At 48.4% G+C, this 57,671-nt stretch carries 53 protein-coding genes and 1 riboswitch (2 of these 54 only partly in view); of the genes, 38 read left to right on the top strand and 15 right to left on the bottom strand.

Going from position 1 to position 57,671, the window contains the following annotated elements:
* The 8 genes from DCM90_RS05485 to DCM90_RS05450 all read left to right on the top strand — a co-directional run.
* Positions 1–631 carry the 3' end of an FGGY-family carbohydrate kinase gene (locus tag DCM90_RS05485; protein WP_109250329.1) on the top strand. Its footprint begins 911 nt before the window's first position, so 631 of the gene's 1,542 nt are visible here — the last part of the coding sequence; the start codon falls outside the window, past its left edge; the stop codon is at positions 629–631.
* A 130-nt stretch (positions 632–761) separates the two neighbouring features.
* Entirely contained in the window at positions 762–1,580 is an 819-nt protein-coding gene (locus DCM90_RS05480; protein ID WP_109250328.1) for an HAD family hydrolase, read from the top strand.
* A gap of 443 nt (positions 1,581–2,023) precedes the next feature.
* A complete protein-coding gene (gene pdhA, locus DCM90_RS05475) occupies positions 2,024–3,118 on the top strand; it encodes a pyruvate dehydrogenase (acetyl-transferring) E1 component subunit alpha (RefSeq protein WP_109250327.1) in 1,095 nt (364 codons plus the stop codon).
* Between the two features lie 2 nt (positions 3,119–3,120).
* Positions 3,121–4,098 (top strand): alpha-ketoacid dehydrogenase subunit beta, encoded by a 978-nt coding sequence (locus DCM90_RS05470; RefSeq protein ID WP_109250326.1) that lies wholly within the window; start codon positions 3,121–3,123, stop codon positions 4,096–4,098.
* Positions 4,099–4,116: 18 nt separating this feature from the next.
* The gene (locus tag DCM90_RS05465) at positions 4,117–5,409 is read left to right on the top strand and encodes a dihydrolipoamide acetyltransferase family protein (RefSeq protein WP_109250325.1); all 1,293 of its coding nucleotides are present in this window, start codon (positions 4,117–4,119) and stop codon (positions 5,407–5,409) included.
* A 6-nt stretch (positions 5,410–5,415) separates the two neighbouring features.
* Positions 5,416–6,819, top strand: a complete 1,404-nt coding sequence (gene lpdA, locus DCM90_RS05460; protein WP_109250324.1) for a dihydrolipoyl dehydrogenase — start codon at positions 5,416–5,418, stop codon at positions 6,817–6,819.
* Between the two features lie 13 nt (positions 6,820–6,832).
* Positions 6,833–7,846, top strand: a complete 1,014-nt coding sequence (gene lplA, locus DCM90_RS05455) for a lipoate--protein ligase (protein ID WP_109250323.1) — start codon at positions 6,833–6,835, stop codon at positions 7,844–7,846.
* Positions 7,847–7,970: 124 nt separating this feature from the next.
* Positions 7,971–9,080 (top strand): SGNH/GDSL hydrolase family protein, encoded by a 1,110-nt coding sequence (locus DCM90_RS05450; RefSeq protein WP_109250322.1) that lies wholly within the window; start codon positions 7,971–7,973, stop codon positions 9,078–9,080.
* Positions 9,081–9,152: 72 nt separating this feature from the next.
* On the opposite strand, the gene DCM90_RS05445 is transcribed toward DCM90_RS05450, so the two are convergent.
* The 3 genes from DCM90_RS05445 to DCM90_RS05435 all read right to left on the bottom strand — a co-directional run bounded on the left by DCM90_RS05445 (position 9,153) and on the right by DCM90_RS05435 (position 12,420).
* Positions 9,153–10,097 (bottom strand): quinone oxidoreductase family protein, encoded by a 945-nt coding sequence (locus DCM90_RS05445; protein WP_109250321.1) that lies wholly within the window; start codon positions 10,095–10,097, stop codon positions 9,153–9,155.
* A 483-nt stretch (positions 10,098–10,580) separates the two neighbouring features.
* Positions 10,581–11,375, bottom strand: coding sequence for an SDR family NAD(P)-dependent oxidoreductase (locus tag DCM90_RS05440; protein WP_109250320.1), 795 nt, complete (start codon positions 11,373–11,375; stop codon positions 10,581–10,583).
* A 184-nt stretch (positions 11,376–11,559) separates the two neighbouring features.
* Positions 11,560–12,420, bottom strand: coding sequence for a helix-turn-helix domain-containing protein (locus DCM90_RS05435; RefSeq protein WP_109250319.1), 861 nt, complete (start codon positions 12,418–12,420; stop codon positions 11,560–11,562).
* 160 nt (positions 12,421–12,580) lie between these two features.
* Between DCM90_RS05435 and DCM90_RS05430 the strand changes: the two genes are divergently transcribed.
* From DCM90_RS05430 to DCM90_RS05400, 7 genes are all read left to right on the top strand, one after another.
* A complete protein-coding gene (locus DCM90_RS05430) occupies positions 12,581–13,672 on the top strand; it encodes an acyl-CoA dehydrogenase family protein (protein WP_225365993.1) in 1,092 nt (363 codons plus the stop codon).
* A gap of 8 nt (positions 13,673–13,680) precedes the next feature.
* Positions 13,681–14,448 carry an electron transfer flavoprotein subunit beta/FixA family protein gene (locus tag DCM90_RS05425; RefSeq protein ID WP_109250318.1) on the top strand — a complete coding sequence of 256 codons (768 nt, stop codon included), beginning with the start codon at positions 13,681–13,683 and terminating at the stop codon, positions 14,446–14,448.
* Between the two features lie 12 nt (positions 14,449–14,460).
* Positions 14,461–15,426: an electron transfer flavoprotein subunit alpha/FixB family protein gene (locus DCM90_RS05420; RefSeq protein ID WP_109250317.1), complete on the top strand. Its 966-nt coding sequence runs from the start codon at positions 14,461–14,463 to the stop codon at positions 15,424–15,426.
* Between the two features lie 126 nt (positions 15,427–15,552).
* The gene (locus tag DCM90_RS05415; protein WP_109250316.1) at positions 15,553–16,128 is read left to right on the top strand and encodes a TetR/AcrR family transcriptional regulator; all 576 of its coding nucleotides are present in this window, start codon (positions 15,553–15,555) and stop codon (positions 16,126–16,128) included.
* A gap of 99 nt (positions 16,129–16,227) precedes the next feature.
* Entirely contained in the window at positions 16,228–18,825 is a 2,598-nt protein-coding gene (locus DCM90_RS05410) for an efflux RND transporter permease subunit (protein WP_109250315.1), read from the top strand.
* 325 nt (positions 18,826–19,150) lie between these two features.
* Positions 19,151–20,146, top strand: a complete 996-nt coding sequence (locus DCM90_RS05405) for a YhdH/YhfP family quinone oxidoreductase (RefSeq protein ID WP_109250314.1) — start codon at positions 19,151–19,153, stop codon at positions 20,144–20,146.
* A gap of 260 nt (positions 20,147–20,406) precedes the next feature.
* Positions 20,407–21,045: an SDR family oxidoreductase gene (locus DCM90_RS05400; RefSeq protein WP_109250313.1), complete on the top strand. Its 639-nt coding sequence runs from the start codon at positions 20,407–20,409 to the stop codon at positions 21,043–21,045.
* 95 nt (positions 21,046–21,140) lie between these two features.
* Here DCM90_RS05400 and DCM90_RS05395 read toward each other — a convergent pair whose 3' ends face one another.
* Entirely contained in the window at positions 21,141–21,725 is a 585-nt protein-coding gene (locus tag DCM90_RS05395; protein WP_109250312.1) for a TetR/AcrR family transcriptional regulator, read from the bottom strand.
* A gap of 185 nt (positions 21,726–21,910) precedes the next feature.
* Here DCM90_RS05395 and DCM90_RS05390 point away from each other — a divergent pair, with 185 nt between their 5' ends.
* The 3 genes from DCM90_RS05390 (at position 21,911) to DCM90_RS05380 (ending at position 24,389) form a co-directional block, all read left to right on the top strand.
* Positions 21,911–22,831 (top strand): SDR family oxidoreductase, encoded by a 921-nt coding sequence (locus tag DCM90_RS05390; RefSeq protein WP_109250311.1) that lies wholly within the window; start codon positions 21,911–21,913, stop codon positions 22,829–22,831.
* A gap of 155 nt (positions 22,832–22,986) precedes the next feature.
* Positions 22,987–23,532 carry a TMEM175 family protein gene (locus tag DCM90_RS05385; protein ID WP_109250310.1) on the top strand — a complete coding sequence of 182 codons (546 nt, stop codon included), beginning with the start codon at positions 22,987–22,989 and terminating at the stop codon, positions 23,530–23,532.
* A gap of 230 nt (positions 23,533–23,762) precedes the next feature.
* Positions 23,763–24,389: a MerR family transcriptional regulator gene (locus tag DCM90_RS05380; protein ID WP_109250309.1), complete on the top strand. Its 627-nt coding sequence runs from the start codon at positions 23,763–23,765 to the stop codon at positions 24,387–24,389.
* Between the two features lie 57 nt (positions 24,390–24,446).
* Here DCM90_RS05380 and DCM90_RS05375 read toward each other — a convergent pair whose 3' ends face one another.
* The gene (locus tag DCM90_RS05375; protein ID WP_109250308.1) at positions 24,447–24,872 is read right to left on the bottom strand and encodes a MarR family winged helix-turn-helix transcriptional regulator; all 426 of its coding nucleotides are present in this window, start codon (positions 24,870–24,872) and stop codon (positions 24,447–24,449) included.
* Between the two features lie 10 nt (positions 24,873–24,882).
* The gene (locus tag DCM90_RS05370; protein WP_165815220.1) at positions 24,883–25,617 is read right to left on the bottom strand and encodes an SDR family NAD(P)-dependent oxidoreductase; all 735 of its coding nucleotides are present in this window, start codon (positions 25,615–25,617) and stop codon (positions 24,883–24,885) included.
* Positions 25,618–25,916: 299 nt separating this feature from the next.
* Here DCM90_RS05370 and DCM90_RS05365 point away from each other — a divergent pair, with 299 nt between their 5' ends.
* The 3 genes from DCM90_RS05365 to DCM90_RS05355 all read left to right on the top strand — a co-directional run bounded on the left by DCM90_RS05365 (position 25,917) and on the right by DCM90_RS05355 (position 30,106).
* The gene (locus DCM90_RS05365) at positions 25,917–26,534 is read left to right on the top strand and encodes a TetR/AcrR family transcriptional regulator (protein ID WP_109250306.1); all 618 of its coding nucleotides are present in this window, start codon (positions 25,917–25,919) and stop codon (positions 26,532–26,534) included.
* Between the two features lie 22 nt (positions 26,535–26,556).
* Positions 26,557–29,256, top strand: a complete 2,700-nt coding sequence (locus tag DCM90_RS05360) for an MMPL family transporter (protein WP_109250305.1) — start codon at positions 26,557–26,559, stop codon at positions 29,254–29,256.
* A 412-nt stretch (positions 29,257–29,668) separates the two neighbouring features.
* Positions 29,669–30,106, top strand: a complete 438-nt coding sequence (locus DCM90_RS05355; protein WP_165815219.1) for a GNAT family N-acetyltransferase — start codon at positions 29,669–29,671, stop codon at positions 30,104–30,106.
* Here DCM90_RS05355 and DCM90_RS05350 read toward each other — a convergent pair.
* Positions 30,103–31,593, bottom strand: coding sequence for a peptide MFS transporter (locus tag DCM90_RS05350; RefSeq protein ID WP_109250303.1), 1,491 nt, complete (start codon positions 31,591–31,593; stop codon positions 30,103–30,105). The genes DCM90_RS05355 and DCM90_RS05350 overlap by 4 nt on opposite strands.
* A gap of 454 nt (positions 31,594–32,047) precedes the next feature.
* Here DCM90_RS05350 and DCM90_RS05345 point away from each other — a divergent pair, with 454 nt between their 5' ends.
* Positions 32,048–32,746: a GTP pyrophosphokinase gene (locus DCM90_RS05345; RefSeq protein ID WP_225365974.1), complete on the top strand. Its 699-nt coding sequence runs from the start codon at positions 32,048–32,050 to the stop codon at positions 32,744–32,746.
* Between the two features lie 116 nt (positions 32,747–32,862).
* Here the strand turns inward: DCM90_RS05345 and DCM90_RS05340 are convergent, their stop codons facing one another.
* From DCM90_RS05340 to DCM90_RS05330, 3 genes are all read right to left on the bottom strand, one after another.
* Complete coding sequence (locus tag DCM90_RS05340; RefSeq protein ID WP_109250302.1) at positions 32,863–33,810, bottom strand: sugar-binding transcriptional regulator; 948 nt, start codon at positions 33,808–33,810, stop codon at positions 32,863–32,865.
* 14 nt (positions 33,811–33,824) lie between these two features.
* Entirely contained in the window at positions 33,825–35,141 is a 1,317-nt protein-coding gene (locus DCM90_RS05335; protein WP_165815218.1) for a Na+/H+ antiporter NhaC family protein, read from the bottom strand.
* Positions 35,142–35,210: 69 nt separating this feature from the next.
* Entirely contained in the window at positions 35,211–35,861 is a 651-nt protein-coding gene (locus DCM90_RS05330; RefSeq protein WP_109250300.1) for a DNA alkylation repair protein, read from the bottom strand.
* Between the two features lie 129 nt (positions 35,862–35,990).
* On the opposite strand from DCM90_RS05330, the gene DCM90_RS05325 reads away from it, so the two are divergent.
* Positions 35,991–36,395 carry a pyridoxamine 5'-phosphate oxidase family protein gene (locus DCM90_RS05325; protein WP_165815217.1) on the top strand — a complete coding sequence of 135 codons (405 nt, stop codon included), beginning with the start codon at positions 35,991–35,993 and terminating at the stop codon, positions 36,393–36,395.
* A gap of 60 nt (positions 36,396–36,455) precedes the next feature.
* Here DCM90_RS05325 and rbsK (DCM90_RS05320) read toward each other — a convergent pair whose 3' ends face one another.
* Together rbsK (DCM90_RS05320) and DCM90_RS05315 are read right to left on the bottom strand one after the other, a co-directional pair.
* Positions 36,456–37,382: a ribokinase gene (gene rbsK / locus DCM90_RS05320; protein WP_109250298.1), complete on the bottom strand. Its 927-nt coding sequence runs from the start codon at positions 37,380–37,382 to the stop codon at positions 36,456–36,458.
* A 12-nt stretch (positions 37,383–37,394) separates the two neighbouring features.
* The gene (locus DCM90_RS05315) at positions 37,395–38,414 is read right to left on the bottom strand and encodes an aldose 1-epimerase family protein (protein WP_225365973.1); all 1,020 of its coding nucleotides are present in this window, start codon (positions 38,412–38,414) and stop codon (positions 37,395–37,397) included.
* A 320-nt stretch (positions 38,415–38,734) separates the two neighbouring features.
* On the opposite strand from DCM90_RS05315, the gene rbsK (DCM90_RS05310) reads away from it, so the two are divergent.
* The 8 genes from rbsK (DCM90_RS05310) (at position 38,735) to DCM90_RS05275 (ending at position 47,067) form a co-directional block, all read left to right on the top strand.
* Positions 38,735–39,667, top strand: coding sequence for a ribokinase (gene rbsK, locus DCM90_RS05310; RefSeq protein ID WP_109250297.1), 933 nt, complete (start codon positions 38,735–38,737; stop codon positions 39,665–39,667).
* 1 nt (position 39,668) lies between these two features.
* On the top strand, positions 39,669–40,064 hold the full coding sequence (rbsD, locus tag DCM90_RS05305; protein ID WP_109250296.1) for a D-ribose pyranase: 396 nt from the start codon (positions 39,669–39,671) through the stop codon (positions 40,062–40,064).
* Between the two features lie 21 nt (positions 40,065–40,085).
* The gene (fucP, locus tag DCM90_RS05300) at positions 40,086–41,441 is read left to right on the top strand and encodes an L-fucose:H+ symporter permease (protein ID WP_109250295.1); all 1,356 of its coding nucleotides are present in this window, start codon (positions 40,086–40,088) and stop codon (positions 41,439–41,441) included.
* Between the two features lie 341 nt (positions 41,442–41,782).
* Positions 41,783–43,150 (top strand): FAD-dependent oxidoreductase, encoded by a 1,368-nt coding sequence (locus DCM90_RS05295; protein WP_109250294.1) that lies wholly within the window; start codon positions 41,783–41,785, stop codon positions 43,148–43,150.
* A gap of 89 nt (positions 43,151–43,239) precedes the next feature.
* Entirely contained in the window at positions 43,240–43,740 is a 501-nt protein-coding gene (locus DCM90_RS05290) for a YdhK family protein (protein ID WP_109250293.1), read from the top strand.
* 510 nt (positions 43,741–44,250) lie between these two features.
* Positions 44,251–44,514, top strand: coding sequence for a hypothetical protein (locus tag DCM90_RS05285; RefSeq protein WP_109250292.1), 264 nt, complete (start codon positions 44,251–44,253; stop codon positions 44,512–44,514).
* Positions 44,515–44,655: 141 nt separating this feature from the next.
* Positions 44,656–45,414 carry an NADP-dependent (R)-specific alcohol dehydrogenase gene (locus tag DCM90_RS05280; RefSeq protein WP_109250291.1) on the top strand — a complete coding sequence of 253 codons (759 nt, stop codon included), beginning with the start codon at positions 44,656–44,658 and terminating at the stop codon, positions 45,412–45,414.
* A gap of 387 nt (positions 45,415–45,801) precedes the next feature.
* Positions 45,802–47,067, top strand: a complete 1,266-nt coding sequence (locus DCM90_RS05275; protein ID WP_109250290.1) for a hypothetical protein — start codon at positions 45,802–45,804, stop codon at positions 47,065–47,067.
* A 7-nt stretch (positions 47,068–47,074) separates the two neighbouring features.
* Here DCM90_RS05275 and DCM90_RS05270 read toward each other — a convergent pair whose 3' ends face one another.
* Positions 47,075–47,668 carry an NAD(P)H-dependent oxidoreductase gene (locus DCM90_RS05270; RefSeq protein ID WP_109250289.1) on the bottom strand — a complete coding sequence of 198 codons (594 nt, stop codon included), beginning with the start codon at positions 47,666–47,668 and terminating at the stop codon, positions 47,075–47,077.
* A 160-nt stretch (positions 47,669–47,828) separates the two neighbouring features.
* Between DCM90_RS05270 and DCM90_RS05265 the strand changes: the two genes are divergently transcribed.
* The 7 genes from DCM90_RS05265 to DCM90_RS05235 all read left to right on the top strand — a co-directional run bounded on the left by DCM90_RS05265 (position 47,829) and on the right by DCM90_RS05235 (position 54,258).
* Positions 47,829–48,305: a MarR family transcriptional regulator gene (locus tag DCM90_RS05265; protein WP_109250288.1), complete on the top strand. Its 477-nt coding sequence runs from the start codon at positions 47,829–47,831 to the stop codon at positions 48,303–48,305.
* A gap of 88 nt (positions 48,306–48,393) precedes the next feature.
* Positions 48,394–49,986 carry a polysaccharide biosynthesis protein gene (locus DCM90_RS05260; RefSeq protein ID WP_109250287.1) on the top strand — a complete coding sequence of 531 codons (1,593 nt, stop codon included), beginning with the start codon at positions 48,394–48,396 and terminating at the stop codon, positions 49,984–49,986.
* 109 nt (positions 49,987–50,095) lie between these two features.
* Positions 50,096–50,229, top strand: a riboswitch (FMN riboswitch).
* Positions 50,230–50,362: 133 nt separating this feature from the next.
* The gene (gene ribD / locus DCM90_RS05255) at positions 50,363–51,418 is read left to right on the top strand and encodes a bifunctional diaminohydroxyphosphoribosylaminopyrimidine deaminase/5-amino-6-(5-phosphoribosylamino)uracil reductase RibD (RefSeq protein ID WP_109250286.1); all 1,056 of its coding nucleotides are present in this window, start codon (positions 50,363–50,365) and stop codon (positions 51,416–51,418) included.
* A gap of 2 nt (positions 51,419–51,420) precedes the next feature.
* Complete coding sequence (locus tag DCM90_RS05250) at positions 51,421–52,032, top strand: riboflavin synthase (RefSeq protein WP_109250285.1); 612 nt, start codon at positions 51,421–51,423, stop codon at positions 52,030–52,032.
* Positions 52,013–53,218, top strand: a complete 1,206-nt coding sequence (gene ribB, locus DCM90_RS05245) for a 3,4-dihydroxy-2-butanone-4-phosphate synthase (protein ID WP_109250284.1) — start codon at positions 52,013–52,015, stop codon at positions 53,216–53,218. Before DCM90_RS05250 ends, ribB begins: the two co-directional genes overlap by 20 nt.
* Before the next feature lie 2 nt (positions 53,219–53,220).
* Positions 53,221–53,691, top strand: a complete 471-nt coding sequence (ribH, locus tag DCM90_RS05240; RefSeq protein ID WP_109250283.1) for a 6,7-dimethyl-8-ribityllumazine synthase — start codon at positions 53,221–53,223, stop codon at positions 53,689–53,691.
* A gap of 216 nt (positions 53,692–53,907) precedes the next feature.
* Positions 53,908–54,258 (top strand): hypothetical protein, encoded by a 351-nt coding sequence (locus DCM90_RS05235; protein ID WP_109250282.1) that lies wholly within the window; start codon positions 53,908–53,910, stop codon positions 54,256–54,258.
* A 97-nt stretch (positions 54,259–54,355) separates the two neighbouring features.
* Here the strand turns inward: DCM90_RS05235 and DCM90_RS05230 are convergent, their stop codons facing one another.
* Both DCM90_RS05230 and DCM90_RS05225 read right to left on the bottom strand, forming a co-directional pair.
* Positions 54,356–55,258, bottom strand: a complete 903-nt coding sequence (locus DCM90_RS05230) for a DMT family transporter (protein ID WP_109250281.1) — start codon at positions 55,256–55,258, stop codon at positions 54,356–54,358.
* A gap of 205 nt (positions 55,259–55,463) precedes the next feature.
* On the bottom strand, positions 55,464–57,671 hold the 3' portion of the coding sequence (locus DCM90_RS05225; RefSeq protein WP_109250280.1) for a MucBP domain-containing protein. The gene runs 549 nt beyond the window's last position; 2,208 of the gene's 2,757 nt are visible here — the last part of the coding sequence; the start codon falls outside the window, past its right edge — the gene reads right to left on this strand; it ends in the stop codon at positions 55,464–55,466.

Below are 57,671 nucleotides of genomic sequence, written 5' to 3'. Positions count from 1 at the left end.
TGCTGGCGCAATTACGAAGTGGTTTAGAAATAACTTTGCCCAGGCCGAAATGGCCGTACAACGTGCGGGAGGCCAAAATGCCTACGTTGCTTTGGGTGAGGAAGCGAAGGATGTCCCTGCGGGGAGCCGGGGCTTAGTCGTTTTGCCCTACTTCATGGGAGAACGGGCGCCCGTCTGGAATTCGGATGCTAAGGGAATGGTCTTCGGACTGTCCCTCGTGCACACGAAAGCGGATGTCTACCACGCCTTTCAAGAAGCTGTCTGCTACGCTCTTCGGCACAGTATTGAAAGTACGGGTCAGGACCTTGGCGATTACATTGTGATTGCCGGGGGTGTCACTCAGTCGGCCGACTGGGTTCAAATGTTTGCGGACGTCACGGGTTATGCCGTTCGGACACCGATTGAGGATGCCGAAGCCAACTTAGGCGACGTCATGCTGGCCGGGCTAGCCACGGATACTTTGACGGTGGAGCAAGTTCAAAAGTGGCAGGTTCTCGGTGAGACCGTGCAGCCCCGAAGTAACCAACACGAAATTTATAACCAGTACTATCAGCTTTACCGGGACCTTTACAACGACTTAGGCGATGATATGCACAATTTATCATTGATTTCCGGAATTGAAGAGTCCTAAAATGAGGGGTAGGAATTGATTCTTGCTCGGATCTGATAAACGGGGTCCTGCGGATAAGGAAAGCGTTCCTTATCTGGCGGGACCCCGTTGTCTCTTGATTTGGGACAAATTACCAGTGGGGGAAATCAACATGTACAAAATGATCACCAGCGATCTAGATGAAACACTTTTGCGGGCGGACGGTAGTATTTCACAGGCCAACGTTGACGCCATTGAGGCGGCTGTAAGCCGGGGCGTGAAGTTCGTCCCCAATACCGGGCGGAGCTACTTAACGGTGCAGGCGCTGTTAAAACAGTTGGGTCTGTATCAGACCGCTGACGAATACGTTATTTCTTATAACGGTGGCGTGGTAGTGGAAAATGCGGGCAACCAAATTGTGATTAGCCATGCCATGCCATATGATGAGGCAAAGTTAGCGTTTGATACGCTTCGTCAGTTTGAAACGGCTGATGTTCACGTCTATACCACCGACCAACTCTACATTTACCGGGTTCGGGCTGATGATGAGGCCTACTTTAAAACGCGGAACGTGACCTACATTCCGATGGCTACCCCGGATTTTTCAATTTTTAAGGACCAAACGATCATGAAGGTGATTGCGATGAACCCCGATGAAACGGTGCGCCACCAAATGTTTGCGGCGATCGAAGAGGCATTTAACGGCGGAATTAACGTCACGTACTCCTCCGGCATTTACGTGGAAGTCAACCACGCCGGGGTCGACAAGGGCCAAGCCGTGATTGAACTGGGTGAGCGGCTGGGAATCACCCCCGATGAGATCGTGGCGTTCGGCGATAATTCAAATGATCTGGCCATGTTAACGCAGGTGGGGATGCCTGTCTCGGTGGCCAACGGAATTCCCGAGGTGCAGCAGGCCGCAAAGCTAGTGACTGATGCCGACTATGAAGACGGTGTCGCTGAGGGAATAAAAAAGTTGGGATTAATGTAAAAAGGTGGGGGCGGGGGCGTAAGACGTTCAGATCCCGCCAAGTAGGGGCGATGACCAGATTCGATCGAGTTTTTGATCGGATTGGGCATCGCCCCTATTTGTTTCCAGTCCCACTTTTTTTAGAAAAAATCGGCAGATTTTACTCAAAATCAAGTCATGTGATTTTTTTAACGATTTTGTATATGATATAAACTGTTTCTGATAACACTAAATTAAACTGAACATTATTTCAGTATCAAGGGTTTATTAATTTCACAAAAATTAAAGCTTTCTCGGATTTTTAGGGATTATGTTCAATGGGAAACAATATTTACATCTGCGAAAGGATGGCTTATACTCACAATGAAAGCGCTTTTAAATAAACGAGTTAGTCTCGCTAAAATATTTAGTAAAGCGTGGGAATTGATTAGTCACACCATCTGAAGAATTGAGGAGATGTCATCATGTCAGAAAAGATTGATTTTAACAGTTTATTATACTCACCTGATAAAGCCCCTCTGAACGTCCTAGACCCCGAGGGTAACGTGGTAAATCCAGATTTAATGCCGGATTTAGATAATGACCAGTTAGTTGAACTATTCAAACAGATGCTATGGGCCCGGATCTTAAACGACCGGTCGACTAAGTTGAATCGTCAAGGCCGGTTAGGATTTTTTGCCCCAACTGCGGGTGAGGAAGCGAGCCAAATTGGTTCCAACTTCGCGATGGAGAAGGATGACTTTCTGTTACCCGCTTACCGGGACGTACCTCAATTAATCTTACATGGCTTACCACTCTCCAAGGCCTTTTTGTGGTCGTTAGGTCACGTAGACGGGAACAAATACCCTGACGAATTTCAGGCGATGCCACCACAAATTATCATTGGCGCTCAGTACGTTCAAACGGCTGGGGTAGCCCTCGGTTTGAAGATTAAGGGCAGCAAGAACGTGGCTTACACCTATACCGGTGATGGGGGAACTTCGCAGGGTGACTTCTACGAAGGCATTAACTTTACCGGCGCATACAAAGCACCGGCCCTCTTCATGGTTCAAAACAATAAATATGCCATTTCCGTTCCCCGGAAGGTTCAAACAGCGGCTCCAACCTTAGCCCAAAAGGCAGTGGCTGCCGGTATTCCTGGAATTCAAGTTGATGGGATGGACGCCTTAGCCGTTTATTCTGCTGCTAAGCAGTCCCGGGACTGGATTACCGCTGGCAACGGACCGGTGCTCATTGAAACGTTGACTTACCGGTACGGTCCACATACGTTATCCGGGGATGACCCGAAACGTTACCGGACCAAGGATGAGGAAGAAGAATGGCACGCAAAGGATCCGTTAACCCGGATGCGGAACTTCTTAGAGAAGAAGAAACTCTGGGATGACGACCAAGAAAAGGCTTGGACAGATGACGTGAACCAACAAATCGATGCTGCCATTGAAGAAGCTGAAAAGGCCGAAGAACAAAAGGTTAGCGACTTCCTTAAAACAACCTATGTTGATGCACCACCTGCAATTCAAGAAGAAATCGATGAATACACGGCAAAGGAGAACGACTAATTATGGCTAAAATGACGATGATTAAGGCGATCAATGCCGCCTTAGATGAAGAAATTAAACGCGATGATAAAGTCCTCGTTTTTGGTGAAGACGTTGGTAAAAATGGTGGGGTGTTCCGGGCAACTGAAGACCTCCAAGCGAACAACGGTGAGGACCGGGTTTTTGATACTCCCCTTGCTGAATCTGGCATTATTGGGTTAGCAACCGGGCTAGCTTTGGAAGGTTTCCGGCCAGTTCCAGAATTGCAATTCTTCGGGTTCGTTTTTGAAGCCATGGATGAAATTGCCGGCCAAATTTCCCGTGAACCGTTCCGGATGGGCGGCACCCGTAAAATGCCAATTACCATTCGGGCTGCTTTTGGTGGCGGGGTTCATACGCCAGAACTCCACTCCGACAGTTTGGAAGGTTTAATTACCCAAACGCCGGGAATTCGGGTAGTGGTTCCTAGCAATCCTTACGACGCTAAGGGCCTCATGATTTCTGCCATTCGTTCGGACGATCCCGTACTGTTCCTGGAACACATGAAGTTGTACCGGTCCTTTAAGGAAGAGGTTCCGGATGAAGCCTACACCGTCCCGTTGGATAAGGCTGATGTTAAGCGGGATGGCCAAGACGTCACGATTATTACCTATGGTGCCATGGTTCGGGACAGTTTAGCCGCTGCCGATGAACTGGCTAAGGAAGGAATCGATACCGAAGTGGTTGATTTACGGACCATTTCGCCCCTCGATCACGAAACCATTTTAAACTCCGTAAAGAAGACCGGCCACGTTGTGCTCGTTCAAGAAGCCCAAAAGCAGGCGGGGGTTAGTGGTCAAGTGGCAGCCTTAATTGCTGAAGAGGGAATTCTTTCACTGGATGCCCCAATCGGCCGGGTTAGCGCACCGGATACACCGTACCCATTCTCAATGGCCGAAGACGCTTGGCTGCCTAACCAAACGGATATTATTAATAAAGTGAAGGAAATCGTCAATTTTTAGGATAGGAGTTTAACTGACATGAGTAAATATCAATTTAAATTACCAGCCCTAGGCGAAGGTATCACCGAAGGAACCGTTGGCGAATGGCACGTTAAACCCGGCGATACCGTTGAAGCTGATGGTGATCTGGTTCAAATCGAAAACGATAAATCCGTTGAAGAAATCCCCTCTCCCGTGGCCGGAACAGTAACTACAATTTTGGTCCCAGAGGGCGATGAAGCTACGGTGGGCCAACCACTCGTAGAACTAGAAGTTGAGGGTGACGTACCCGAAGAGTTTCAACCGGATGAGAGTGCGGCGCCAGCTGCAGCCCCGGAGCCAACGCCCGTTCCAGCGGCTGAAAAACCAGCGCCCGCCCCAGTTGCAACGCCAGCACAACCAGCACCCGTCACTGCCAAAGCCGACCATAGTCTGCCCGTCTTAGCTATGCCGTCCGTTCGGGCCTACGCCCGCGAAAAGAACGTCGACATTAGCCAGATTCAGGGATCCGGCCGCCATGGTCAAGTGGTGAAAGCCGATGTTGACGGGTTTGCAGCAAACGGGGGTGCCGTTCAGACCGCTCAACCAGCAGACAAGAGCGCCACGCCAGCTGCTTCATCCAGTACTGACTGGCCCGAAACGACCGAAAAGATGTCACCCGTTCGGAAAGCAACGGCCAAAGCAATGGCTAAGAGTGCCTCAGAAATTCCAAGTATTCACATCTTTGACGATGTTCCCGTGGATAAACTGTGGGCTCACCGGGCAAAGTACAAGGAAATGGCTGCGGACCGTGGCGTTCACTTAACCTTCTTAGCTTACGTGGTTAAGGCGTTAGCCGTCGTCATGAAGGAATTTCCAGAGTTCAACTCCAGCGTCGACATGGAAAACCTCCAGATCAGTCATAAAGATTACATCAACGTGGGTATTGCCACGGATACGGATCATGGCTTATACGTGCCTAACCTGAAACACGCTGATCAAATGAGCCTGTTTAGCATTGCTAATGCCATTACGGAAAATACGGCAAAGGCTCAGGATAATCAGCTGAGCCCTGCTGATATGGCCCACACCGGCATGTCGATTACTAACATTGGTTCCGTTGGCGGCGGATTCTTCACACCGCTCATTAACTGGCCGGAAGTTGCCATCTTAGGGATGGGCCGGATTACGAAGGAGCCCGTTGTCATTGATGAGGAGTTACAAATTGGCCGGGTACTGAAACTGTCCCTCGCCGTTGACCACCGGGTAATTGACGGTGCAACCGCTCAGCGGGCCATGAACCGGTTAAAGGAACTCTTGAGCGACCCAGAATTATTGTTGATGGAAGGATGATCACGTATGGTAGTCGGAGATTTTGCAATTGATTTAGAGACGGTTGTTATTGGTGCTGGCCCCGGGGGCTACGTGGCTGCCATTCACGCCGCCGAACTCGGCCAGAAGGTTACCGTGATTGAACGTGAATTTATCGGGGGAGTCTGCCTCAATGTAGGTTGTATCCCATCGAAGGCTATGATTCAAGCGGGCCACGTCTATCAGGATGCCACGAACTCCAGTTACATGGGGTTGTCGGTCGGTCAAACTAGCTTAGACTTTACTAAAACCATCGAATGGAAGGACAAGGTGGTGCATCAGCTAACCAGCGGTGTGGCCAGCTTGTTCAAAAAACACGGTATTGACGTCGTTTGGGGAAACGCCTACATGAAGGATAACCACAGTTTGCGGGTCATGAATTCTGATCATGCCCAAACGTACACCTTTAAGAACTTAATTATTGCAACGGGGAGTCACCCCATCGAAATCCCTAACTTTAAGTTCAACGGCCGGGTCGTGGATTCAACGGGAGCCTTATCATTCAAGGAATTTCCTAAGGAGCTCGTTGTCATTGGCGGCGGCTACATCGGCTGTGAATTAGCTTCAGCGTACGCAAACTTAGGGGCCCACGTCACCATTGTGGAAGGTAAGGATAGCATCCTGTCTAACTACGAAGCCGACCTAGTAAAGGTTATTAAGAAACATTTCAAGGAACAAAACGTGGCTATTTATACCAGTGCCATGGCGAAGAATGCCGAACAGACGGCGGATGCGGTAAACGTCACGTTCACCGTCGATGGCAAGGATCAAACGATCAAGGCCGACGACTGCATTGTGAGCGTCGGTCGGCGGGCGAATACGGCAGACATGGGCCTGGATAAAACCGGGGTTAAGGTGGATGATCACGGGTTGATTCCGGTGGATGCTCAGGGACGGACCAACGTTTCAAACATCTATGCGATTGGTGATATCGTAGCCGGATTAGCCCTAGCCCACAAAGCGATGTATGAAGGCAAGGTCGCCGCAGAAGCTATCTCAGGTCAGTCATCAACGGTTGATTACCGGGCAATGCCGGCGGTTTGCTACACGGATAGTGAGATTGCCACCACCGGATTAACGGTTGCCGAAGCTAAGGATCGGGGCTTAGACGTTAAGAAGGCCCAGTTCCCGTTCATGGCAAACGGTCGAGCAATTACGTTAAACTCGACGGACGGGTTTATCCGGATTGTTTACATGAAGGATAGCGGGGTCGTTATCGGGGCCCAGATGGTCGGACCAGATACCAGCGATTTGATTTCTGAAATTACCCTGGCCATTGAAGCGGGCGTCACGATTGATGACATTGCGTTAACCATTCACCCGCACCCAACGTTAAGCGAGGCCATTGGTGATACCGCAGACGTCGGAATTGGTTTCCCAACAAACATTTAATGGAGATGGCATCATGCAATATATCGCAATGAAAACCCATGATATTCGAACGAACCTAGCAACGGAACAGTATTTAATGAACAGCGGCAAAGTTTCCGTGCCCTTCATGCTGTTTTACATTGAGGAACCGTGTATCATTGTCGGGCGAAATCAAAACACGTTAGAAGAGATTAACGAGGATTATTGCCGGGAACATCACATTACGATCACCCGACGGTTATCCGGTGGCGGAGCCATGTACCAAGACTTAGGCAACCTCTGCTTCAGTTTTATTGTGCCCGCCAAGGATCAACGGTTTGGCGACTTCGGAAAGCTAGCGGCGCCCATTGTCGATGCACTGCATGAGATGGGGGTTACCGGGGCCGAAGTCAATGGCCGCAATGATTTAACGGTTGACGGGAAAAAGTTCTCAGGCAACGCGATGTACACCCGGGATGGAAAAACCTTCTCACACGGGACACTGATGTTTGACGTGGATACGAGTGACGTTGCAAATGCTTTGCACGTCCCCAAGGACAAGATTGAATCCAAGGGAATCAAGTCGGTTAGAAGCCGGGTGACAAATCTGAAACCCTACTTAAAGCCGGAGTACCAGGATTTGACGACGGAAGGGTTCCGTGATGAACTCACAAAGCGGGTTCTCGGTGTGACGACGATGGCAGAGGCTGAAACCCATGAATACCAGTTAGACGATGAGGACCGGGCCGCAATCAAGGCGATTGAGGACGACCTCTACCGGAATTGGGACTGGGTTTACGGTAAGTCACCGGAGTTTACGGTCCAAAAACGGAAGCACTTTACGAACGGGACCATCGATGCCCGGTTCCAAGTGGATAACGGCCGAATTAGCGAGGTTAAACTATACGGCGACTTCTTTGGCACGGCCGATGTCGCCCAACTAGAAGAATCACTGAAGGGGCTACCCTATACTGGCGACGTTCTCGAAGAGGTTCTAACCAATATTGATCTAAACAGTTATTTTGCGGGAATTGCACAGGATGATGTCGTGGAACTTCTTGCAAACTAGGTTAAATGAAACCGGATGGTTGGGAGTAATACCTGTCAGGTGGTGGAATTCAAAACGAGTCAACAAAGGCTTAACTCCTATTGGTATGGTAGGGGTTAAGCCTTTGTTCAGGGGGGAATTTAAAATGCCAACTTGGCAAAATGCTTGGTACCGGGAAATGCATGATTTTTCCGGCTTAGCCAAACCGCGCAACCGATTCACGCAACTCATTAAGGTTACGAGTGCCTTAAGTGGTAATCGGATTCGACTGGCACTTTCAAATCGGTATGGGCCAACCGACCTCGAATTTGACTTAGTCGGGGTAAGCCTGACCGAAAAAATGACGGATATGATTCCGATGATGCAGCACGGCAGCCAGCAGATCCGGGTGCCGCAGGGACAGAGGGTCTGGCTGGATCCCGTTACCTTGTCCGCTAAGGTGGGGCGGCCAATCTACATTATGACCCGTGCAACACGAGTCCAGACGTACGCGGATTTCAACAGTGTTTATGAACCAACATTAACTAATGCGGTGAGTTCGCCACAGGTTAAAACGGTGCCGCACTTTTCCACTTCCTGGAAGGTTAGCAAGGGGTGGTTTAGCGTGGAACAGCTTGCAGTATGGACGGTCGCTAAGCCACAAATGGTTGCCTTTACCGGGGATTCTCTGATGGAAATGGGGATGATTACCACCCCCATCATTCAGACGTTGTTAGACCGATTCCCCAACCAGGTCACGTTTGCGAATACGGCAATATCAGGGAATCAATTGATTGGCGATGCGCCACAAGATCAGCCGGTATACCGAACGTTTGGCCCCGGGTTGTTAAAGCGAATTGACGGGGTTATGGCATTAAAGCCCAGGGTAGTGGTGGCGACCATTGGGGGAAATGATTTAATCTTACCGCACCAAAGTCAGGACGCACCCCCCGTAACGGCCGATCAGTTTATGACGGCAATTCATGAGTTGACGCAAAGGGTGGCCGACTCTGATAGCCATTTAATTTTAGGAACGCTGCCGGTTATTGGTCAAGAGTACGCTAACGCAGCGGAAATTATGTGGACAGGTGCTCAAATTAATCAGCAGTTGCTGGCCGACCCTCATGTACAGGCAACCACTGACTTTTTAGCCGATCAGACGGGGTATCTGGACCCTAATAATGATTTCGGTGATCAGCTGCATTTAAATCCCGCCGCTGGGAAACGGGTGGCAGAAGCCTTTTTGCCCGCAATTGAGAAGTGGTTAAACCATTAAAAGTAAATGAGCACCGGTTGATTGCCTGTCTAACGCAAATCAACCGGTGCTCATTTAGATTTGAATCGGGTATCACACGCTATGGGTAACAACGATTCGACCGTCGTGTTTTTGGTCTAATAGTTTGTGACCATCAATAAAGCCCTGGAGGGTAAACGGAAACTTGGCTCCGATTTTGATTGTCACTTTCCCGGCTTCCATGAGGTCTAACACGTGTTTATATGATGACATAACGTGGTTAGGTTGGGGGTGAATGTGTTGAAATTCAACGGCCCGGCCGTCCAAGGGTTCCTTCATGGCAACGCTCACTAGTCGGCCACCATCCCGCAAAAATTTAACGTCTTGGTCGCCCCCGGCCCCGTTCATCGCAAAGTTCAAGACGATATCCGCTGACTGATTATACGCAGTTAAATCCAGGTTGGGGTCATCGTAGGCAATGACGTCATCCGCTCCCATCCGTTTAACGGCATCAATCGAATGCCGACCGACAATTGCAATGACCTTGGCTCCAATCGTGTGGACGAGCTGTAGTGCAATGGAACCGACCCCGCCGGCCGCTCCCCGAATAACAACCACATCGTTTATTTTGACCTGCGCTTGATAGTGGACGGCATTGTAGGCGGTAATACCCGGCGTTATACTAGCCGCCGCAAGGTCTGGGGAAAGGTTAGGGGGAAGCAGCACGGCATCATCCTGACGAACAATTGCCTGTTCGGCGTAACCCCGTTGGGTGTGCCCGATGATCGTCTGGCCAACTTCAAACCCGGTTACGCCCGCCCCAACTTCGGTGATTTTACCGACAATGTCGGATCCGATCACGGCCGGATGGGTATCTGTGGGCGCTGGCGTTCGGTCGCTAGCTGGAATGGACCCGTTACGTTGGGCCTGCTCAAAGTTATTGAGTCCTACTGAATCAACCTCAACGACTAGCTCCCAGCGCTTGGCGCGGAGGTTTGGCGTTTCGATAAGTTCAAGCACGGATGGATCACCCGTTTTAGTGTAACCAACTGCTTTCATACTAATGCCCCCATCATTAAATTAGTTGTTTTGCTTACGGCTAGTGTAAAACGGTTTGGTGGTAAACTCAATGGATTGGGCTTGGCGGAGACGGTAGGTTTCAGGATCTACCGAGTAATTCTACACCCTAGTCGGGTTCCGCATTTCAGCTTCCTGCGGTTAACCAAGAAAGAAAAGAATGCCAAAGCCCGGCATTTTTCCTTTCTCCGTTAATTCTCAGAAGCTCCCGAAATGCTACACACCCTTTAGTCGGGTTCCATCACTCAGATCCCTCCGGATAACCCAAGAAACAAATTATGCTAAAGCCCAGCATATTTTGTTTCTGACGTTATTCCTCGGGATCTACCGAGTGATTCCACACCCTTTAGTCGGGTTCCACCGCTCAGATCTCTGCGGTTAACCAAGGCATCGAATAATGCTCAAAACCAGCATTTTCCGATGCCTCAGTTAATCCTCGAGATCTACCGAGCGGTTCCACACCCTTTAAAAAATCGTTGGGACCATGCCACCGTCCATGCGGAGAGCTTCGCCTGAAAAGCCACCGGCTAGTGGGCTGGCGACGAATGTGACAAAGGCACCGATTTCTTCTGGGCGGATTAGCCGCTGAATTTGCGAGAGGGGCCGGTGGTTTTTCATAAAGTCGGCTTCCCGTTCCGATGCCGTTAAATCGGTATCTGCGTACATGTCGTCCAACATGGTTTGCACACCCTCCGTTAAGGTGGATCCAGGCATGACGGTGTTGACGGTCACGTTTGTTCCAACCGTTAATTTAGACAGGCTCTTAGCAAGCGAGAGGTTCATGGATTTGGTCATGCTGTACTGTGGCATTTCACCGGACGGCATTACCGCTTCCTCACTAGCAATAAAAATGATGCGCCCAAAGTTTTGGCTGATCATTTTGGGGAGGTAGTATTTAGCCAATCGGTTGCCCGAAAGGACGTTGACGTCGAAAAATTTCTTCCATGTGGCATCGTCAATGTTTTGGTAGGCCATCGGTTTAAAAATCCCCATATTATTCACTAAGATGTCAACGTGGGGGAACTTAGCCATGAGTTCACGCGCCTTTAAATCACTGGTGATGTCAAACGGGGCGCCACTGACCGTAACGTGTGGATACTGGCTTTGGAGGTCCGTGACAACCTGTGAAACAACGTCTGGTTGGCGACCGTTAATAATCACGTTGACTCCTTCGCCCGCCATGGACTGGGCGATTGCCTTGCCAATTCCCTTCGTTGATCCGGTAATGAGTGCCGTTTTACCCTTTAACTGTAAGTCCATTTTTACCGCCCCTTTATCTTTTATAGCCTGTACTCTACGGTAAACGCCCGTAAAAGTCCACCAATCACATTAGTAATGTTTCACGTGAAACATAAACCCCGATTTAACGGCCCCCAGATATTAGGGAACCGTTAAATCGGGGTTAAGTTTTTTTGGGTGGTGCGTGAATTCACTGCGGTTCCTCTTAGAGGTCCAACTGCTGGGTAAGGGCCGCAATTTTTTTCAACAGTTTTGCATTTTGGTTAAACCGGGCGAAAACGGCTGCTTCGGCTAGAACCGGTTCGATGGTATCTCTGTGGGCACCGGTATGCACTAGGTTAAGGGCGAGCTGGTACTGTGCCCGGGCGACGTAAAACGTCATGTGCTGATTGGAACAGATGGTTAAGACGGTGTTTAAGAGGGCGTTGCTGGTTTCGTAGTCGGCTTGGCCAGCGTAAAATTCCCCCGTGTAAAATAGCATGGTAATCATCTTCCAAGTCTTATCAGGGGAGTCGCCCTGAACTTTCATTAGACGTTCCGGCATTTTACCAAAGTAAAAATCGGCCTGTTGGATATTGCCCGTTTGTTCGTATGCTACGCCTAGGCCAACGTAGGCGAGTTGGGAATAAATGGTCTGGTGGGTTTCATCAAGACCGTTAAGAATTTGGTCAAAGCAGAAGATGGCGTCCGTCAGGTTTGTCCGACTCAAGGCAAGGGCGAACCCCTTGATAAAGAGGTAGTCCATTTGCAAATTACCCGTTTGGTGGTGGGTGAGATCCAACTGGTCAAGTTTAACGAGAGCTTGATCGTATTCACTCGTGATGAGGTCAAATTCCGCCTGGTTCAGGCTGGCCTTTAGCTGCTGTTCATCGGGCAGTTGATCCGAAAAGAGGTCGTTCAGCGTTAATCCCAGGCGGTTGCACAACCGGGATAAAATCTTAGTCGACATCATTTGGCTTTGATTTTCAAATTTACTGATGGTCGTTTGGGTGCAAATTCCCCGGGCTAATTCACTTTGGGAAAGCCCGAGTTCCTTTCGCCGGTCGATAAACCGTTGCACGTTCATGCTGGTGCCCCCTCGTTAAGAATGATTGATCCTAGTATAACAGAAAATAATATTGCTATTTAGAATAACTGAATATATAATAATGGAATAAATATTGTGAAATAATTATAAAAATGAGGTGTGTGGAGTGACTGATAAGAACCAAAAACTGGCGAATCAGATGTTAATGCATATGATAAGCGATTTTACCAATAATGAACTAGCACCGGTAGATATGTTAATTGACAAACAAGGCGACTACCCGGAGGGATTATTTGAGTTGGCGGTGCAGACCGGACTGTTGGGGATCACGCTGCCCCAGCAATACGGTGGGGCCGGGTTTGATTATGCCGCTACGGCCCAGGCTCTTCAGATTATGGCAGCCGGCAATGCCAGTTTAGCCGTCACGTTAGAGGGCCACTTCAAAACGATTGAACAATTTATGAAGTACGGGAATCCGGAATTGAACGACCATTATTTACCCCTGGCAACCCACCAAATTCTGGCCTTTTCCCAGACGGAACCCTCTGGAGGATCCAATCCCACTGGCATTACGACACGAGCCGTGAAGCAGGGGGATAACTGGGTGATTACCGGGGATAAAATTATGATTACGAACGGGGGCCTGGCGTCCGTTTACTGCGTGCTAGCCAAGACGGAGGATGATCAATTGGCGGTCTTTGTCGTTGACCAGGACATGCCAGGATTTTCGTTTGGCAAGCGGGAGGACTTCATTGGCCTTAAGGGTACGCCGGTTGCTGAAATCGTGATGGATCACATTGTAGTTCCTGATTACCACCTACTGGGTCAGGTTGGCCAAGGGTTAGAAATTGGGGATCAGGCCCATGCTGATGCCCGGGTCTTGATGGGCGCTGTACTAGCGGGAATCATGACCCACGAGCTGCAAATTGCGGTGGATTACGCCAAGGAACGCAAGGCGCTAACGACGCCGCTCTACCAGCTTCAAGTGACCCAGCAAAAGATTGCGGATATTGCCATTGCCAAACAGAATACTGAGTTGCTGTATCAACAGGCCGCCAAACTTAAGGTCCAGGGACAGCCCTACGCTGAGATTGCGGCGATGGCCAAGTCGTATGGGAGCCGCTCCGCGGTGAAGGTTGGGGATGAAACCCTGCAGATTCTTGGCGGTTATGGTTACAGCCGGGATTATCCCATTGAACATCTGATTCGGGATGCCCGGGCCATGGAGCTTGCGGAAGGCAGTATTGAAAAAATGAACCTTGAAATCACTAAGGCAGAAATTAATAAGTAGGTGAAAAAATGAAAATTGTGGTTTGTATTAAACAGGTTCCTAGCACTAACGATGTCAAAATTGATCCCCAAACGCATAATCTGGTGAGGTCAGCCGATGGAGTGATTAATCCGTTTGATAAAAACGCCATTGAAGCGGCGTTAAAGCTGCGCGATCAAACAAATGGGGAAGTGATTTTACTCAGCATGGGGCCCGAGAGTTACCGCGAATCCCTGCTGGAGGGGCTGGCAATGGGTGCCGATTCAGCCTACTTGCTCAGTTCACGGGCGTTAGGCGGGGCCGATACCTTGGCGACCGGCTATCCGTTGAGCCAAGCCATTCAGAAAATTGGCGATGTTGAACTCGTTTTATTTGGCCGCCAGTCTGTGGATGCCGATACGGGTCAGGTGGGGCCGATCGTAGCGGAATACCTGAATGTGCCTCAGGTGACCTTTGCCGAAGCCATTGACTTGACGGAGGACCACCACCTAATTGGCAAACGCCGGTTGGATGCGGCTGAACAGGAAGTTGAAGTGGAACTGCCGGCAGCGGTGACCGTTCGAAGTGAAATGAACCAGCCCCGCTATGCCACTCCCCGTCAGATTCAAAAGAGCTTTGAAAAGCCGCTAACCGTTTGGACGGAACAGGACCTTGATTTAGACCCTGAACGCATTGGGCTCGCCGGTTCTCCTACCCAGGTGACCCAGGTATATGCGCCAGCTGCCGCCAAAAAACGGGTCACTATGCTAACGGGGACCCCTGAACATGCCGTACAAGAATTACTTCAATCACTATAGGAGGGACATCTGATGACGAATGAAAGTATTTGGGTTTATATTCAACTAAATCAAGACAAAATTGAGCCGACCAGCCTCCAACTCCTAACCAAGGCCAAACAGATTGCGGAAGATAAACCCGTTTGGGCCATCCTCTTAGAACCGACAACGTTGACTGCCGAAGCAACGATCCAACAGTACGGCCCCGACAATATTTTACGATTAAGGGACGATCGGTTTGCCGCCGCAACGGACGAAGAGTTAGCCGATGCGCTAGAGCAAGTCGTGACCCAGTATAATCCGAACAGTTTCCTATTCCCTGCGACAACCGCCGGCCGTTCGTTAGCCCCCCGGCTCCAGGCCAAACTGCAGACGGGACTCACCGCCGATTGTTTAGACCTCGCCTTCGATGGGGACACGTTAGTTCAGGTTAAACCGACTTACGGGGATAACATCATGTGCGATATTATCTGTCCCGATCGCCGGCCCCAGATGGCAACGGTTCGGCCCAACATCTTTAAGGCCGTGCGGGTGCCTAATTCTCAAACGGAAGTCGTCTCCGCTACCTTTACGTTTCACCCCGAAACAACGATGACGATTTTAAATACGACCCGGTTGATCAGTCAGACGGCGAGTCTTTCTGACGCCCAAACCGTTATTGCGCTGGGGCGGGGAGCTAACCAGCCCAAGACCATTGAGCTTGCCCGGCAGTTAGCGGCCAAAATGGGTGGCGTCGTCGGGGTAACCCGGCCGCTGACTGATGACCCCCAATTTACCCACGACCAACAAATTGGGCAGAGTGGACAGACGGTTGCCCCTGATCTGCTCATTAACTTAGGGATTTCAGGTGCCGTTCAGTATACGGTGGGAATCCAAAATGCTAACCGAATCGTTTCTGTCAACACGGATGCAACCGCGCCAATCTTTGCGGACTCCGATTACGGCTATGTGGGCGATGCTACCGAATTTTTGGAAGGTTTGCTGGCTCAGGTTAAGTAAACGCAGGGACCCACGGGTGTTTGATAGACTAAGACACTTTGTTAAAACTGTTGCATTCTTCAACGCATTAATTGAGATTGTTGCAGGGGTTCGATACACTCGAGAAAAAACAAAGGAGTCCTCACGTTGTCTGAAACCCAAACGGTAGTGCGCATGCAGCGGCACCTCCAACTAACGCTGTTTGATCTACTATCCCATCAGTCCTTTGAAAGTATTAGTATCAGCGACATTGCCGGGGCCGCTAAAATTAACCGGAGTACCTTTTACCGGTATTACCCCAATAAATTTGATCTTTTAGGGGATGCCATTAGTTCGTCGCTGGATACGTCAACCGCACAAGCAACCTCGTTTGACGGGGACTTCCACCATATTTTGGAATGGGTTGACCAGCATCGAATGGTTTTAAAAAACGTGATCGCCAATAACCAAAATTTTAACCTCTACCAAGAAATTATTCGGGTGGCAATGTCGATTATGCGTCAGCATTTGAACGATGAATTGGCTCCCTGTGGTGGTAAGCAGGATACGATGAGTCTGCAAATCAATGCCTTAGTGGCGCAGTCACCTAACCCGGAATTTGCCATTGAGGCGTTCTGCAATTCCATCGTGGGGATTATGCTAGCGTGGATTGACCACCCAGAAATTACCTTTGAACAAATGGAAACGTTCATTAGCCAGAAGAAGGATGAGACATTCTGTTAAAACTGTTGCGGCCTGCAACAGTTCCGCGAATGCGTGCTAGTGTTGCCACCGTTTCCCCGCTATAGTGGTCAAGGATTTTAGACCAAAGGAGTGGAGAAGATGGCAAAGTGGTTCACCCGGTTGGGTCAGTTAATTCACAAGCATGCGACACTGACAATTATTGTGACGCTGATTTTAACCGTTTTAGTGGGGCTGGGACTGCCCCGAATTACGATGGATACCAGTAACGGGACGTTTGTTTCCAGTCGGACTAAATTAAGTCGAGACTCAAAAATTTATAGTCGTAATTTTGGTAGCGACACATTTTTAATGGACGTTACGGATGGTCAAAAAAGTATGGTTACCCCAGATACGTTCAAGAAAGTGACCAAGTTTACGCAACGCGCCCAGCAGATTTCTGGTGTTATGGCGACGACAAGTGTTGTTGACGCCCTGAATGCCCAGCTGTCTAGTGAAACGGGACAGCAGTCTGATGGGGCGGTAAATCCGAAGTTGCAGGCTGCCATGATGAAACAGTTATCGGCCGAGCAGCAGGCGAGCTTGCAGAAACAAACGACAGCCAGTTTAACGGCCGCCCAGCAGCAAAAAATGTCAGCGTACACCGAGTCGCTGCTGACGTCGACGCAGAAAGCCCAATTAGAAGTGGCAATGGCATCGGGTGGCAATCCGAGTGGCAACGTCAATGCTGGATTAGCTCAGATGCTGACCAAAAAGCAGCAGGCAGCCGTGCAGTCCTATACGATGGCGTTATTGACCAAACAACAGCAGGGCCAGTTAGCCGCCACGATGCTGCAGATGCTGCCTAAGGCTCAACATATGCATGCCGATCTACTGCATGAGTTGGTCTATTCTGATCATGGTCGGGTTCCAGGTGCGTTAAAACAGTTACTACCAGAAAATGGGCAGCACCTGTTAGTGACGATCACGTTAAAGGGCAACGTTAATCAGAACGATTATGCTGCTAAGGAAACTCAGATTAAGGCTGCCTTGAAAGCAGCCGGATTAACTTCTAACGGCTACCATACGAATATTGATGGTAACCCAGCGGTATCAGTTGAAATTATGTCCTTAATGATGAAGAGTATGATGATCATGCTGGTAGCGGGTGTCATTTTAATGGTCGTTATTTTAGGGATCGTTTTCCCGGTTCGGCGTCGGTTGCTCCCGTTACTCTTCGTACTTGTGGGGTTAGTGTGGACGTTTGGTCTTATGGGCTGGCTCAATATTAAGCTGACCATGGCGACCATGGCAACGTTGCCCATCATCATTGGACTTGGGACCGACTTTGGGGTTCAATTCCTGAACCGGTACGAAGAAGAATACCGGCGTGACCATCATGTTTCACGGGCAATTACCACGACCATGACGCACACGGGGCCAGCCGTTTTAACGGCCGTCGTCGTGATGGCCCTCAGTTTTCTGACGATGTTAATTTCAAAGGCCCCGATGATGCAGAACTTTGGGGTGACGTTAGCCATTGGGGTCATCGTGTGCTACATTGTCGAACTCCTATTAATGTTTTCCGTTCTTTCTGTCCGGGATCGTCAGGCATCCCCCTTATCCGCTTCGGATGAACCCGAAAAACCATCCCGGTTATCCCGAGGATTGACGGCTTATGCCACTTGGGTGGCTAAGCACGCCTTGCCAATTGTCATTGTGGGTGTCGTTCTTGGCGGAGTAGGATTCTTCTTTGAAAGCCGGATTAGCGTTGAAACGGACATGATGAAGATGGTACCCCAGGATAGTCCGGCCCTCAAGCAGACCAAGCATCTCAGTCACTTAGTGGGTTCAACGACTAACCTGACGTACTTGGTATCAGCGGATAACGTTCAAGATCAAGCCGTCCTAAAGACGATGAACCAATTTGGTCGGGCCGAGGTCAAAAAGTATGGTCATCATAAGATTCAGGCGGTGACCTCCCTAGGAAGTAGTCTGAGTCAGTCTGGAACGTTGACACAATCGCAAGGGGTGATTAACCGGACCATTAAGAAAACGCCGGAAGTCATGAAAACTACCCTTATGAGTTCGAACCAGAAGTATGCGACCATCTCCTTTCGGATTAATCCCGATCTCGATTCCGGGCAAATGCTAAAACTGATGAATCAAATTTCAGCGGACGCAAACCGGACGGCAAAACCGGCTGGAATGACCATTGTCGCTGCGGGGAGCCAGGCAATGATGCTGCAGGGGATCGATAATATGACGGCTAACCACGGGTTGATTATCATTGCCGGATTATTAATTATCTTTATGGTGCTGCTCTTGGTTTATCGTAACCTGCGGGATGCGTTGTACCCCCTCGTTCCAATTATGATTGTGCTAGGTTTATCACCGATGACCCTAATGCTGTTAGGAATTAGTTATAATCCCGTCACGGTAGCCTTAAGTTCCCTTGTCTTAGGGATTGGGACCGAGTTTACCATTCTCATCCTAGAGCGCTTCATTGAGGAACAGAAAGCCGGGTCTGGTACCCTACAAGCCATTCAAACGGCGGTTGGTTCAGTTGGTCAAGCGATTACCGTTTCGGGCCTTACCGTGATTGGCGGATTTAGCACGCTGATGTTTGTCAACTTCCCCGTATTGAATTCGTTTGGATTAATCACGGTGTTGGATACCGCCTACTCATTGATAAGTGCATTGACGATTTTACCGGCCATTATGTATTTGTTTAGAAACCGATCTGATCGGTCCAAGTAAAGTTAACGATAAGAGGCTGGAACATAAGACGTTCAGGCCATTCCAAATAGGGTAAGGGACCAGGTTCGATTGTATTTTGATCGGATTTGGTCCCTTACCCTATTTTGTTGTGGTCTGTCTTATGTTCCGTAACTACTGGTCCGAAAGCTTCACATTTTTTAAGCGGAGCGGACCTAATATCTCACCCCCCTGTAGGTCGGGGCGCCTTAAAAGGGTAACAAAATGGTCCTTAACCATAACAATTTAGTGAAGTTTACGGAGAAACTATATTTTTATGCGGGCCAGCGCTATCCTGTAGGTAGAGATTACGAAGGGAAGTCATGAGATGGGACCATTTAATGCAATCGTTGCCCGTGAGTTTGAGGATACCGTTACTTATCAACGCGAACAGGTCACCTTAGCCGATCTGTCTCAGGGGAGTGTTCTGATCAAGGTGGCCTACTCGGACGTCAATTATAAGGATATGTTAGCTTTATCGGCGCACGGTGGTGTGGTTCGCCACTACCCGTTTATTCCGGGAATCGACCTGAGCGGGACGGTGGTTGCGTCAGAGTCGGACCAGTTACTGGTCGGTCAGAAGGTTTTAGTGACCGGGTTTCAAATGGGGATGTCCCACACTGGTGGTTACGCCCAGTATGCCCGGGTTCCTGCGGATTGGGTGGTTCCGCTGCCAACCGGGTTAACTAGCCGGGAGGCCATGGTGCTGGGAACGGCAGGGTTTACCGCAGCCTTGTCAATTCAACGGCTGGAGCAAGCGGGCATGACGGTTGCTCAGCAGCCCCGTATTCTAGTGACCGGAGCCACAGGCGGCGTTGGCAGCGTGGCACTTAAAATCCTGTTGAAAGCCGGATACCGCAATGTGACGGCGTTAGTTCACCGCGACAACCAAATTCAGGTGGCCAAGCAGTTAGGCGCCCCCCAAGTCGTCACGTCTACTACGCAGTTTGCCTCCCGGAAACCGCTCCAGAGTGCCGCATTCGATTTCATAGTGGATACGGTGGGCGGCGACACTCTTGCGCAGGCCTTAACCCAGGTCGCCTACGCCGGCTGGGTCAGCACCTGCGGTAATGCCGGCGGCGCCGTATTGACAACGACCGTGTTGCCGTTTATTCTTCGGGGGGTTAATCTGCTAGGGATTGATTCCGTGAACGTTCCGATGAAGGACCGACTACCCGTGTGGCAAAAATTAGCTACGGAGTGGAACGTCACTGGCACCGTTCTCGTTAATGAAATTAGTCCGGCTGAACTGTCTGAAACGGTTCGAGCTTTGCGGGAAGGTACCCATTTGGGCCGTACGCTTTTAAGGTGTCAGGAGGTCTAAAAAGAGGATGGCATATAAAACTTTTGGTCCCGGTGAAAGCGTCATGTTTCTGAGCGGAACGGACCAATTGGTTCCAACCCCTTTTTGGAAGACATAGTTATTATTAGTTAACATTAGTATCATAAATTACAGCAGGAATTTTGGTTGTTTTGGCATGGATAAGCAGTGAAAATTATCACTTGTTGAAATCGGTTTCATTAAGTAAGCTGGTTTGCTATACTGAATTTAAAGTTAAATAAATTAAACGGAGGAACTATCTCATGACCAATGTCTTAATTTTAGGCGCCCACGGAAAAATCGCGCGGTTAGCCACTCAACAACTACTTGAAAAGCCTGTTCACTTGACGTTATTTTTGCGGGATGCCAACCGGCTTAAGGTGACGGATAAAAATAAGGAAACGATTATTGAGGGCGACGCAACGAGCGCGGCGGATCTGGATCTTGCGATGCAGGATATTGACGTGGTCTACGCAAATTTAAGCGGCCACAACATTGTGGAAGAGGCCAAGGCTGTCGTCGCTAGCATGGATCGCTGCGGGGTGAAACGGTTAATTTGGATTTCGACCCTTGGGATTTACGATGAAGTTCCGGGTGAATTTGGCCAGTGGAACCACAAGATGCTTGATGGTGGCTACCTCGAGACATACGCAACTGCGGCCGAGGTCATTGAAGACTCCGACCTTGGCTACACCATTATTCGGCCAGCATGGCTAACCGATAATGATGAAATTGATTATGAAGTCACCCATAAGGGCGATCCTTTCAAGGGGACCGAGGTCTCCCGGGAAAGTATTGCGGCCGTAGTAACGGACCATGTCCTCAATCCTGATAAAGATGTGCGGTACTCCATTGGGGTTAATAAACCTCATACGGATGGGCCAAAACCAAGCTGGTATTAAAAAATTATAATTTAAAAGCCGTGCTTCCCCAGTTGATGGCATCAACTGGGGAAGCACGGCTTTTAAATGGCTCATTATCCTTGTCAAATACAGTTCTAGGCCGAAATTGCGTCCCATATCATGGCGGCCACCTGATCAAACGGAACGTCCCGTTCAGTATAGCGCCCACGGTGCAAATTATCGGCGTGGAGCTTAATGGTTGAAAAAATAATGTTTTGCAACAACGTCCGGTCAATTGGTTTTAAGAGTCCCGTAGCGATCCCGGCATCGAGGCTGGCGACTAACATACCGTTAGCTTTGCTATAGGCAGCCGATTGATCCTGCATATGGGTATAAGCGTAGGATTGAAGGATTTTTTGAATCACCGTCATACTTTTAGGAAACTTAAGGGCGTATTGAAACAGGACGGTAAACGTTAATTCAAATTTAGCTTTGAGGTTGTCCGTTGGGCGCGTTTCGATCCGTTCGATAACGAAGGCACTCATTTTATTGACCTCGGTCGTAAACACCTGGCTAATGAGATCGTCCCGGTTTTTAAAGTAGATGTAAATGTTAGATTGAGAGATCCCAACCTTTTTGGCGACCTGGTTAGTAGAAACCATGGCAACATCCTTTTCGTTGATGAGGTTGACCGTTTCAGCAAGGATCTGTTCGTATTTTAGTTGACTTTTTTTCTTCATAATATCCTTAGTTTATCAAAAATTATGGAGGCTTAATAGGTGTGTGCGTAGAAGTTTCGGTGTATGGTACCCGTAATAGACGTTAACTTTCTTGACAAAAGATAACATTATCTTTTATAATCGGATGCATTAAAGATAATGTTATCTTTAAATGACGATGAATTTAATTAAAGGGAGTTCTTAATATGACGAAGGTATTTGTAACGGGAGCCACCGGATTTATTGGATCAGCGGTTGTTGATGAACTTTTACAACGTGGTTATCAAGTTACCGGGTTAGCCCGGTCTGATCGGTCCGCTAAACAATTAACGGATAAGGGAGCGGAAGCTGTTTCGGGGTCCCTAACCGACCTTGACGTCCTAGCTGAAGCTGCCAAACAGAGTGACGGCGTAATCCACTTAGGTTTTACAAATGATTTTAACCATATGGATCAAGCCGTAAAACAAGACGTTGCAGCTATAGAAGCAATGGGGGACGCGTTGGTAGGGACTAACAAACCGTTTGTCAATACCTCAGGAACCCTCATGGTCGCCTTTACGGGTCGGCCTGCTACGGAGGATGACGCAGGCGATCCCAGTCAGCTCCGAACGGAATCAGAAGTAACATCATTAAACTATGCCGGCCAGGCCGTTCGAGCCACAGCTATTCGTTTATCACCAACGGTCCACGATGAAACCCGGCAGGGATTTGGAACAATTGCCGCTAGTATTGCGGTAAACAACGGTTATTCAGCTTACTTTGGTGCTGGTCAAAATGAATGGCCGTCCGTTCACCGGTTGGATGCAGCCGATCTGTTTGTAAAGGCGTTTGAACGGGGCGTTGCTGGAACCGTTTATAATGCGGCAGCGGAAGAGGGAATTCCGTTTAAAGTGATTGCCGAAACAATCAGTCAGACGGTGGGGATACCCTTAAAGTCACTGGCTGCTGACGAAGCGAAGGCCTACGCGGGTCCTTACTTTGGCCCCACCCTGCAAATTAATAACCCAACGTCGAGTGCTAAGACTCAGGCTGCTCTAGGGTGGAATCCCACGCACCCAACGCTGGTTGAGGACATGACGACGTTTTTATCAAGTCCAGCAAACGTTGACCATTTAAAAAATAATTAGGGCTAATTAGGACATTCAAAGAAATGCCAAGAGTTAGGATGATTCGTTCATCCCAATTCTTGGCATTTCTTGTTGATTTGTTACGGAAGTATGTTGGATTCAATTTAGTTGGTTTAGTGTATGCTTAGTAAAAAAGATGAAACGGACTGATCGTTATGTTTAAGGAACGTCTTGTAGCGTTTACCGATGCGGTAATTGCCATTATTTTGACTATTTTAGTATTGGATATTCATTTACCCGAAAGAAGTCATCAACTAATTAATTTAGTTCCCCAGATCCCAGTGTTTATTGCCTACATGGCAAGCTTTTTAATTATTGCAGCGTTTTGGGTCAGCCACATGCAGCTATTTCATGAGGTCCAGTATATAGAAATGGGGTCTATATGGGCTAATATTCTCTTTCTCTTTTTCTTGTCCCTTTTTCCAGCGACGACTGCATGGTTTGGCTCGGATATTCAAGGGATGGTTCCGGCACTGCTATATGGAATTAATATTTTATTAGTTAATGGGGCGCTCTTAGGGTTACGTAGCACCTTACAACGGACGAATCACATTAATCGTGAAATGCAGCGGTTGGAGTGGTTATCCTTGGGGATTAACGGAGTAGGGTGCCTATTAATTTTTCTCTGGCCACCAGTGATTTTAATTAGCCTGGTTACGGATAGTGTTTTGTGGTTAATCTCGACGAGTCGCAAGAAGTAGGGCAACTTGAGCAAATGCCGTCAATTTTTAACGGGTTTCATAATGTGTATAACTTGATTGATGTGATATTAATGATGAGCAACGTAACATAACCCGTGACTAATAAGAAAGAACTAACTCGATTTATAGCCAGTCGAGTTAGTTCTCGATTTTGATATTATTTGCGTTAAAGTTGACAATAGGGTTTATGATGTAAACAAATTAATCAGCTCGTTAAGGAGGGTGATAGAATGACTGGTAAATCCATTAAAGAGGTAGCGGAGGCCTATAACTTGCCCGTTCAAACATTGCGTTTTTGGGATAAGAAGGGACTCTTTCCTCGATTAAAACGGAATGCTAGCGGGTATCGTGTTTATCAACCTACAGATATTCGTGATTTGGAAACCGTTCTTTGCTTTCGACAAATTGGGATCGAATTGGATGAAATAGCTACGATTATGGAGCCACTGGGGAACAAGGACCAAGCTCAATTAACCCAGAAGGATGCACTTCTAGACAAGCACGAGGCAACATTAAATGAGAAGAAACTGCAAATTGAAATGGCGTTGATGCTGATTGATGTTAAACGGGCTATTTACCATAACCCGGGAAATATCTCACACGAACAGCTTTTCAAGAATATTGTTCGGAAGTTTATTATTGCCCGGGAAATACCGAGTGTTCGTACTCAAGCAGCAACTATTATCGATGATATGCTGGTTAATGGTGATAATGATCAGCTGCAGGAAATGGGGTATCGCTTCCTTATGACCCATGAATTACCGAATACTGATGCATCGATTAAGATGGCACTGGAATATTTGAAGCAGCTAAGGCCTGATTACCGGTCTGGTCGAGGCAAGCCAGATGAAGATTAATAAATTAATTTTACTTCTACTAGTTGTATCGCCTAAATAGTGTTACGCACAGTTGAATTATTTTTTAGTGATATGATTATACGTTGTATTTAGCAGGGTGCGGATTCGTTCTTCTGATGGCTTTCCTAATAATTGCTGGTAGGCTTCGTTTAAAGCCGACCAAATTATTTTTAGTTGGGGTTGCAGAAGTTTACCTGCGGAGGTTAATTGAACATGAACGCGCCGACCGTCAGCTGTTCGTGTGAGGTAGCCATCACGTTCAAGTTTGTCGAGAAACCGGGTGATAGTGGAACGATCAAGGTACAGTTGATCCGCAATTTCGGATGGGGAAACAACATCATCTGCATTCAATGCCATTAAAATAAAAGCAGATGTTGATGACAGCCCCAATCGTTTGAATTCTTGGTCGCTCATCTGTGTAACGATGCGGTTAAATCTGGCACTCGAAAAATAAAGACAGTCTTCAAAATTGATATTACTCATTATTAACCTCCTATACCCCAGCTTGAACGCTGGTTAGCCCACCATCAACAATGACCTCTTGACCATTGACGTAGCTGGCTTCATCAGACATTAAAAATTTCACGACGTTGCCGATTTCTTCGGCGCTGCCAAACCGACCCTCTGGAACATCCGACAGCATCTGCTTAAGACGGTCAGTTTCAATGCTTTGCTCATTGAATTGACTAGTATTTGTGTAGCCTGGACTAACGGCATTTATTCGAATTTGACGATCTGAAAGTTCCAATGCCAGTGACTTAATAAGATAGGAAGTAGCGGCCTTCGTGGAGGAATAGAGGGTTGAGGTTGCAAGACCACGGTGATGGGTCCAAGATAAATTAAAGACCATATTGGAGCCATTTGGCATATATTGAAGAGCGGATTGTGCGGTGAAAAAGGCGCCCTTATAGTTTAAATCCACGGAGCGGTCGAAATCCTGTTCTGTGATTTCAGTAAAGGGTTTAAAGAGTCCGAAGCCAGCGTTAATAAATAGACTATCAATAGTATTAAAGGTTTTGTGAATTTTGGTAAATACTTGTTTAATGTCATTAAGTCGACCGAGATCAGCGGTGTAAACGTGTAGGTTGGGGTTTGCCACTTGAACCGCTCGATTATTTTCAGAATTTTTACCAATTATAATAACGTTTGTCTGTTCATTTGCGAGTAGTTTGGCGGTGGCTAACCCGATTCCAGAAGTCCCACCCGTTATGACGATATTTTTAGTCATGAAGAACACTTCTTTCCGTATCTGTTGATTGTACATACAATAATGTTGTTTATAAATTTTGTCAACCCTCAGTTTTAGCGCCTAAATTTAACTAGAGTGTTAACGGCATATAAACGCACGAATGAGTTTTACGGTCAAAACGTTGCTTGTTCATATACGTGTAATGCTGCCTTGCTTTCATAAATTGTTCGATTGGTTTATGGCCTGTCACGATTGTTTTCAAAAACGCTGAACACCGTGTTGACTATTTTAATTTTGTCAGTATAATAATCACCGTTGCATTAGAAAGGGGTGATTTTGTGAAACAGGAAGAGCGAAATGCTAAGACGGAACATGACATTATTCACGCCTTCGTGAGGTTAATGAAGGAAAAGGGCTTGAAAAACATCAAGGTCACCGATATTACGCGGGAAGCGGGTGTGGGACGAGGAACCTTTTACCTTCACTATTTAGACATTAACGATCTATTAGCCAAGCTTGAGGATCGGCTGATGGCAATTCTGGAAGAAGACTTAGATCAAGTCATGTCGGAGGACTTCCTCCATTTAACGGGTCAGTCGGAACGGCATGCCGACTCCCTGTATGGAGTGGTGTTAAAGGTTTTGAACCGGTTTGATGAAGAGCGTGATATGATTTCGACTCTGTTGAGTGAGCAGGGTGATTTAACGCTGCGCAATCGAATCGAGACCCTATTTAGAAGTAAGTTGCACCACACTTTAAAGGAAAGTGGCAGCCGATTCTTTAATAACCAGAAAATTCCCGAAGAGTATACCGAGGAAATGATTATGGGTAGTGTGATGGCGATTGTGATGCATTGGTTATCGAAACCTGATCCAGAATCACCCAAACAAATTGCGCAGATCATCTGGGACTCCCAATTTGTGGCGCCCAATGATGTGCTGCACGAAGATAATTAAGTGTTAGAGAGGAAGAGACGAAATGAAGTTCAGAAACAAAACAACGTTGAGCCTCATTGCCTGGCTGGTTGTTGTTATTCTTAGTGTGGTGGCCCTGCCAAATATGTCACAATTAGTGGCTGACAAGGGTCAGACCAAGATTCCAGCCTCCGCACAGAGCCAAGTAGCGGATACCATTCAGAAACATTGGGGGCATAACATCAGTAACACCCGCCAAGTTGTGGTGGTATTCAACAACGGGGACCACAAGATTACAACGAGTCAGCAGGATGATATCAACGATACCATTACGAAGCTGCAGGACCATAAGTCCCGCTACAACATCAAGGGCATTACGGCTCCAAACGATAATTCAGCAACCAAGAAGCAGTTGATCTCAAAGGATAAAACTACCCAACTGGTTCAGCTGAACATTTCTAAGGATCAATCCGTTCAAAAGATGAACGAACAGTTATCTAGCGCCGTTAAGACACACGGGGTTAAGACCTACGTTACGGGAAGCGACGTTTTAAACGATGATTTCCGGCTTTCCACGGAACAGGGGATTCAAAAGACGGAGGTTATTGCCGTCATTTTCATCTTGATTGTGTTGATTCTCGTTTTCCGTTCCCCGGTGGTTCCGCTAATTTCATTGTTAACGGTTGGCGTCAGTTTTATCACGTCATTAAGCATCGTCATGAACCTCGTCAAGTTCATGAACTTCCCGCTGTCGAACTTTACCCAGGTCTTTATGGTCGTGGTTCTCTTCGGGATTGGAACGGACTACAATATTCTGCTTTACGATCAATTTAAGGAAGAACTATCGAAGGGCAAGGATAAAATCCAAGCAACCATCGATGCCCGCAAGGTTGCGGGAAAAACCATTCTCTACAGTGGCTTATCCGTGTTAATTGGGTTTACCACGTTAGGGTTAGCCAAGTTCTCCATTTACCAATCTGCTCTAGGAGTTGCCGTTGGGGTTGCGGTTCTGCTGGTGGTCTTACTGACCTTGAATCCGTTCTTTATGGCTCTGTTAGGTAAGAAAATGTTTTGGCCAAGCAAGAACTTTGACGGGGCCCGGGAGAATAAACTGTGGCATGGCTTATCCGCTAGCTCAGTTCTTCACCCCTTCATTGCGTTGGCTCTTGTCGCCATCCTAACGATTCCAGTCGCCTTAACGTTCCACAATAACTTAAATTACGATACGATGGTAGAACTGAGTGATCAGTTACCCGCCAAGAAGGGTTTCCGGATTGTCGAAAAACACTTCTCGGAGGGAACTGCAGAACCTTCCACGATCTACATCAAGTCGAACCATAAGTTAGACAACGAAAAGGACTACCAACAAATTGATCGGATTACCAAACAGTTGAAGGACGAAAAGGGCGTTAAGACGGTCGCATCGGTTACTCAACCGGGTGGGACCCCGATTAACAAACTTTACGTGAACGATCAATTAAGCACGCTGAACGGTCAGCTAGGCAAAACCCAAGATGGGTTAACGAAAATTTCGAATGGGTTGAGCAGCAGTAACGGCACAACTACCGCTAACGGGTTGAAATCCATCGGAAACTCAGCCAAAGATATTGCCAGCCAGTTAAAGGCCATTCAGTCCGCAACCGGTTCAAGCAGCAACGGGCAGAGTCAGATGATGAGCCAGCTGCAGCAGGCAATGGCCGCAACAGGCCAGCCGCTATCAGCCTCTCAATCACAGGTGTTGGCGGCTGCTTTGCAACAGGCCAGCTCGAGTCAGCAAAGTTCACTCGCAACCCTCCAAAGCAGTTTGGAACAGATTGCGAGTGACACCCAAAGTATTGGGACGAACACGCAGAGTGTCGCTAGCGAACTTCAGGCTGCTCAAGGAAGCTTGAAGGAAGCAAACGATGGGTTAACGAAGATTAACCAGGGGACGGTTGCGGCTAACCAATACCTCTCTGGGTTACAAAACTCATCGGCTTCTGATACGTTCTACATCCCTGATAACGTGTTAAATAGCTCAGAGTTCAAGGATTCTGAAAAAGCTTACCTGTCCTCCGACAAGAAGGTGGCCAAGATTACGGTTGTCTTAGATAGCAACCCAAGCTCGATGGCTTCCATGTCGAAGGTGGATAAGATGCAGACGCAAGTCATTGATAACTTAAAGGGAACGGACCTAAAGAACGCGACCGTTGCCATTGGGGGCCAAACGGCTACCATTTCTGATACGCACCGGATTGCCAGTTCTGATTTCATTCGGACGGCTGCAATTATGATGATCGGGCTGTTTATCTGCCTTCTCTTCGTTACCCGCTCCGTCCTTCAACCGATGTACATTCTCGGGACCTTACTGTTGGCCTACATGACGTCACTCGGCTTGACGCAGTGGGTTAGCGGTCTCACCACTGGTCAGTCGGTTCTGACCTGGAATACGCCATTCTTCTCCTTCATCATGTTAGTGACGCTGGGAATTGATTACAGTATTTTCTTAATGATGAAGTACCGGGAATACGGTCCAGATGGGGTACCAACCGAACGAATTGTGAAGGCTTCGGGAGTGATTGGTGCGGTTGTTCTCTCGGCCGCCATTATTTTAGGCGGAACCTTTGCCGCATTAATGCCATCGGGTGTCCTCACCTTAATTCAAGTTGCCATGGTTGTGATTATTGGGCTTGTCCTCTTAATCTTCATGCTGCCAACGGTAATCTCTAGCTTTATCCGGCTAACTTACCCCTTGGACAACAAGTTAGCGCCACGCGATAAATAACGGTTGTTCACGTGTGATAAAACCGATAGTGAATTACTGAAATAAAAGTGCACCCCGCTTGGAACTATTTCCAAGCGGGGTGCACTTTTTGTTGTGTAGAGAAAAACCGAGGGATTTCACACCCTGTTATAGTTGGGTTCAGTCCCTCAACCCCTTGTGGTTAACCAAGCTATCAAATAATACTAAAACCCAGTATTTTTGATAGCTCCGTTAATCCTCGGGGGATAAAGCGGGGGACTTCACACCCTGTTATAGTTGGGTTCAGTCCCTCAACCCCTTGTGGTTAACCAAGCTATCAAATAATACTAAAACCCAGTATTTTTTGATAGCTCCGTTAATCCTCGGGGGATAAAGCGAGGGATATCACGCCCTGTTATATTGTTGTACACTAGTAGAAAACGAAATGGAGTTCATGATGATTGAAACGATTGAAAAATTAACGGGTTCTGATCTGAATCAAGTGTTGGAAGTCTGGTTAAAGGGAAATTTTGATGGGCATCCCTTTGTTGATCAATCGGTTTGGCTTCACGCCCTACCTCAGGTGCGGCAAATGCTGACGGGGTTCACGGTGGTTGTCCATCGAAACCAATCTGGTACCATTGACGGGTTTCTTGGCTGTGAAGCTGGCAACATTGAAGGCCTCTTTGTCCTGCCAGCAAGCCAGCATCAGGGGGTTGGTTCGGCCCTGTTAGATACGGTTAAGGAGCAACATCCGAGTTTAACGCTGCACGTTTACGAAAAAAACGAGCGGGCCGTTCAGTTTTATCGCCGGGCCAACTTTTTAATGCAATCTCGAGGGATTGATCCGCTGACGGGGGAAGCGGACTTAACGATGCACTGGCAACGCTAAGCGTCCTGCATTTGCCGGTTAATGGCGGGTACGAGTGCAAACATGATGATGGCTGCTACAATGGTAATTCCACCGATTATGGTGAAGTAAGCCACCTCGTTTTGCGGGGTGTAGAATCGAACGATTTGTGAATTTAAAGCCTGGGCGGCAGCGTTGCCCAAAAACCACATACTCATCATCTGTGATTTGTAGGCGGTCGGGGCCAACGTTGACGTCACGGAGAGGCCAATTGGCGAGAGAAGCAGTTCGCCAATTTCGAGAATGGCCCAGCTTGCGACTAACCACAGGGGACTAACCCGGGCGGTCCCGACCATTAGAACGGGAATGGCCATGATTAAGAAGGAAAGCCCGCTAAAGATAAGGCTCCAAGCAAACTTGGTGGCGGCAGTTGGCTGTTTGGTCCCCAGTTTGGTCCATAACCACGCAAAAATGGGGGAGTAGAGAATGATAAAGAGGGGGTTCAGGGATTGAAATTGGCCCGCCTGTAAGTGCCAGCTGCCGACTTGCAGTTGAGTTTGATCCTGGGCAAACAGCGCTAGGACAACGCCGCCCTGCTCTAAAATGAGGCAGAAAAGGACTTCACAGATAAATAACGGGATGTACGCCTTAAGGTGCCGCCGTTCAACGGCGGAAACCTTTGGGCTTGTTAGCATAACGATGAAGTAGTAAATGGGCAAGCAAACGCCAAGGATGGTTAGGCCGAGAACGATCCCGTTTGCGGTGAGGTGATGGGTTAGAGCGAATCCGCCTAAGACAAGTCCTAGACCAACCAGTCCCCAACCAGTTCGTTTTAAGTAACGCTGGCGCAAGGCCTTTGGCAGGGGGTCGGGCGCCACCTGGGATGCCGCTGGCAGTGACTTCATCTTGCGAATGTAGCCAACGAGTCCCAACGCCATTCCTAAGGCGGCTAATGAGAACCCGGCGTGATAGTTATAGCTCTGACCGACCCAGGACACGAGTAGGGGCGCCATTAATGATCCCAGGTTAATTCCCATGACGAAAATGCTGTAAGCTGAATCACGCCGGGGATCGTCTGGCGCGTACAGGGCACCAACGGTTTCGGAAACGTTGGGCTTTAAAAGCCCGGTTCCTAAGGTGATGAGTAAAATCGATCCATATAGGCCGGCAATCTTGAAGGGCATTGACAATAGGATGTGGCCGAACATGATGAGTAGGCCTCCGTATAGGACAGATCGTGCGCTCCCGATTAAACGATCACTGATAAATCCGCCAATGACACTCGTCATGAAAACGAGGGCACCGTAGATGGCCATAATGGATGTCGCTAACTGGACGGACATTCCTAGGCCGCCCCGAACGGTGGCGTCGTACATGTAGTACAACAGAATTGCCCGCATGCCATAGTAACTGAATCGTTCCCAAAATTCGGTCATAAACAGGGTCTTTAAAGCCACGGGCTGACCGAAAAAGGTCCGGGCCGGTTTAGGCTGGGTTTTAATATCTGACTCGTTTGCTTGTTCTTCCATATGCTTGAAACCTCCAGTTGATAAAATAAAAAAGCCGTTAGAATTCGACACAACGGTCAAATCTAGCGGCATAAAGTAAAGGTCTTTTTTAATCAGCTGAAAGCTTCATGCCTAATAGATTTGATAAACGATCTACTAGGCGACAGCATAAAGATGGTCAGCTTAATAGATACGAACGTTGCGTTCACGACGTTCGCATCTTTGACAGGTCCGAACGTCTTCTAAAAGCTAAACCAAAAATAAAGATTCAATTGTGGTTGTTGGTTAATGGAAATCATAAGAAACCACTCCTTAAATTGAATAACTGTAGTGTAGCAATAAAAATGAGAATTAACAAGGGTAAATGTTAATTTTCTCATTTTAGTCACATTGAGGGTTCGTTGCGGCCTAGAAAAAGTACTTGAAGCGGTTGGTGGAACTACCTACAATGGAATTGAGATAGGAGGGGATCATATTGAGTAACAGCGACCACGAGTTTCCCCTGCCAACCAAGCAGTGGCTGGCAGCCCATAACTTAGATGAACTAATCAACGTCCCCGAACACGCAAAAACGTTTCAGAATATTATGCTGATGTACGAAAGTGCGACGCGAACCGTTCAAAATAAGGTTCGGTATTTAAACGATGAGAATAAAATTTTATACGGCGATTCCCTCATTGATAGTTTTCAGTCAAGGATCAAACAGCCCCGAAGTATCCTAGAAAAGGCGGAACGAAAGGGTATTCCCCGCACCTTTGAGAGTTTAACGACCAACCTTCATGATATTGCAGGGGTGCGGTTAATCGTCCGGTTTTTGGATGATATTTGGAAGGTTAAGGCCTTCTTAGACAAGCAGGATGATATGGAAATCGTGCGGGTAAAGGATTACGTTCGCCACCCTAAGGCCAACGGGTACCGGAGCCTACACTTGATTGTCACGGTCCCCATTTACCTGTCTGCCGGCAAGGAGCAAGTCGAGGTCGAAATTCAAATTCGAACGATCGCCATGAACTTCTGGGCCTCCTTAGAACATGAACTCAATTATAAGAAGAACGTCCCCCATCAAGGTCAACTACGCCGGTCGTTAACGGCTAAGGCGGGCTTAGTCAGTCAATTAGACACCGAAATGAATGCCATCAAAGAAACGATTCGGAATGAGACGGAACCAGATTAAGGGTGTGGAACCGCTTGGTAGATCTTGAGGAGTAACGTAAGAAACAAAATTAGGCTGATAACCCCGATTCGATTTAATCGAACCCGGGTTATCAGCCTAATTTTTTGGCTCTCCAGTTAGTCGGCGAGGAGGGCCTTCGCCGTTTTTTCATCCGTAATTAAAGTGGTAGCGTAGTGTCCGGCCAAGGCGCCCCGGATGGCGGCCAGCTTACGGGCACCCCCCGCAACCAAGATGGAGTCCCGTTTGTGCTGTAGTTCATTGAGGTCGACCCCGATGGTTCGGGCATTGATGGGTTCGTCGGCGATCTCACCGGTAGCGGTGATAAACCGGGAATTAATGTCGCCCACCGCCTGACGTTGGAGCCGCAAAATTTCATCGGAATTCAGGTAGCCCAGTTTAAAGAGCAGGGCATCGTCCCTGACCGTTCCAACCGTAAAAATGGCAACGTCCGCCCGGCGGCCCTCATCAATAATATATTGAATGTGCCGATCCTCAAGCACCAAATCGTGGGTTTTGGCGTTATCAAAAATAACGGGCAGGGGCAACATTTCCGTTTCAGCGTGAAAGGCCTGGGTAAATTGGTTAATAATTTCGTTAGCGAAGTTGCTGGTCTGAGCGTGAGTAACGCTGCCCTTTAGCTGAACCATTTTGACACCCTGCTGTTCGTTTTGCGCTGGATCTAAATGGGCCGCCACCTGCTGCATGGTTTTACCCCAGGTGACGCCGATGAGGGTGTTGTCGGTAACGGTCCGCTGCAGGTAGTCAGCGGCTGCCTGACCGAGTTTGTCAATGATATGGTCGTAGTCACCGGTTGGCACGTAGGCAATGGCAACGTTCGCGAGGCCGTACTTTTGTTTGAGCTGGGCCTCTAAGTCCGTGACGTCCGCATAGGGATCGTTAATTTGAATGGTCACGTAACCGTTGTCCCGGGCAAACTGAAGCAGGCGCGAAATCGTGGGCCGGGAAAGCGACATCACCCGGGCAATTTTGCTCTGATCGTAGTTATCTTGATAGTAATACCGGGAAGCTTCAAGTGCTTGCTGAATCCGTTTGGTACTATCCATTGGGCTAGCCCTCTTTACGTAGGATTTGAATTGGTGGAAACCTTAGGTGAATATGGTGAGAGTAAAAAGAGACTTGAGATGACGAATAAACTCATACAGTACCAGCTATACGGGACGATGGCCGTCGCCGAAACGCCCACGATGGAACCCGCCATCAGCAGCTGGGCGCCGTACGGAATTAACCCCTGACCCACGCAGGAGTAAATATCTAAAATACTGGCGGTGTAGGACGGGGAAATCTGGTAGGTTTTGCTAAGCCGTTCGGATATGGGGCCGGCAATCATAATGGAAACAGTATTGTTAGTGGTAATCACGTCCAAAAGTAGGACTAAAAAGGCGATGGAAAACTTGCCCCCAATTTTGCCCCGGGCGTGTTGGGTGAGCTTGGTTAACAACCATTGAATGCCACCCATATGGGTCATTAACTCTGCGAGACCCCCCACCACAATGGAAATGAAGGATACGTCCGCCATGGATAAAATCCCCTTGTTTAACAGGGTAAGGGACTGAAATAGCGTAAAATCTCCGTGGCTGAGCCCGATTAAAATGGCGGTGACAATTCCGAGCAGCAACACAATGAGCACGTTGATGTTTAGAAACGAGAGCACAATGACCACCACGTAGGGGAGAAGGTTCAACCACTGCAGGGGTGCCAGGTGGCCCAAACTCACGGTGGCAACGGGCACGAAGGCAAGCGCCACGGTGGTTAAGAGGAAGGCTGGCAGGACCATAATGGCGTTGGTTTTAAACTTTTCAAAGATGGTGACGCCCTGAGTTTTAGCTGAAATAATGGCGGAGGCCGAGATTAAGGATAGGTCATCCCCAAACATCGCACCACTCACCACAACCCCCGCCAGAAGTGCCAAGTTAATGTGAGCGAGTTGACCAATATTAGCGGCAATCGGCATTAAAGCCGCTACGGTTCCCATCGACGTTCCCATGGCAAAACTGATGAGGCAGCCGAGGACGAAGACCCCTGGAATGATGAATTGTTTGGGCAGAAAGGTTAACCCTAAGGTGGTGACTGCATCAACCGCATGCATGGATTTGGTGACGTAGTAAAAGGCACCTGCCAACATAAAAATAACGATCATGAGCATCATGGTCTCTTGTCCCGCGCCCTTAAAAAAGATGGTCAGTTTCTCCTCTAATGTTTCATGATGATGCGGAATGGCTAAGGCAACCATGGTTGCTAGACTCATTGCGATCAAGAGGGGCATCGCCTCGAAGTTGCCGCTAATTACCCCACAGCTAATGTAAAGCACTAAAAAGAAGATAAGGGGAATTAAGCCAATGAAGCTGCCCTGATCTTGTTGATTATCGTTTTTCAAAAAAACCCCCACTTTCTGTAAAAACTCCTTCCATTATTATATCGGGTTTTTGGCGGAGTTGGGGAAAAATTACAGGTATTTAGACCCCTCTTTAACTGCCAGGGGACTAAGCTGGTGGTCAACAATGAATTGGCGAACCCAAGCTGGATCCGTTTTACTGTAGTCACGAAGGGACCAACCGATGGCCTTTTGAATGAAAAACTCATCGTGTAGGCGCTCCGCCTCAATGGCGGTCGTGAGTAAGTGCCGGTTCAATTGATCCTTCATAAGCAGCTGAAGGGTGATGGCCACCCGGCGTTCCCACAGGTTAACGGCTGATGAGTCAGCGCCCGGGTGAAAGAACCAGTCAAAGACTTCCCGGGTACTTTCTGGGTGGCGCAGAATAAACTGGGTGTATACCTTTCGCCAACTGTCCACGCTGTCCCACCATGCTTTAGTGGTGACGTAGGGCTTTAACTCCCACATGTTGTCGAGCGTGAAACGGCGAACGTTAGCTAGGGCCATGTCAATGGCAACGTACTGGTACTCTCGTTCGGTTCGGGCGTAGAGGTCAGCAATCAGTTGCTGCAGGTCAGCGATGGGCAACGTCTTGCTTTTGGTAATCAGCGGCTTAGACTGTTGCCGACGTGAAACGGATTTGACTCCCACAAAGGGAAACTGATCCTTCATGTACTTTGCCATGGGAACCTGGTTTTGAGCTTCTCCGATTAATTGAAACATCTGGCACCTCCTGAATTGTTATTGTTCTAAGTATAGCAAGAAGTACACCTAAAGGTTAGGCTTGTTAAACGCTTTCATTATTTTGCGAAATTGTGCTATAGTGAACGTAACAATAAGGAGGTCGTTATGATGGATACAATGGCAGTTTTTAATGATATTATGACAAATGCAACGGATTTATCGCTGGCAACCGTAACGGAGGACGGGCACCCGGACGTTCGAATCGTTCACTTTACATACCTGCCCGAAAGTCACCAAATTCTGTTCATTACGGGTGAGAAAACCGAGAAGGTTGTCGAGCTAAAGGCCCATCCTCAAGTGGCGGTCACCACCCAAGCGGTTAAGGGAACGGATGCCGTTCGAATTGTGGCGGCTACCGCTAACCCCGTTGAAAATACTGCTGAGCTGCGGGCCACCTACACGGCAAAGTTTCCGGACGCTGCGAAAATGATTGAGAATGCGGCCATGTACGTTATCGATTTTACCTCAGTAACGGTTACGGCCGGCTTTAAGACGGAAGTGGTGACCTTCTAAAAACTGAATGGCTAACTTAAGCGGCTCTGTAACGGAAAATGGTTACAGAGCCGTTTTTTACTATCGACGAACCGGCGCAGTTTGAACTTGATCGAGTTCAGCAAGGGTGGGGTATGATTTTTGCGTTCCGTAACGTGTTACGGTAACGGATGCGTACTCGTTGGCGTGCCGGAGGGCGACGGGGATGGGTTCACCGGCTGCAAAGTAGTGGGCAAACGAACCAATGAAGGAGTCGCCGGCACCGGTTGTATCAACGGCGTGGACGTGCTGGCCGGGAATGAGCTGGCTCCCGTTGACTGTCACCCAGAGGGCGCCCTTTGATCCTACCGTCACAATGATATTGCTAACCCCACGGGAAATCAGGTGCTGAGCGGCCGCTTCGATTTCCATTAAATTAGTGGTTGGCATGCCGGTTAAGGTGGCCAATTCGGTTTCATTAGGGGTAAAGAACTGCACCTTTGAAACGTAATCGACGTTCAATTCCCGGTTGGCCGGAGCGGGGTTAAGCAATACGGGAATCCCGAATTGTTGGGCCAGGTCAATGGCGTGATAGTTCGTTTCAAGGGGAACTTCCTGCTGTAAAACGATGAGCTTGGTCTGACGAATGAGATCCTGGTGCTGATCCAGAACAGCTGGTGTAAGTTCAGCGTTGGCACCCTTAATGATTAAAATCCGGTTGTCGGACGTGGGATCAACGAAGATGGGGGCCGTCCCGCTGCTGCAGGAACCGATGCCAACGCCGGCTGTATTAATCTGGTTAGTTTTAAAATTTTGGAGTTGCTGTTTGCCAAACTCATCGTTGCCAACCATGGTGATCATGGCAACGTCTGAACCCAAACGGGCGGCGGCAACCGCTTGATTGGCTCCCTTACCACCAAACCCCATTTCAAAGCTTGGGGCCTCAATGGTTTCGCCCTCAACCGGCATACGGTCGAGGTAGGTGATTAAATCAATCATGTTGGATCCGATCACGGTAATATCAGTCATGGAATTGTCCTCCTATTCAGTTATGCCTGTTGTTACGGTAAAGGATTTTTCGGCTTGGGGAGCTAAGAAAATGAGTGTGCCAGCCTGTTCGGCGGCGTGGTAACCCTCTGGCCGACTAGTTCCCGGCAGCGCAAAGGCGCCCACCTGTTGATCAGGGTTATGCAAAATCCACCGAGTAACAATCGGAAAATCGGCCGTCTTGAACCGGGTTTCGAAGGTCGCTCCAGTTGGCAGGTGCATTTGAAAAACGGCTTCCGGTGTTATGGTACTGAGATCATCCGTGCAGTAAACAATTTCGGGATCGTAGTGGTTGGGGTCGGATAGTTGACTGATGAGCGTCTGATTTTTTAATAGTTCGGCGTTATAAGCCAGCCAATCTGCCGTGGGATGGACGTGGTCGGGGACGGATTCACGCAGGTGAAACGCACCGTCCGGAATGTTTTGGGTCAGCGTGGCATCATCAACGTAGGCATAATTCATGTGGCACATATACTGCAAGGGCATGTCTTGGGCGTGAGAGAGGTTTTTTACGGTCATTTGAATGTCAAATAATCCGCTGTTAGGGTGCAGGGTAACGGCTGGCCGGGCTAAGTAGTGGTGGCCAAACCCCTTGACGTATTCAAATTCACTGGTCAGGGTGAGCGATGACGTCGTAAATTTGATGGTGGCCCGGGTCATTTCGGAGGTGGGAAATTCACCATGGAGTTGGTAGTCATCTTCTGGCCCCGGCGTTCCGTTGGCTAACAGGCCGGATGAAAATTGAAAACAGCCGTAAGTGTCAACAATTCCGGTTCCCGGGAGGGGTTGGGAAAACATATCCTTCATTTTGAGGGATTGACCGTCAAAAACGGCGTCCCAAATCATGAGCCCCATATATGGTAAAACAGTCAGGTAGCCCCGGGAATTAGTCAACTTCAGGGCCCGAACGCCTGAAGGATAGGTAAACGCCGTTACGGAAAATTGATCATTTTCAAAGATGAGGTGCGGTGCTTCCGTGAACTGACGGGGGGTTAAAAAGAGTGAATTCGACAAGGTAAGGAACCTCCTTAAAAACGTAATGTAATCGCTTACAATATTGAATACCCACAGCATACCAAATCGATTGTCAGATGTAAATAATGTTTTTGAAATTAATTTCAAAAACTTTTTTAGAAAAGTTTTTTTCTTATAATAAGTCATGAGAAATTAATCACATAAAAATTAAATTAGGTATTGAAATCGGTTTCAAATTCCTTTATGATTAATCCTGTTGATTAATTAATCGAGTGCAGAGATGTTCTTTTGCCAAAATGTAAAACGTTTTACGAGTTTTAATTTGTAGCCACTCAGGACACGTTTGAGGAGTGTGGAACATGGTTAAAGTCATGGTATTGGGCAGTATTAACGTGGACACGATTTTACAGTTATCACGGGTTGCGGTTCCGGGAGAAACGCTAGCTGTGAACGAAAAATCCAATGCGGCTGGAGGGAAGGGCGCCAATCAAGCGGTTGCTGCTGCCCGGGCCGGTGCGGACACAGCCTTTATCGGAAAGGTAGGGAAGGATGATCTTGGAAACAAGATGCTGAAAACCCTGCAAAAAAATAACATTGATACAACGCACATTGCCGAGGACAAGAAGCATGGGACCGGGAGTGCCACGATCTTGGTCTACGGCGACGGTCAGAATAATATTTTAGTTTACGGTGGGGCCAACCAGGAAGTGACGTTGACGGAAGTTAAGGCTGCCAAAAGCCAAATTGCGGCGTCCGACTTCTTAATTACCCAGTTTGAAACCCCACAGGAAGACGCCGTTTTAGCGTTTCAGATTGCAAAGGAAAATCACGTCACCACCATTTTAAACCCGGCGCCGGCCAGTGAAATTAGTCCCGATCTCTTAAAGGTAACGGATCTCATTATTCCAAATGAGACGGAAAGCGCGACGTTAACGGGGATTGAAGTTACGGATGAAGCGTCAATGGACGCCAACGCCGCCAAGTTCCGGGAAATGGGCGTTAAAAACCTCATTATTACGATTGGGGATAAGGGTGCCTACTACAATACGGAAAGTGCGGGCCACGGTTTTGTACCAGCCTATAAAGTACATGCAGTGGACCCAACGGCCGCTGGCGATACCTTTATTGGCGCCCTATCGTCCCAGCTAAAACCGGATTTAAGCAACGTCAAAGAAGCCCTCATGTTTGCCCAGCGTGCAAGTTCGCTAACGGTGCAAAAACTTGGGGCGATGCCATCAATTCCTACGCTGGCTGAAATTAATGCGGCCCAGGAGAAAGACGAGGAGAAGTAGCGTGAAAAAGACAACGGTTATTAATTCAGAATTATCAACGGTAATTGCCGGAATGGGGCACATGGACTGGTTATCCATTGGGGATGCTGGAATGCCCGTTCCCATGGGAACCCAAAAGATTGACTTGGCGGTGACGAAACAACTGCCTAGCTTTATCGACGTCCTAAAGAACGTCTTAGCGGAACTTGAAGTTCAACGGATCTACCTGGCCGAAGAAATCGTTGACCAGAACCCTGAGCAACTCCAAGCCATCAAGGATTTAATGCCGGGCGTTGAAATCACCTACGTGCCGCATAGTGAACTAAAGAAGGATCTGAGTCAAACCCACGCTTTTGTGCGGACGGGTGAAATGACGCCGTACTCAAACATTATTTTAGAGAGCGGCGTAACCTTTTAATTAACGATTGGAGTGACGATTTTGGATACAAATTCAACTACTGAGTCGCACGGTTACGTGCAGCTTTCTGACGGATACTTAAGTAAAACTCCCGTGTTTCAGTTCCTGTTAGTTTGCTTAATGTTCCCTCTCTGGGGGGCGGCTGCCAGTCTAAATGATATTTTAATTACGCAGTTTAAGTCAGTCTTTATGTTGAACGATGCGGCCACTGCCTTCGTTCAAAGTGCATTTTACGGGGGTTACTTCTTAATTGCCATCCCCGCATCATTAGTCATCAAAAAGTTTAGCTATAAATTTGCCATTATGATTGGGCTGATTGCCTACATTATTGGGTGTGCATTATTCTTCCCTGCCTCCCGCGTTGCCACTTACGGTATGTTCTTGGCCGCAATCTTCGCCATTGCGATTGGACTAAGCTTCCTGGAAACCTCCTGTGAAACCTACAGTTCCATGCTTGGGCCGAAGAAGAGCGCCAATTTCCGGATCAACTTTGCCGGAACCCTAGTGCCAATTGGTGACATCTTAGGAATTGTCCTTGGGAAGTACCTGATTTTTGGTTCCGTGGGCAACCTATCCGAAAAAATGAGCCACATGCATGGTGCAGAACGGATTGCTTACGGGGAAAAGATGCTGCAATTAACCCTGCGGCCATACAAGTACATCTTGATCGTTTTAATTGTGATGCTTGTTATCTTAGCCTTCACGAAGATGCCGTCCGCTAAAGCCATGGCTGACACCAAGAACGGGGAAGTCGTTGAAAAACCAACGCTGCGCGAAACCGTCCGTTACTTAGCCAAAAACACCCGGTTTAAAAAGGCGGTCTTAGCTCAGTTCATCTACGTTGGGATGCAGACAACGGTGTGGTCATTTACCATTCGGTTAGCGTTAAACCTCGACCACAGTTTAACGGATAGTGCTGCATCAACGTTCATGATTTACAGTTATATCGCTTGGTTTGCTGGTAAGGTCGTCGCCAACTTTCTTATGAACCGATTCTCCATCACCTTAGTTCTGACGATTTACTCCCTGTTAGGGACGGTTGCTTTGATTTTGACGATGACCATTCCCAACATTACGGCAATTTACATGGCAATTGCCACCAGTTTCTTCTTCGGCCCCGAATGGCCAACAATTTACTCTCACGCCTTGGATACGGTCCAAGATAAGAAGTACAATGAAACGGCTGGTGCCATTGTGGTTATGGGAATTGTTGGGGGTGCCTTTGTTCCAGCTATCCAAGGTTTAATGTCGGATGCAACGGGATCTATGCAGTGGTCCTTCTTCGTGCCAATGCTCTGCTTCCTCTTCCTAACGGTTTACTGGTTAATTGAATACCGTTATGATAAGAAGAACCCTGACTTAGTGGCAGAACACTAAGCATATCAGGTGACAAATTAAGTGAATGTGAAATAATGAGGCTGGGATATAAGACGTTCAGACCCTGCCAAAAAAGGAGAATGACCAGGTTCGATTGTCTTTTGATCGAATTTGGTCATTCTTTTTTTAGGGTTATGGTCTGTCTTATATCCCGTAACTATCTGGTCCGAAAGCATCCTATTCAAGGATGAAAAGCTTTCGGACCATGTTGCAAGAGTCGGCAATTTTAAGCGAAGCGAGCCTAATGTTCCAAACCATTTTTTAAGGTTGTTTTTTAGTTTAGAACCGTTATACTTAAGTTGTTGGTTAGAATGATTCTAATAAATCAGGAGGGGATTAAAATGCAACAGAGTAAAATTGTTATTGTTGGGGCTTCACATGGCGGGCATGAATCAGCCATTGAACTATTAGATAAGTATGATGATGTGGATGTTACCATTTTTGAAGCCGGCAATTTCGTTTCGTTCATGTCTTGTGGGATGGAACTGTTCTTGGAAAATCAAGTGACGGCTCAAAATGATGTTCGCAATTTCCGGCCAGAAGAGATCACCGAAAAGGGGGGCCACGTCTACAATAACTCCTTGGTCACAAGCATTGATACCGATAACCAGCAGGTAACGGTTAAGAATACCCAGGATCAGACGACTCAGCAAGTGGCTTACGATAAGCTGATCTTGAGTTCTGGGGTTACCCCCCACGCGTTGAACGTTCCCGGCAGCAACCTCGAAAACGTGGATGATATGCGGGGCTACGATTGGGCGACTAAACTTAAGGCAGCCATTGATAACGAGCAAGTAAAAAATGTGGTGGTGATTGGGGCCGGCTACATCGGGATTGAAGCGACCGAAGCCTTTACGAAGGCCGGCAAGAACGTGACCTTGATGGATGTGACTCCCAAACCCCTCATGACTTACTTAAACGATGAAATGGCGGATCTCATTACTAAAACGTTAGTGGATCACGGGGTGAACGTTAAAATGGGCGTCTCCGTTACCGGTTTTGAAGGAAACGGCAGTGTGACGGCCGTAACGACCGCGGATGAAACTGTGCCGGCTGATTTAGTGATTTGTGCAACGGGCGTGACGCCAGCGACCGATTGGTTAAAGGGCACCGTGGCGTTAGATAGCCGTGGATTTATTGAAACGGATGCTTATTTGCACACCAACATTAAGAACGTTTCTGCCATTGGCGACGCCATTAAACCGTTCGACATTCCGGCCAACCAGCCAATGCCAGTGGCACTTGCCACTACCGCCCGGCGTGAAGCCCAGTACGTGGTTAACCACCTCTTTGAAAAACGACCATCCCGGCCATTTAAGGGGATTGTTGGGGCATCTGCCCTCAGCGTCTTTGACCAGCACTTTGCGACCGCTGGGTTGAACGCCGTTACAGCTAAGAAAGCGAACGTTGCTTCAACTACGAGCTTTTATGAAGATCGGCTCCGGCCCGCTTACATTCCGGATCAGGATAACGCGAAAGTCTGCGTTAGTTTGACGTATGCACCGGAAAGCCACCAGATCTTAGGCGGGGCAGTCATGTCCACCTATGATATTACGGCGCAAGGAAATGTCTTGGCCTTAGCTGTGGCCCAACGGATGACGATTGAAGATTTAGCGGAAGCCGATTTCTTCTTTCAACCCGGCTTTGATCGGCAGTGGAGCCTGCTAAACTTGGCTGCGCAAAACGCATTAGGCAATGCCCGGTTCTAAACAACAAAACTAAATCTAAACCTATTTTTGAAACTCGCCGTATAATGTGGGTAAGCATTAGACTGTAATGCTTGGAAGGGGGAGTTTCAATGAACATGAATGGTATGAACATGGGTGCTTCAGACCCGAATTATAATCCGAATGATCAGGTATCCTTGGACGGTTTAAAACCCGCTCAAGAACCCTGCTACAAAAAGGGCGATCAGGTGACATTACTGGTTGACCATGTGATGGCACATATGATTATGAAGATGAAGGGGGCTCCTGCAACTATCGTAGCAGGTTACAATACTCGGGCATACGCCGTCGACTTTTACACCACGAACGACCACACCTACGTTAAGGATCACAAGTGGGTCATTCAACGGGAAATTAAGGGCCAGACGGATGATTCTGCACCGTTAGCTAACGGAACGGAAATCACGATGGAAGCCAACCACATGGCTGGTATGAAGGGTGCAACCGGGACGATTGTTTCCTCTCAAGCCGGCAACGTCTACATCGTGGATGTTCCTCCTTATGATGGACAGCCAGCGATGAACAATCACCGTTGGTTCCTCCAAGATGAAATGAAGCCATTACAGAAATAACCGAAAGTCTTCCTAGCGCAGTGTGGCAGGGGCATAAAACGTTCAGGCCATGCTAAATAGGGCCCCGGATCAGATTCGATTGTATTTTGATCGGATTTGGTCCGGGGCTTTATTTGGTTGTGGCCTGGTTGATGTTGGTACTGGTAGGTGAGGGAAGATTAATCAGCCCGAGGATCGGCGCACCCATAGTCGGGCTTCATCCCTCAACTTCTTTCGGTTAACTCAGCAACTGAATAATGCTAAAGCCCAGCATTTTCCAGTTGCTATGTTAATCCTCAGAAGTTACCCGAGGGGTGGCGCACCCTCAGTTGGGTTTCGCTCCTCAGCTTTCTGCGGTTAACCCAAGAGGCAAATAATGCTAAAGCCCAGCATTTTCCAGTTACTATGTTAGTCCTCGGAAGTTACCCGAGGGATGGCGCATCTTCCCCTAAAATTCCTCAAGCTAAATCAACACCCTAACTTGGTTGGCGTGTTAAGATGAATTCAGATAAACGAAGGGAGTTTTGTATTATGGCAGAAAATTATGATAAGCGTGAAGACGAAACATTGGATCGAATCAGCAATACATTGAGTAAGTTAGATACCACACTTGGTAAAGAAGACACTGATGTAGATAAGGATTATCGGACGCGGGCATGGTTCGAAGAACACCGTGCCATTCATGAAATCAAGAAGGCCCTTCATGAAGTCGGCAAGTACGACGATTACGATGAAGATGCATACAACCAATTCGTTAAGGACTACGATAAAGCAGTTCAAGATTTTGATAACTAATGACTAACCAAGAACACCTGAACTTACCGGTCAAAGGTAAGTTTTTCGGGTGTTTTTTTAGATTTAAGATTGATGAAAAGGCTTTCTAAATCAGCTTTATTGTGACATAATGAACATATCTTAAAATATGGAGGGATTCAGATGAGTCATCGATTAGACGGAAAAGTTGCGATTGTGACGGGTGGAACACTAGGAATCGGGGAAGCCATTGCGCACCGATTTGTGGATGAGGGCGCTAAGGTCGTGATTACTGGCCGGCATTCTGACGTTGGTGAAGCAGCCGCCAAGAAAATTGGCGGCCCAGATGTGATTCGGTTTGTCCAACAGGATACTTCTGATGAAGCCCGCTGGGACGAAGTCTTTGATGCTACAGAAGAGGCATTTGGTCCTGTAACAACGATCGTAAACAACGCTGGAATTGCGATCAATAAGAACATCGAGGAAACGACCGCTGAGGACTGGCACAAATTGATGTCCGTTAACTTGGATGGGGTCTTCTACGGAACGAAACTGGGAATTATTCGAATGAAGAACAAGAACTTGGGGGCCTCCATCATTAACATGTCTTCCATTGAAGGTTTTGTGGGCGATCCTAACTTAGCGGCCTACAATGCTTCTAAGGGTGCGGTTCGGATTTTCTCAAAGTCGGCAGCCCTTCACTGTGCGTTGAATGATTACGATGTCCGGGTGAACACTGTGCACCCCGGCTATATTAAGACACCGTTAGTGGATGATTTACCGGGAGCCGAAGCGGCTATGTCACAACGGGATAAGACGCCAATGGGCCACATTGGTGAACCTGATGACATTGCCTACATGTGCGTTTACTTAGCCTCAAATGAATCTAAGTTTGCCACGGGATCTGAATTTGTGGTTGACGGAGGTTACCTCGCGCAATAGAGATGAAGGGTGTGGAGCCACTCGGTAGATCCTGAGGAGTAACGTAAGAAACAAAATATGCTGGGCCTTAGCATCATTTGTTTCTTGGGTTATCCGGAGGGATCTGAGTGGAGGAACCCGACTAAAGGGTGTGGAGAGCCTCGGTAACACTCGAGGATTAACGTAGGAAGCAAAAAATACTGGGTTTTAGTATTATTTGCTTCTTGGGTTAACCGGAAAGAGTTGAGGCTTACAACCCGACTGAAAGGGTGTGGAACCCGACTGACTACATCTAAATAAGGCGGATGACCTGATCTGGTCATTCGCCTTATTTGGCATTGTCAAAATGGCTAATGATAGTAGATGCTGAGGGCCTTATCGCCACTCAAATGACTAGTTTTTGGTACAATGAACGTGATTGAAACGCTAACGGGGAGCGGCCTAAACGGAAAAATTAAGCTGGGGGATTGGGATATGCGAAAACGAATCGGGATTTTTATATTGGGGCTTGTCATTCTGTTTGGTTTGGGTGTAGGGGGCGTTAACCTGCACGCCTACCTTCAGGACCGGCAAACTTACCGGGCAATGGTGGCTAAACCCAGTGAAGTGGCAAAATGGTCGGCCGATGATCACCCGTTAATTTCGCACTCCCAGTTTCAAAAGGACGTTCACGAGACGTTGAACCGAAATAAAGGGGTTAAAGCGGTTAAAAAGAACCAGGCAGCAAAGTCCTTTGTCATTCCGGGTCTCCGGGGCGCTTGGTCCATTAATCATCAGACAAAACGGTTGGCGTTCGGGACGGATTGGGTACCGCAGGGAATTACCGAAACGCCAAAGGACTATTATATTAGCGCCTACGACGGGAGTCACCGGCTCAATTCGCTAATTTTTATGGTCAGTAAGCGAACGGGAAAGTATGAAAAATCCCTTTTGTTACCCACTAAGTCACACGTGGGTGGAATCACGTACGATCAAGGTCACCACCGGTTATGGTGGTCCACCGACCATACCCAGTTTGCTGGTCTTTCCTATGCCTCTATGTCAACGATTCAAAGTTACGATGCCCAAAAAGTCCATCGTCCGATTCAGACCAAGTCCATTAGCATTCCCTGGGCCAACCGAACTTCGGGCATTGAATTCTATAATAATAAAATGGCCATCATCCAGTATGGGGCCAATAAAGCTAATCGGCAGGTCATCTTCGTTGGTTTAAACGCCCAAACGGGACTGCCGGCTAAAAATATTAGCCAAATTCCGGCCTTGCAGGGCAACCTATCGCTGTACGGTTACTTAGACGCGTTGTTCAAACAGGGGCAGCTTATGTCCGTAGCTAACGGTTACGATCGGATGCAGGGAATTGCGATTACCCGTGACGGGATTACAATCATTTCGCAGTCCAACGGCAACCGGGATTCTAAACTGATTGTCAGGCAGTCAAATCTCACTGCCGGCCCTGAATTTACCTTTTCTACGAAGAATATTTCGGGGAGCACCAGCCTCATTGTTCCACCGTCCGTGGAACAAATTAGCATTAATAAGCCCACGAATTCCCGTGTGGCCCTCCTGTTTGAAAGCGGGGCAAAGAAGTACCGCGAGGAAGGTAGCTACCGGCACCGGCCGGAAATTACCGATCGGGTGCTCGTGTTACCGCTGGATATTACCCAACAGAAGTAAGGGGAGGTTAGGCCTTTAAGAGCCGATCCACCTTTTTTAGGGCTTTTTGCCGCTGGATTTCAGTTTGGTGTTCAGGATTAAAGTTTTGCCAGTGGTAGTGCCGTAACCCTAGCTTACCGAACGTTCCGCGTTTGAGCGCCTTTGTGACGGGATTTCCGAAGATTAGCCGGTAGAGTGGCGTAGGCGTGCCAGAGACGGTTAAAACGTCAATTTCGGGGTTGCGGGGTAAAACGTGGGGCGATTTTTTGGCGTAGTGGTATTTGGTTAAGACTTTATCAATGAACCCCTTAGTCATGGCCGGCATCACTTCCCACCAAATCGGGAAAATAAAGATAATTCGGTCGGCCGAGGCTAATCGCTGATAGTAATCCTCCGCTTGGGCGTTAATCGGCCGCTTCGTCCGCCAATTTTCGAGGTCGGCTTGGTGCATAACGGGATCGAAGTGATCGGCGTGCAGGTCAATTAGGTCAACTTCACCGCCGTGTGCCGTGATAGACGTGCTGGCTTCCTTAGCGATCGCCGCACTATAACTGCGGAAGTGGGGCTGGTTTTCACTGGCCTTAATGGTGTAGGGGTGATCAAAAACAATAACGGTTTTCATAGGAAGACTTCTTTCTGATATTTATTCTTAGGAATGAATAGGAACCAGTAAAACTAGTCCGCTATTTTTCCGTTGGGTCTTGATTATTTATTCTCGAGAATATATCATGGAGTATAAAGTCATTATGACAAGATGTCAAGTATATTCGGAGGAATAAAAAATGAGTGAACTATCCCGAAAAGAGTTATCGGATACGATTCGAACGGAATTAGCCGAGTTTAGAAACCGCCAAATTGATGAAGAAACCATGACCTGGTACCTCAAAAACAGCCCGAATGAATTGAAGGATGCCGTCCAAAAAATGACGTTAAATGATTTAGATATTATTGATCTGGTTGCGAACCATCCCGATGAACGGTTGAGTGATTTTACGAAGTACACCACGATTCGACAGGGAACGATTTCTAAGATTGCGGCAAAGCTCGATCAGGCTGGCTTCTTAGAGAAATTTCACGAACCTGGCAACCAAAAAACGACCTACTTACGGTTATTACCGAACGGAGAGCTGATCCATGAGCTGCACCGGCGCTACCACCGTGACATGGATCAACGAATGGCTGCCGCCTTAAACCAGTTTTCTGATGGGGATTTGAACGCTGTGAGGGCCTTTTTACAGGTCATTAATGAGACGGATTGAAAAAACGGCCTGGTGTTTGGCCTCGTCTTTACCCACTTCTTCACGTACAATGGGTGGAAGACATTGAAACGGAAGAGAGAAGAAGAGAATGAATCGTAAAATGGTTTCGGGCTCGTTTTGGCTATCATTTGGTAGCATCATGTCCCGGGTGCTGGGAATTGTTTACTTAATTCCCTGGTTAGTCATGATGGGGGCCCCGGCCCACAAGGAAGCGGCCCAGGCGCTGTTTAATGTGGCTTATCAGCCCTATGCGCTGTTTATTTCGCTGGGAACGGCGGGCTTTCCGTCGGCGATTGCCCGGCGGATTGCAATTTATAATGGGGAAGATAAGTTTTTAAACAGCCGCTACCTCGCTAAGATGGGGTTTGCCGTTATGGCAGGATCGGGTGCCCTCTGCGGTCTACTGCTGTATTTATTAGCTCCCACACTTGCTAAAAATAGTGCGGTCGTTTCCGTTCACGACGCGGTAATTGCGATTCGGGTCCTCGTGCCCGCCATTATTATTTTGCCGTCGATGAGCATTTTACGGGGGTGGTTCCAGGGTAACCAAGATCTCAAACCCTTCGGAATTTCCCAGCTTTGGGAACAGCTGCTCCGAATTACCTTTATCTTAGCGGCCACCTACCTCATCATTGACGTTTATCACTTAGACTTTGTTTTAGCGGTCTACTACAGTGTTTTCGGGGCGTTCGTCGGTGCCGTAGCTAGTTACGTTTACCTCTGGTGGTATTACCGGAAGCAGGAGCCCACGTACCGGTTGCAGGCCGAACAAAGTCAGCCGTTTGATTTGCACGGGGTCGGCCACTCCCTACTGATGATTGCGTATGAATCCATTCCGTTTGTATTTGTGGGGGCTGGGATTACGCTCACCCAGCTGATTGACCAGCTATTTTTCAAACAGGTGATGGTGGGCGTACGACATCAGACTGTGGCGACTGCACAATATATTTATACGCTGTTTTCTGCGAACCCCACGAAAATTACCACGGTGATTGTTTCCCTGGCTATTGCCATTGCGGAAACGACGCTGCCGTTGTTAGCGACCAATAAGGCCGCGGGAAAGGGCGGGACAGCGAATATCATTAGCCAAAACCTTAATTTACTGCTGTTTACACTTCTACCCTCCGTCACTATTTTAGGGGCACTAGCGCCAGAAATTTATGGCATCTTCTTTTCGTTTAATCCGTTAGGGACTCACTACCTAGTGGCTAATATTTTTCAGAGCATTATTTTGGGAATTGCCATCGACGGCCTAACGCTGCTACAAGCTCTGCATGAAAGCAAGCGGGCAATGGTGTACCTTAGTATTGGGTTGGTCGTCAAATTGCTGCTACAATTCCCCATGGTCTATCTGTGGCAGGGATTTGGTGCCATTGCTGCCACCGCGATTGGATTTGGGGTCGTTGACCTGTTGTGGATGACCAAGATCTTTGGCCAGTACCATCTTCGGCTCCGCCAGTTTGGCCGTTTGCTGGGGATGAATCTGGGTTATGGTGTTGTGACGTTTAGTGTGAGTTTAGGATTCAACGCATGGCTTCAGCCGGAAACGAAACTCACGGCCTTTCTATTTGCCTGTGTTTTTGGTGGGATTTTTGCATTACTATACGTGTGGCTAGCAAACGTCACAGGGGTAGCGACCCGGGTCTTGGGGCGTCCCTTGAAAGTGTCGACCCTCAGGTGATTTTGTTTAATGGACTGCCGAGCAATGCCAGCGTTAGTTTTTGGAAGTTAATTAATTCTATCTTGACAATCGTGAATAAATTAGCTAATTTAAAAGTAGTTGAATATAACCATTTCTTCGGGGCAGGGTGAAACTCCCGACCGACGGTGATTCGTTAACGCGACAGTCCGTGACCCGCATTATGCGGTGGATGCAGTGAAATTCTGCAACCGACAGTGAAAGTCTGGATGGGAGAAGAAATGAAGTTGACTGGTGGGTTCTACCAGTCGCTTCTTTGGCACGTTTTTTTGTGCCGTCTACTCATGATGATGTAACGCCCCGTGATGGAAGTCACGGGGCGTTTTTAGTCTGTTATTTAAGAAATGGGGTGGAAAGAATGAATGATGAAGCTTACATGCGACTAGCCCTTCATGAAGCACAGAGGGGTCGGGGATTAACTTACCGGAATCCGCTTGTAGGCGCCGTGCTTGTGAAAGACGATCAAGTATTAGGTGCCGGTCATCACGTCCATTTTGGTCAATCCCATGCCGAAGTGGATGCCTTTAATCAGGTTCAACATCCCGAAGATGTGAAAAATTCAACCCTCTACGTGACCCTTGAGCCCTGCTGCCACACGGGTAAAACGCCACCGTGTGCGCACCAAATTGTGGATTGGGGGGTTAAAGAGGTGGTGGTGGCTCAGATGGATCCGAATCCGTTGGTGAAGGGTCAGGGCATTTCATACTTGGAAGCCCACGGGGTAACCGTAAAAATGGGGGTCTTAAGCACGGAAGCTGAACAGCTTAACGAGACCTACAACTTTTATTACCGCCACAAACGCCCACTAGTGACGGTCAAAACGGCCCAGAGCTTAGACGGAAAGATTGCCCTTCCGTACGCGGCCCGCACGTACCTAACGGATGCGGAAGCTAACGTTATGATTGATGATGACCGGGCGGAACAGCAAGCTATTTTAGTGGGCAGTCAAACGGTATTAGATGATGACCCGCAGCTTTTGGTTCGTCAGCCGTTAGAATACGCACCAGTCCGGGTGATTTTGGATCGGCGGGGCCGGCTTGTACCTCCGCTGCGACTTCTTAAGTGCGACGTGCCCATCTGGCTGTTTACCACTAATTGCCACGTGGCCGAACGGTTCTCGGCCTACCCGCAGGTCCGCATTTTCGTTGCCAAACGGTGGCCTGTTGCGGCAGTGGTGCAGCAATTGGGTCAATTAGGGATCCAGTCACTGATGGTGGAAGGCGGAGCGCACATCCAGAACGCCTTCTTGGCGGCTGACTTAGTGGATCAGCTGTTGATTTATCAAGTGTTTGAAGTGTTTGGCAGACTTTCATTACCCGCCTTTACGGGCCCCGAGGATCGCCGGCAGAAGTTTAGCCCAAGAAACATTATGCAGGTGGGCAACGCCCTTCGAATTTTAGCGGGGAGGCAATAACGATGTTTACGGGAATTATACAAGCTTCAGGTCGGATTAGCCGATTACAGCGCAGGGGGAACGCCATGCGGATTACCCTCCAAACGCCCCAAGAATTTACCGGGATGAAAGTTGGGGAAAGCCTAGCCGTGAACGGAATCTGTTTAACGGCTACTAACCTAGCCGACGGTGAATTTACGGCGGATGTGATGCCAGAAACGTATGAAAAGACCACGTTAGGAAAACTCGACGTTGGGGCCGTGGTTAACTTGGAACGGGCCCTCCCCGTTACCGGCCGGTTTGACGGTCACCTAGTTACCGGACATGTTGATGGTACGGGACGGGTAACGGCGAACCACCGGGTCGAAAACGCTCAGATTGTGACGATTAGTCTACCGCCCCAACTTCGAAATCAGTTGGTTACGAAGGGGGCCATTACGGTAGACGGGGCCAGTCTCACCGTCATTGAAGCTCGCCCCACCCAGTTTAGCATCGGATTAATTCCGGAAACTCAAGCCCGAACCACGTTAGCAAACGTCCGGGTTGGGCAGCTGGTTAATCTAGAAATTGATTTGGTTTTTCGGTACTTAGCCCACCTAGGGAGGAATCAGCAAAATGAAATCAACCAATATTGAGGCCGCACTTACCGCATTGCGGGCCGGCCAATTAGTGTTAGTCGTCGATGATGACCATCGGGAAGCCGAGGGGGATTTAATCGGGTTAAGCGAACTGGCAACTCCCGAAACGGTTAACCTGATGACCCAGTACGGGCGGGGCCTTATCTGTGTCCCCATCACCGCCGACCGGGCCAAGCTCTTGCACTTAGAATCCATGACGAATCAGAATACGGAACACTTCGGAACGGCGTTTACCGTTAGTGTTGATGCTCGAACGACTACGACGGGGATTTCCGCTTTCGAGCGCGCCGCAACCATTCGGCAGTTAGCCAATCCAGCTGCTCAGCCGACCGATTTTAACCGCCCCGGCCACGTCTTTCCTCTTATCGCCCAGCCCGGGGGTGTCTTAACGCGTCCGGGTCATACGGAAGCTGCCGTTGATTTGGCGCGGTTAGCCGGAGCCAAATCGACGTCAGCGTATATTTGTGAAACGCTGGCGCCTGACGGCCACATGCAGCGAACCGATGGGTTGAAAAGGCTAGCTGACAAGTTAGGCATGCCCAGGTTAACCATCGCAGAGTTAGCGGCTTACCGTTATGCACACGATCAGGGGGTAGTCACGGCGGATCGTACCGTGGCCCTTCCGAGCCGGTACGGCCGGTTTACCCTAACGGATTATACGAGCGTGGTGGATAATCGCCTCCAGCTTTTAATTGAAAGCCAGACGCCAATCCCCACAGGAGCCCCCCTAGTTCGGTTGCATTCAGAATGCTTAACGGGTGATGTGTTCGGCTCCAAGCGGTGTGACTGTGGGCAACAACTGCAAATGGCCTTGGACCGGATTAACCAGGAGGGGGGCTACGTCCTTTATCTCCGGCAGGAAGGCCGGGGCATTGGTCTGAAACAGAAGCTGCGGGCGTATGCCTTACAAGAGCAGGGGTACGATACGGTCGAAGCTAACGAATACTTAGGCTTTGCTCCGGATGAACGGGACTATGGGCTGGCAGCCGCTATCTTACACGAACGGGGCTTGACACACGTTCGGCTGCTGACCAATAACCCGGCTAAGGCTGAGGGATTAGCGCAGTATGGGATCGTGGTGGACGACTTAGTCCCGCTTGAAGCCGAAGTTTTTCCGGAGGATCGCGGCTACTTGAAAACCAAACAGCAAAAGTTTCACCATCACCTACACTTGGAGGATTAATAATGACAGTATATACAGGACACTACAATGCGACGACGGGCAGAATTGCCATTATCGTTAGCCGGTTTAACGCTGAAATAACCACGAACTTAGTTGCGGGAGCTCAAGATACGCTGTTACGTCACAATGTTTCATCCGAGCAAATCGACGTGGTATGGGTCCCTGGCGCCTTTGAAATTCCGGGAATGGTCCACCGATTACTGGCCCTGAATAAATATGATGGGGTGATTACCTTGGGAGCGGTTATCCGGGGCGAAACTGACCATTACCAATACATTAGTGGTGAGACCGTTAAGGGAATTAGCCAGCTTGCCCTGACCAGTTCGGTTCCCGTCGTCTTTGGGGTTTTGACAACGGATACTGTTGAACAGGCCCAGGCGCGGGCCGGTGGCAAAGCGGGTAATGAAGGTAGTGCGGTGGCAGAGGACCTGCTGGAAATGATGGACGTGAACGCGCAAGTCCAATCACGTTAACCAGGGGGACTATCACCAACCTGGCAGACAACTAAATGAGGCAGACGCCCTGGAATTCGACGATTCTCTGATCGAATGGGGGTGTCTGCCTCATTTGTTTGGGAATTATGTTTGAACGGGGTTGAACAATTGAGACATAAGTGTTTGTATAGAATGTAGATCGGATAATCAGAATGAAGTGGGGGCGTTAAGATGGCATGGAGGAAGAGACAACTGGTGAAATCAGTCGTTATTGGCCTCTTAGTCTGCGGGGCAGCCTACGTGACAATTTGGGTCACGGCTGACTTGCAGGACGGATTTGTGACGCAGCGGTTCTTATCCCGGGAGTTAAGAACCCAGGAGGCACCGAAACTAAAACGGGTGAGCGGCTCACAGCGAACGTACCATCAATTAAAGCGACTGAAGCACCCGATTAAGGTATCCGTTCAAGCGGATGATCAAGGCAGTGCGGATATTTCATACTACCCAATGAAGATTAACCAGCGTATTTACTGGGTATCATTAAAGCAGGGACAGTTTCCCCTGTTTGATCAAGTCGTTAAAATTGAAAGTGAACAGGACCTTTAGGGTGTGGAGCCACTCGGTAGACCTGGAGGATTAACGGACTACAACCCAATAGGGGCGCTAACCAAATTTTGGTTAGCGCCCCTATTGGGCATGATTTTTATTTAGTTGCGGTTCGCTGCGTTCCCCACGCTTGTACAAAGACCGTTGAGATAATCAGCAGGGTCCCAACAATTGCGGCGGATGTGAGGTGAACGTTTAAGAATAGCACGGATAGAATCGTTGCGGATAGGGGCTCACAGGCATCAATTACTCCCGCTGTGGTGGGGGTAATGTCGCGTAGGCTGGCAAGGTAGAGTAAATACCCCAGGAGGGTCCCACCGATAATGACAAAGGCAATCAGCCCCCAGGTAAGAGGCTGGGCCGCTGGGACACTACGCCAAATGGGATGGTAGCAGTTAAAAATTATGCCTCCGATAAGCATGGACCAACCCACAACCGGAATGGCACCGTACACCTTAATGAGCCGCACGGGCAAAATCGTATACAGCATAGCACCGATCGCTGATAGCAGGCCCCAAAAGACTGCCATGAGAGGAACGGAGAGGGTGTTTAAGTGCCCCGAAGTCACCACTAAGAAGGTCCCCACGGTTGCCATGATGACGGATAGGGTGTCAACCCGCCGGGGCCAAATTCGTTGATAGATGGCCATGACAATGATAATGAGGGTGGGGTTTAAAAACTGAAGTACGGTTGCCGTAGCGCTGTTTCCCGCCTGAATGGCAAAGAAATAGGTAGATTGAACACCTAACATACCAAAGATACTGAAGGCCAAAAGCAGCCAGGCATCATGGGAATCCCGCCAAATATCAAATAGGTGGCGGCCTTCCTGAAGGGCGCCTAATAACAGGATTAATCCTCCCGCTGTTAACATCCGGGCAACAATCATCCAGCTGGTGTTGACGGCAAAATGGTCAAAGAGGGCCTGAGCGACGGTGCCCGATACCCCCCATAACGTTGTACCAATAACGGCTAGCCAAATTCCCCGTGAATGAGTCTGCATGTTCTCCCAACTTTCAATCGACAATTTTGTGGATGTGTCTAGTGTAACTAATTGTGGGGCAAACTGAAATGGGAAGTTAAAAATAAACCGAAACGGCGACCCCCAAAACTTGACTGAAAGCACGTCAAGTTTTGGAAGGTCGCCGTTTAAGCGGGACTAAGATTAGCCGATTTAATTTCGCAGAGTGAGAAACGAGTGGAGGTAATTAGTCGTTTTTCCGCTTCCGGTCTACGCCTAAACCAAAGAGGCCTAGAATTGAGAGTGCGGCAGCAACCAGTCCGAATGATTGAGCATGGTTTTCGGCTTCGCCCGTTTGTGGCAGAGTGGTGGTTGTGTTAGCGTCCGCTTTCTTATTGGAAACGGTTGGGGTGGTGATCACCGTTTGACTTCCGTTACCGGTAACCGATCCCGTGGCAACATCCGTTACCCCACCGTTGTTATTGTGATCGGATGGGTTAGTGTTCGTTTGGTTGTCATCCTTACTGGTGTTGTTGTCGCTACCAGTTTGGTGATTTCCATTATCGGTGCTATTATCGCCAGAGTTATCGGTATTATTGTCACCGTTGTTCCCTGGGGTCGTGGTGGATCCATCTTCGTTCTTACTGTAGGATACTGTTACCACCTGGTTATCAGCGTCCGTAATGGTGTACGTCGTTGCTTGATCAGGGTCTAAGGTGTAACCATCGATGGTTACACTAGGAATCTGGATTTGTTCCCCAGCCTTCCCCGTTACCGTTCGAGTGGCTAAGACGTTGCCGTCATGGTCAACGTAGTGAATGGTAACCGTGATATCTGGATCTGGATTGGTTGGTTCAGTGGCCTTCTTCGAATACTTCACCGTTACAGTTTGGTTAGCTGCATCGGTAAGGGTATATGAAGTTGGTTGGTCGGCATCTAAGGTGTAGCCAGTAAATGACTTGCCTGGAATGTTAACCTTGTCGCCAACGTGGCCCTTAATGGTTTCAGTACCTAAGACGTTGCCATCTTCATCCACGTAGTTGACAACGACGGAAGCATCGTGATCGGGTTCGGCGTTCTTATCGTACTTCACCGTTACAGTTTGGTTAGCATCCTTAGTTAACGTGTATGAGTTAGGCTGGTTAGCTTCCTTAGTGTAACCAGCGAAGGTTTCATCGGGAATGCTGACTTGATCATTAACGTGGCCGTTAATGGTCTTGGTGCCTAAGACGTTGCCATCTTGGTCGACGTAGTTTACAACGACGGAAGCCTTTTGAATGTAACTCACCGTTACGGTTTGGTTGGCATCCTTGTTGTACGTGTAAGTGGTTGGCTGACCATCCTTTAAGTCGTACCCGTCAAAGGACTGACTTGGAATATCGACGGTTTCGCCATCCTTACCGGTTAACGTGGTTGACTTCAAAACGTTGCCGTCTTGATCAACGTAGTTAACGGTAACGGATTCGTCAGCTGCTGTTACGATAACTTCAACGACCTTGGAGGTGAAGTTGTTTGCGTCATCAGTGTAAGAATAGGTGACGTGGTAAGTTCCTGGGGTGTTGTAATCAACGTCCCCGGTAACGGAAGTTAATTGGGAGTAACTTAAGTTGTCCCCATGTTCATCCGTTCCCGAAACGTAACCTTCATCGTTGGTCCACTTGGTGCCTTCGGTGATCGTTTGGGTTCCCGTTACGTTTAAGACAACGGGTTGATCGTATTCAAAGGCGTAGAGGGCGTTAAAGGATTCCACGGTGTTAACGCCGTTTGCAGGATCCACGATGTTAATCCCAATTGGACTGTAGTAGTAAAGGGACCGACCCTGAGCGTCAAACCAGGCTTGCATTTGAGCAATGGATAGCGTGAGCTTTTGAGTCTTAGGGTCATAGGTAAAGCCAACGACGTGCTTCTGACCATCCTTGCCAATGTAGTAAGAGTTACTCGTTAACTGGGCAATCGTCTCGTTCAGTGTGTAACCGTTAATGGTCCGGATGTACGGTAGGATTGAGGATAAATCAAGGTCAGCTGGGGCGTTTAAAACGCGGCCGTCTGACGAAATATGGATGACCCCGCCACTAACAATTAATGGCTTTTGCTTCTTAATGGTCCCGTAGACGTTACCAACTAATGGGTTGCCCCAGTTGGTGACGTAAACGCTCTTACCCGCATTATCCTTAATGGTGTTTAAGGTTTCTTGGTTTTGTTGTTTAGAAGTATTGGAATTAGAAAGGGAGAGGCTTGGCTTGCCGTTCCCGGTGTTATCAATGATTTGGTAGTTGTTAAAGGTTCCATCATCAATAACTCCCTTTCCATCGACGTGGGGGTTACCACCCAAGTTAGCTGGGCCAACGCTGGAATCTTTAACGCCCCGGTTGTAATCAGAATTGTATTGGTCAAAATCGGAATCCGAGTAATGACTGGCCATATTGCCGGAGTTATTGTAACCATCCCAGTAGCC

It is taken from the genome of Levilactobacillus bambusae (assembly GCF_003124125.1).
GTDB classification, from domain to species: domain Bacteria; phylum Bacillota; class Bacilli; order Lactobacillales; family Lactobacillaceae; genus Levilactobacillus; species Levilactobacillus bambusae.
The sequence above is the reverse complement of the archived record's forward strand: the minus strand, read 5'-3'. Positions and strand labels throughout refer to the sequence as shown.

Excerpts from the sequence above, each read along its gene's own strand:
- DCM90_RS05480 (WP_109250328.1), top strand. The coding sequence starts at position 762 with ATGTACAAAATGATCACCAGCGATCTAGATGAAACACTTTTGCGGGCG.
- pdhA (WP_109250327.1), top strand. The coding sequence starts at position 2,024 with ATGTCAGAAAAGATTGATTTTAACAGTTTATTATACTCACCTGATAAA.
- DCM90_RS05470 (WP_109250326.1), top strand. The coding sequence starts at position 3,121 with ATGGCTAAAATGACGATGATTAAGGCGATCAATGCCGCCTTAGATGAA.
- DCM90_RS05465 (WP_109250325.1), top strand. The coding sequence starts at position 4,117 with ATGAGTAAATATCAATTTAAATTACCAGCCCTAGGCGAAGGTATCACC.
- lpdA (WP_109250324.1), top strand. The coding sequence starts at position 5,416 with ATGGTAGTCGGAGATTTTGCAATTGATTTAGAGACGGTTGTTATTGGT.
- lplA (WP_109250323.1), top strand. The coding sequence starts at position 6,833 with ATGCAATATATCGCAATGAAAACCCATGATATTCGAACGAACCTAGCA.
- DCM90_RS05450 (WP_109250322.1), top strand. The coding sequence starts at position 7,971 with ATGCCAACTTGGCAAAATGCTTGGTACCGGGAAATGCATGATTTTTCC.
- DCM90_RS05445 (WP_109250321.1), bottom strand. The coding sequence starts at position 10,097 with ATGAAAGCAGTTGGTTACACTAAAACGGGTGATCCATCCGTGCTTGAA.
- DCM90_RS05440 (WP_109250320.1), bottom strand. The coding sequence starts at position 11,375 with ATGGACTTACAGTTAAAGGGTAAAACGGCACTCATTACCGGATCAACG.
- DCM90_RS05435 (WP_109250319.1), bottom strand. The coding sequence starts at position 12,420 with ATGAACGTGCAACGGTTTATCGACCGGCGAAAGGAACTCGGGCTTTCC.
- DCM90_RS05430 (WP_225365993.1), top strand. The coding sequence starts at position 12,581 with ATGTTAATGCATATGATAAGCGATTTTACCAATAATGAACTAGCACCG.
- DCM90_RS05425 (WP_109250318.1), top strand. The coding sequence starts at position 13,681 with ATGAAAATTGTGGTTTGTATTAAACAGGTTCCTAGCACTAACGATGTC.
- DCM90_RS05420 (WP_109250317.1), top strand. The coding sequence starts at position 14,461 with ATGACGAATGAAAGTATTTGGGTTTATATTCAACTAAATCAAGACAAA.
- DCM90_RS05410 (WP_109250315.1), top strand. The coding sequence starts at position 16,228 with ATGGCAAAGTGGTTCACCCGGTTGGGTCAGTTAATTCACAAGCATGCG.
- DCM90_RS05405 (WP_109250314.1), top strand. The coding sequence starts at position 19,151 with ATGGGACCATTTAATGCAATCGTTGCCCGTGAGTTTGAGGATACCGTT.
- DCM90_RS05400 (WP_109250313.1), top strand. The coding sequence starts at position 20,407 with ATGACCAATGTCTTAATTTTAGGCGCCCACGGAAAAATCGCGCGGTTA.
- DCM90_RS05395 (WP_109250312.1), bottom strand. The coding sequence starts at position 21,725 with ATGAAGAAAAAAAGTCAACTAAAATACGAACAGATCCTTGCTGAAACG.
- DCM90_RS05390 (WP_109250311.1), top strand. The coding sequence starts at position 21,911 with ATGACGAAGGTATTTGTAACGGGAGCCACCGGATTTATTGGATCAGCG.
- DCM90_RS05385 (WP_109250310.1), top strand. The coding sequence starts at position 22,987 with ATGTTTAAGGAACGTCTTGTAGCGTTTACCGATGCGGTAATTGCCATT.
- DCM90_RS05380 (WP_109250309.1), top strand. The coding sequence starts at position 23,763 with ATGACTGGTAAATCCATTAAAGAGGTAGCGGAGGCCTATAACTTGCCC.
- DCM90_RS05375 (WP_109250308.1), bottom strand. The coding sequence starts at position 24,872 with ATGAGTAATATCAATTTTGAAGACTGTCTTTATTTTTCGAGTGCCAGA.
- DCM90_RS05370 (WP_165815220.1), bottom strand. The coding sequence starts at position 25,617 with ATGACTAAAAATATCGTCATAACGGGTGGGACTTCTGGAATCGGGTTA.
- DCM90_RS05360 (WP_109250305.1), top strand. The coding sequence starts at position 26,557 with ATGAAGTTCAGAAACAAAACAACGTTGAGCCTCATTGCCTGGCTGGTT.
- DCM90_RS05355 (WP_165815219.1), top strand. The coding sequence starts at position 29,669 with ATGATGATTGAAACGATTGAAAAATTAACGGGTTCTGATCTGAATCAA.
- DCM90_RS05350 (WP_109250303.1), bottom strand. The coding sequence starts at position 31,593 with ATGGAAGAACAAGCAAACGAGTCAGATATTAAAACCCAGCCTAAACCG.
- DCM90_RS05340 (WP_109250302.1), bottom strand. The coding sequence starts at position 33,810 with ATGGATAGTACCAAACGGATTCAGCAAGCACTTGAAGCTTCCCGGTAT.
- DCM90_RS05330 (WP_109250300.1), bottom strand. The coding sequence starts at position 35,861 with ATGTTTCAATTAATCGGAGAAGCTCAAAACCAGGTTCCCATGGCAAAG.
- DCM90_RS05325 (WP_165815217.1), top strand. The coding sequence starts at position 35,991 with ATGGATACAATGGCAGTTTTTAATGATATTATGACAAATGCAACGGAT.
- rbsK (WP_109250298.1), bottom strand. The coding sequence starts at position 37,382 with ATGACTGATATTACCGTGATCGGATCCAACATGATTGATTTAATCACC.
- rbsK (WP_109250297.1), top strand. The coding sequence starts at position 38,735 with ATGGTTAAAGTCATGGTATTGGGCAGTATTAACGTGGACACGATTTTA.
- DCM90_RS05295 (WP_109250294.1), top strand. The coding sequence starts at position 41,783 with ATGCAACAGAGTAAAATTGTTATTGTTGGGGCTTCACATGGCGGGCAT.
- DCM90_RS05290 (WP_109250293.1), top strand. The coding sequence starts at position 43,240 with ATGAACATGAATGGTATGAACATGGGTGCTTCAGACCCGAATTATAAT.
- DCM90_RS05285 (WP_109250292.1), top strand. The coding sequence starts at position 44,251 with ATGGCAGAAAATTATGATAAGCGTGAAGACGAAACATTGGATCGAATC.
- DCM90_RS05280 (WP_109250291.1), top strand. The coding sequence starts at position 44,656 with ATGAGTCATCGATTAGACGGAAAAGTTGCGATTGTGACGGGTGGAACA.
- DCM90_RS05275 (WP_109250290.1), top strand. The coding sequence starts at position 45,802 with ATGAACGTGATTGAAACGCTAACGGGGAGCGGCCTAAACGGAAAAATT.
- DCM90_RS05270 (WP_109250289.1), bottom strand. The coding sequence starts at position 47,668 with ATGAAAACCGTTATTGTTTTTGATCACCCCTACACCATTAAGGCCAGT.
- DCM90_RS05265 (WP_109250288.1), top strand. The coding sequence starts at position 47,829 with ATGAGTGAACTATCCCGAAAAGAGTTATCGGATACGATTCGAACGGAA.
- DCM90_RS05260 (WP_109250287.1), top strand. The coding sequence starts at position 48,394 with ATGAATCGTAAAATGGTTTCGGGCTCGTTTTGGCTATCATTTGGTAGC.
- ribD (WP_109250286.1), top strand. The coding sequence starts at position 50,363 with ATGAATGATGAAGCTTACATGCGACTAGCCCTTCATGAAGCACAGAGG.
- DCM90_RS05250 (WP_109250285.1), top strand. The coding sequence starts at position 51,421 with ATGTTTACGGGAATTATACAAGCTTCAGGTCGGATTAGCCGATTACAG.
- ribB (WP_109250284.1), top strand. The coding sequence starts at position 52,013 with ATGAAATCAACCAATATTGAGGCCGCACTTACCGCATTGCGGGCCGGC.
- ribH (WP_109250283.1), top strand. The coding sequence starts at position 53,221 with ATGACAGTATATACAGGACACTACAATGCGACGACGGGCAGAATTGCC.
- DCM90_RS05230 (WP_109250281.1), bottom strand. The coding sequence starts at position 55,258 with ATGCAGACTCATTCACGGGGAATTTGGCTAGCCGTTATTGGTACAACG.